This is a genomic window from Moorena sp. SIO3E8 (assembly GCF_010692445.1).
GTDB lineage: Bacteria > Cyanobacteriota > Cyanobacteriia > Cyanobacteriales > Coleofasciculaceae > Moorena > Moorena bouillonii.
The window spans coordinates 1-57,671 of the sequence record NZ_JAAHHM010000025.1 but is presented as its reverse complement, the minus strand read 5'-3'; the positions used below and the strand labels follow the sequence as shown (position 1 = coordinate 57,671).

Sequence of the window (57,671 nt, the reverse complement as noted above, 5' to 3'; positions counted from 1 at the left end):
CCTAGTTAGTTTTTCCTTCAACCAGAGCCAAGAAACTAGAGCAACCCAAATCGGAGTTGTGGTAACTAACGTAGTAGATGCCGCAATGGAGGTAAAAGATAAGGAAGTAATCCAAGCCACAAAGTGTAGCGCTAAACAAATGCCAGCCCCACTGGCATAGAGTAATGCACCTGGACCTAGCTGACCTTGCCTGAGATTGCCCCAAGCTGGTAACAGTAGCATAGACGCAATAGTAAGGCGAGACCCAGCCACGAACAGGCTAAACCCTACCCCACTCACCCCAGCGGATGCGATCGCTAATCGCACAAAAATAGCTGATGTGGAAATCGCCAACACACCAGCCAAGAAAACCAATCCCACCTGCCACCGCAGCGGCTGCTTTATAATTTTCATAGCGATACAGCTTCAATCCCCAACCATTACCATTATTCCGCCAGAGGTACCAGGAGAGAAGTGAAGAAGTCTAGATAGTCTAACTTTATCTAGAATCTACTTAATCGTTGATAAGTCCTAATTTATAATTAAAATATGTTTGAACTACCGCCACTCAATACTAATACAATTTGGGCAATTTTAAACGAAAAAATTGATGACGATACCGTTAATAAACTACTCTGGTACTATCTAGGTTATCGTTATAACTCAACTACGCAACAGTGGGATATAACTGAGGTTAATCCTGAATGGCAAGAAGACTATCCCGAACCACCCAATTTCATAGAAAGCCGCCCTGCTACCGTAAAACTAACCCGTTCAATACCCAAAGAAAATAAACAGTTATTGAAAGAAAAATTAGGTTTCAAAGGTTATAAAATCGGGGAATTTGGTCCTCGACAAACTCGCAGAGCTACAGCCGCAAACTGGTTACTGAATTATATGGAACAAAACGGCATTGCCTCAGTCTAGCGTTTTTCATACCTATGAGGTACACAGGATTTTTTCCCGATTCCCGATTCCCGATTCCCGATTCCCGATTCCCGATTCCCTGTTCCCTAAAATCCAGAAATTGTTTACCTCATAGCTATGATAATTGCTATAAAATACTTCATCCTTCAACGCTACTCGATAAGTCAGTAGGAACAACTACACACTCCAACTCCGCCTTGTGACTCTCCTGCTGATTTTCCAAATTAATTGCGATCGCTTCTATTCTAATTTGAGTCGTGCCTTGGGGTATAACTAATTGAGTCATTGCCTCCAGCTCCCCAGCCGCATTGGGGAGTAAATCTATAATAGAACGGGTTTCCTGGAGCAGAGAGCGAGTTTGGACGTCTTTAACCCACAATTTAATACATAAGCGAGATTGACTAGGAGGAAGTTTTATGGTCACCATTACCTTTTCTCCAGCAACCAAGTCCCTAGTAGTCGGTATTGATAAAGTCGGTGCTGCTAAGGTCGCATCCAACTCTAGGGATGAAAGATTATCCAGTTTAGCCTTAACGTCATGTTGCTTGGTTGCAGTAGCTTTTGTCGGTTGTGGGGCTATTTCTCGATCATCCACTACAATTTCCTGAGTCGTCCAATCGTGACTAGTAATACCAACTTTAGGGGGTGTTTCTGGCATTGCTAATTCTGAACTAACTAGCGACAAATCCTCAGATTCTGTCATTGACTCCAAGACCTTTTCTGGAAATTCCCTAACCTCTTCTTCGTTGCTAGCCGTTTTATTGCTCTGTTCGTTTGTCACTGGTGAGTGATCTTGCCCAGGAGGATTACTCTCTGGGGATAATTCTAACCTCAGCAATTCCATCAATTCATGATCTTCAGCTAAAGCACTCAACCGTGACCAAAAACGCTCTTCCATGTTTAAAGCTCGGAAAGCTTCTTCTAAAGCGATTGACTCAGGATCTTTTACAGAATCTGGAGTCTCCCACCGAGTAGTATTCAATAATTGGTTTACCTTGGAATTCTTGAACTGGGTATTAACCGATTGTGAATCCTCTAACTGATCATCTGTTTCAGATTTATCAATCTCACTAATCTCAAGATTTTGGATTCCCTCAGATTCCGTTAGGGAATTAATCAGCACTTCAGAAGCATCATTATAATTAGATAAGACCTCAGACTTTATCTGTACATTACTATCGTCATTAGTATCTTCTGAACTATCTTCCGACTGTTCTACTGTGTCTTGAATTACTGTGTCTTGAACTACTGTGTCTTGAACTACTGTGTCTTGAACTACTGTGTCTTGAAGCACTGTGTCTTGAGGCTGTAACTCTGACCCAGTATCTTGCTCTCGATTATCTAGTTCTGGATTGGCTGTAGTGGAGGATTCTTGATCATCTAGGGAAACTGAATCAGATGCTTTAGACTTATCTTGGATCTCTTGGCCCTGTGCTCCAGAGTCAGCAACCGACTGCATTGTAGGCAAACTGGGCAATTCGAGGGATTTAACAGTTATATCACTCGGCTGATGGTGGTAAAGTTTTGGTGGTAAAGACCGTCCAGAGATAGGTTGTAAGAACAGAGATGGATGGTTTTGAGGTAGCTCAACCAGATCCAGCGTAGTCTGCTCTAAGGGGTCTTCATCTAAGAAGAGAAGTTCTTGATCAGGTTGATCAGGTTTTGCAGATTCAGCGATCCGATTAGCCAGTACTACCATGGTTTCCATTGGCATCCCCTGATTCCCTGGCACAATTACTTCTAATAAATCCTCTACATTAGCTGTAACAGTAAATTGTTGAGTGGCTAAAGGAGTTGACTGTGAATTATAAAGGGTTATTTTTCCTAAAATTAGACCACTTTTACAATCCGTCGGAATATCTAGACTATGGCTAAATCCTAAAAATAACTCCTCTTGAGATAGGGAGTACTCAATATCTAACAAACGTTTTCCTGTTTGAGGAAACCGCAATTGATAGCGTAGAGTAGCAGGGAATAAGTTTTCTAGAACACTATCTAAAACACTAACTGTTATACTATCACCATTCTTATTAATTTTATCATTATCTACTACCAATTCCCCTTTGATAGTCAACGACTCTCCTCGCCTTGCCAGGAAAATATCCTTATCTAGTCTTAGGGTTAAACCGTACTGATTAACCTGTGTATCTGAAACCCAATCTAAATCAGAGGTTTTTCTTAGCTGTTGGTTATCTTCAGAGTCCCGATCTTCCAACTCATCCAATACTGGCTGAAGCACCTGTTGTAGTAGTTGCTCCAAAGTCTCTAGAGATTCTTCCATGATGGAATTATCAACAGTCGATTGGAGTGGTAAGTCTTGCGAGATAGTTGCTGTTGGTTGTTGGTTGGTTTCAGGATTAACAGGTGCCTTTGGGTCAACCTCTTCTACCCCTTGCCAAACCGTCTCTTGACTAGGACTAGATTCCTCTTGGCTAACCCCCATTGCTGCTTTTGCTTGGTCAAGTAACTCTGGCGCAGCAATGGTTATGGGTTGTTCTTCTGGTGGTGTGATCTCACTCTGGTACTCCTGAGGGTTAGAAAACTCTGAACTAGCATCTGGTCTAGCATCTGATCTCCCATCTGAACTAGCATCTGTTGGTTTGAGGTCATTAGTAATAGTATTGGTGGAGGCAGAATCAACAGCTAGCTCAGGTGTAGTCAGTGAATTGTCTAGTTGAGGCGGCTGAGTATCAGTTTGGGTGGATTCTACTGGGGTGGATTCTACTGGGGTGGATTCTACTGGGGTGGATTCTACTGGGGTGGATTCTACTGGGGTGGATACAGAGGTTTTAGGGGGTGTCTCTACATCTTTGACTTTGGGTATAACTTGTAGCCCTAAGGATTTTCGCCAGGACTGACCCATAAAATCGTCCATGATATCGTTACTGCAACGTAACTTCCACAGACCAGGTTTAAGCTTGGTGAAAGGAATCACCACCATTAACCCTTCTGAGTTGGTGCGACGCCATCGCCTCTGGGACTTACGTCTGGGTGGCACTTGCTCTTTGCTATCATAGGTGACGCAAATTTCTACATCAGTATTGGGCAGGTTGGAACGAGCCACTATCCGATACCGACCGGATTCAATCTCGATCTCAGAAGACTTGATTGGCTTCCAGGAGCGCTCCCCCTCTTTCTGTAGTAGAAATTCCCAGTACTTCTTAGCCATTGTCGATATCTATGACCCAAAGACCTGCTAATGGACTTGATTGCTTTTCCAATTAGCTTACACTTTAAGTCGAGTATTTTGCTTATCCCCACCCTCGGGATTTGTCAACCACCGGATTCGACAGAGTGACTGACATTTACTCGGTTTAAGGGGATAAGAAAGCGATACCACAAAATTTTCCCTTAAGATGTGCTTGTTGATACTAAATTTAGGGATAATCTTAAGGATTATTCTAACCCTGAGAGATCCCCTGTCTGAAGTGCCTAATAGATTCAACTTTGGGAGCCATGATCAGACACCGAGACAATAAGTCAATATCCAAATCTGGCAAGACTTCACTCTGGGAAATTTTTTCGTAACCATCAGAGCGCAAGTGATACAAAGCAAATACACCATCCTCCCAAAACCAAACTTCGGGTACTCCTAATGCTCGGTAACGATTTAGCTTGCTCTGGTTACCACTGGTAAAGACAACTTCAATAGAGAGGTCTGCAATCACTCCTGAGGATCTACCAATTAGGTAAGATTGGTCTGCTTGTGCAGATGCTTCCCCTTCCTTCTCTTGGGTAAAGCTGCCGGTTGGAGTAAACTCAATTTGTTTTTCAACAAAATAAGTACCCAGCAACAGTGCTATGACACCACTGAACGCTTCATGCTCTTGGGAAACTGCCAATATTTCTACCTCACCCCTGTAGTAGAACAGTCGAATTCCTGGGGAGTTGACGAACCCCGCTTGAATTGATTTGAAGTTATGCCAACTTACCCCGGAGTGGACTAGCCGTTGGTCTTTTTGTTTATCTACGACATAGGTCATGGCGATTATTCCTTATCAATGAATTTGCGATCGCAAATTCATGACTACCATCTTTGTAACCATTCAGCTGACAGCTGAGGGCTGACAGCTGACGTATCTTTCCTTACCAGATTAGCGAGATTGTCTCCTCTTCAACTATTGAACATTTGTCACCCTACCGAGACGAGTAAAGCGAATTTCAATCCTGCGCCTAGTTTGATCATCCTTTAAACTAATCGGAGCAATTTGCCCATTAGGTAAAATTAACTGAGCTGCAGAATAAGCCCGAAATTGCAGCCCCTTGAGCCGCCCTTCCTTAGCTTGAATCTCACGGAGTAACTGCACAACTGCCAAAGCTCGCATCAGTCCTAAATCAGCATTAGATCCTGGTCTAAGTTGACTGATAGAGGAATTTTTATTAACCACATTCCCAATAGTTTGGTCGATATTGCTACCACCAAGATTAGGTTGACCATCTGTGTGACCAATCAGTTCTACTACATTAATTTCATAGTCTTTGGCATTGCTTTCAATAGCAGGGACAATTTGCTGCCGAATATAGTCTTTCATGGCTGAGGGAATTTGCGCACTACCGGAATCAAATCGGTAATCCCCCTGATCTTTGATTACAATAATCGGAGGTGTATCTGGTGGTTTTGGTGCTGCAGCAATCTGTACCTGCAAAGACCTAACCTGCTGTTCTAGTGCCTTTTCGCGGACAGTTGAGCGCTTTGCCCTAGCTCTCCAAACCGCTACGCCACGCTCAAGTTGATCAACCCGAGCTGCCTTAGCTCGTAATTCGGCATTCTCCCTTGCCAATTGCACCACTTCATCTTCACTTCTGGTGAGATCATCAATGGTTGATTCTAAGGCAGTTTGTGCCAGCACAGACTTCAGGATAGACAGCAACAAAAATAAGATCAGGATCATGAAGGCATTAGACATTAAGTCTGTAAAAGCTGGCCAGAGATTTATCTCTTCATTCCAATCATTATTTCGTGAACGACGCATTTTATCAATTCTCTGTCAATCTTATAATTACTATTAATCATTTGCTGTAAGTATTCAGCATTCAGCATTCAGCATTCAGTTATCAGCATTCAGCATTCAGTTATCAGTTATCAGCATTCAGCTATCAGCTTATGGGCTAAGGGCATATGCTTATATGGGCAAATTCCCAGACTTTCTCGAACTATTAAATTCTCACGCTTAGAGGTTTATTTTAAGCTGTTCGCGTAGCGTGAGCTAAAAGCTCACGGCTGACAGCTGACGGCTGACAGCTGACGGCTGACAGCTAACGATTTGCCAGGTTTATCGTTCACTGCTCAAACGCCTGACTAGCTCTCCTACAGTCATATCTTGAGTTATGCGAGTTGAACCATCGATTTGATTGGACTCATTCAGTTTTTGGCTAATCTTAGCAATTTCCTGATTGGTGTTATTGAGATGATTGACAACTTTTTCAAGATTGTGTCGCATAATTTCATAATTATGCTGGTCAGTATTAGCTTGCTGAGTAATACTTTGATCAAGGCGATCGCCTAAAGCCTGAATTCCCAGACTTACTCCTTCGGTATAGCTTTTCACATTTGACACTAACTTAGCCAATTCAGCGTGAACGTCACTCAAGCTATCGCTTCGAGAAGCAATCCGTTGCTCTAATTGATCAAGCCTAGCGATCGCTGACTGAAATCCCTGTGCTCCTTGCTGAAGTTGGGGGATAATCTTCCCTAAGGCTTGTTGACTGTGATGATGCTGTTTTACTACATCTAGAGAAGATTGTCTGAGGGCACTGATTTCTTCTGCCAATTTTACCAATTTAACCCCATGACGTTGAAGTTCAGCCATTGCTACTCCCATGCCTTGCACTGATTGCGATAGCATACTGGCTGACTCAGAGAAACTGCTTTGGGTTCTAGTTAAATCTACTGTAGCCTTAGATAATTTTTGAGGAAACTGGCTATGTTCAAAGGTTTGAGCAACTTGGGTAAATTGAGCAGCAGCTAGCTGAAATTCTTCAGCACTTCTGGCGATAGTACTAGCAGCTTGGAAGAATCTATTGTAAGAATTTTCTGCTAGTTTAAGCACTTGAATATTAGCATCAGCAATTTCTTGCACTTTTTCTTTTAGTGAGGATTCCACTGCTTCTCGAACAGTCTGACCAAATCTCGCCAAAAAGCTTTCAAAGATATTGGACATCCCCTGAACTAATACATCCAGGCGTGTTTGCCCTGCTAAACTCGGCTGATAAATATTATCCAAGTAATCTTCTAAGTAACTAATTAGATTGTTTTTCGCTAGCCCTGTATTGAAGGCGACGTTAATTACCGTTAAGACAGCACTAAAAAAGATAGCGGTTAAGCTAGTGGTAAAAGCAATTCCCATCCCTTCTAGGGGTTGCTGTAATTGGTTAACTAAAGTATTGATATCGGTAGCATCAGACTGACTGATTGTTTGACTGAGTGCTAACAAATTGATGGTGATGCCAATAAAGGTACCTAGTAAGCCAAAGGATAACAGTAAGCTAGGCATAATCCGACCAATGTAATCAATTTGGTCACAAGATATGCCAACAACTTTTTCGTGGCTGTAGGCTTGGTCAATTAATGCGCCTGTATTGACCTGCTCTAAATGTCGGCTAGCATCTGAGAACCGTCTTTCTAGCTCTTCTACAATTCTGGGTTTTTTCCCACGAGGCTGTCCATGGATTAGTCTTCTTACTCGCTTCCCTAGGGATAAAAGATGGGTATAGAGAGCAAAACGTAGTAAAATTACGAATACTGATGGGATTACCACCAGTACTACAGTCAGGGCAATTAAGTAATCCGGTATTGGTAGCATAGCAGTAGCTGGGGAACTCTACAGGTGAGATGGCAGGTAGCGCAGCATCCTCAGGATGCTAACCCCTTTCTTTATAACCTAAGCATACCCAGACTTATCTCAAAGCATTGATGTGTGACTACGAAATAATACGAAGCTATTAAGTGTTAACACTGAACACTCAAGGGTGCATCTCCTAACAGTTGTTTGAACCAGCAGTGGTGCGTTATGGGCAGCAACCTAACCAAGGGCTAGAGGCCAAATATCAAGGCTCCCCTAACACACCCTACGCAACTCAACACTTAACACTCAACGCAATTGTTCTATCTTCCCTTTTAACTGCTCAGTTTTATCCAATAAATCAGCTTGGGTCATCGTTTCTTGTTCCCCAGAGGCCAGCCATTTCAAATTCACGGTGTTGCTCTGAGCTTCAGCATCTCCGATCACTAAACAAGCCACCGCACCACTGCGGTCAGCTCGCTTAAACTGTTTACCAAAAGCACTTCCACTCAAGTCAAGTTCTACAGCCAACCCAGCTTTGCGCAGTTGCTGAGCCAGTTTCAATCCTTGAGCTTGAGCTACTTCACCTCTGGATACTAGATAAAAATCTAGCGCTAGGGTTGGTGATGCTTGGAGTTGTTGCAGCAAAATCACCAAACGCTCTAAACCTATCGCCCAACCAACAGCTGGAGTTTTATTTCCCCCCAATTCATCGACTAATCCGTCATAGCGACCACCACCACAAACTGTTGCTTGAGCGCCTAAGTCATCAGAGATAATTTCAAAGGCAGTGTGGGTGTAGTAATCCAAGCCCCGCACCAAGCGAGGATTAAGCTGGTAACTAATCCCTAAATCTTTCAACAACTGCTTTACCTGATCAAAATGACTTTGGGACTCTGAACTTAGGTAGTCTAAAATACTGGGAGCATCCTTAGCAATTTCTTGAGTGCGTTTGTCTTTACTATCTAAAATCCTGAGAGGATTACGAGTTAAACGGTCTTGAGAATCTTCGTCCAACTCATCTTTGTAAGGAGTGAGGTAATCTACCAGAGCCTGTCGATACTGTTGACGGTCTTCGGTACTACCGACAGAATTCAGGTCAAGTTTGAGGTTAACTAGACCTAAGCTATTTAGAATATCCATTGCGATCGCAATGACTTCTGCATCTGCCCTGGCATCACGAGAACCAATCACCTCTACCCCCAATTGATGAAACTGTCGCTGTCGTCCAGCTTGGGGATTTTCATAGCGAAACATTGGACCGGTATACCAGAGGCGTTGTACCCCACCAGCAGCATAGAGACTATTTTGAATATAAGCTCGCACTACTCCCGCTGTCCCTTCTGGACGTAGTGTCACCGAACGAGGAGGGGTTGCCCGGTCGTTGAAGGTATACATTTCCTTCCCTACCACATCGGTAGCTTCCCCAATTCCCCGTTCAAACAGTTCAGTGCGCTCAAAAATGGGAGGACGAATTTCTCGATAAGCCGCTCTATTGAGAATCTGTTGTGCGATCGCTTCTACTTGCTGCCAATATCCAACTTCGTCTGGCAGGATATCCCGTGTTCCTCGTAAAGCCTGGATTAAACCCATTAACGTTTTGCTTCCCCATCATGTGAGCTGCGGTCCACCATCGGAAGTGTCTTCTTCCCAGGCACCATAGCGATTTTGATAATAGGACAAAATTTGCTTGACCCGTTCTCTTTCTACTTTATCAGCAGTCTCGCCATACTCAATCCACAATCCACCAACTTGACTCTGATTGTAATCAAACTGCTGGGATGTTTGGGGGAGTAAATCAGCTTTTACTCCTGTCACTTGCCGTAAATGGGCAGCTACCTCTCGATAAACTGCCAAGGGTAAACCAGGACAACTAATTTGATAACGCAATAGTTTACACTGCTCCATGAGCCTAGGGTACCTTGTATTAGGGATTAAGTAGCAGAACCATTAACCCAATTCCTAACACCTTTAGCTATCAGCACTCAGCGTGTCGCGTATCAGCACTCAGCGTGTCGCGTATCAGCACTCAGCGTGTCGCGTATCAGCACTCAGCGTGTCGCGTATCAGCACTCAGCGTGTCGCGTATCAGCACTCAGCGTGTCGCGTATCAGCACTCAGCACTCAGCCAAAGGTCTGTGGCAACGCTACGGCAACAGTTTATGTCCATAGCGTACGCTACTAATACTTTTTCATAAAATCAGCACAATTAGTAGCGTCAGCCAAGGCCAAAGGCTTTTGAGCCACGGTACGGGGATGGCTGATGGCTGAAGGCTGATAGCTGAATGCTTACCTAACACCTAACACCATGCCCTGAGATTACCTCAAGAAGCTGATCCTGAGTTTTCGCCAACTCGTCTAGACACTTCAACACCGTTTTCTTCCAGAATCACCACTGGATCTAAGCCTCTATACATTTCAATTCGCTTTACTAGCACTTGTCCGCCTAATATAAATTGTCCAACTTGAACGCTACGACTAGGCTCATTAGGGACATCTAGGATAGCGTAATAGACACCCCTACCATTATCAACTACCCCTGTGACACTGACATTATTGGCCAGTTCTGGTTCTGGTAGGATTGGCAGTTGCAGATCAAATTCAGGAGGGATAGGGGGGATACCATCCTCGGCAACAGAGCTATTGTCTGGTTTTGAAGCAGGTTTAGCAATGCTAGTCTCTGTAGGCCGAGTGTTCTGGGGCCTTGGCAAAACATTCCCTCTTGATGAGCCAGGAGACTTTCTAGCGATTGAGGAGCTTGAAGGGCTGGAGGGTCTGCTAGCTCTTGAAGGGCTGGAGGGTCTGCTAGCTCTTGAGGGGCTGGAGGGTCTGCTAGCTCTTGAGGGGCTGGAGGGTCTGCTAGCTCTTGAAGGGCTGGAGGGTCTGCTAGCTCTTGAAGGGCTGGTTGGTGTTACCGCTACACTACCTCCTGTCCCAGGACGCGATCGCAAAGCTGGTCTTGGTGGTGCAGGAGTCAGAGGCTGTACCCTCGTCGGGGAACTACTTGGTCGGCCAGGATTGGGCAAAATCTCTACCTCTGGTTGCACTGAAATTGCCGCAAACGGGTCAAGACGTCCCTTATCAATCCGATTTCTTATTTCATTGCTTGGCAAGGTTGTGATCAACGGTGGTATTGGTATTACCTTTTCCTGCTCTGGTGTTTCCGGGGGTTTAGGAGCAAATTGAGCTACAGGAGGAGAAGGTTTGGTGCTATCCGGGGAAGCCACCGGAGTAGGTTTAGGGGTAGTCGGCTCCCCCTGTTCAGCCTTTCTACCCGGTTGACAGCCTCCTATAAGCAGAGCCAGCACACTCACCCATACGATGCATGATACTTTACCCATGACCACCTAAAAATAACGCTTTATCCGAGCATACCCTTGAAGTTATCGATCTGTGGCACCAACTTCTTTGAAGATAGGATTTTTTTGGCAAATTTCCAAAACTGGAGACTCTCAGCAAAAAGCTGTGGGCATGCTATGGGCAATAACACCCAATCCAAGAAGCCCAAAGCGCGTTTCAGCGATGACTTAGCTATCAAGTGCAACATTTAACCTGTACAAACCTACTCACCAGCAGATAGGACGATGGTATAGCATTAGTTTTAACTAATGGTTGTTGCCGACAAAGCAATGCCAAAAGCATTGCGCTAGTTTTATTAATGGAGGCTCTTCTGCCTACTCTCAAACCGCACTGTAACTTCACTCAGTCCATTATTTTACGTCGCTTAACTTACGACCAGCTGCCAAAGCTTTTAGTTCTTCGTTGGGCGGTAGTGTTCCGAAGTTAAACAAGTTACTAACTTATTTGATTATAAAACAGTAGATCATGTTTGACAAGGTTTAGATAGCTATAAGGCTAATAGTTGCACCTCCAGTTACTTTGCCAGCTGTATATAATTTTCTATAATTTTAGATTATTATGCTTCACCAAATAATAGTGTTAAAATTAATCTTGTGTCGGTTTCATTAACTTTTGCAACGCTTCCAAGCCTTTTTTAACGCGGCGGGATACCGTTACTACACTGATGTCTAAGCGTTGTGCTACCTCTTTTTGGGTCAAGTCATGTAAAAAAACAAATTCCAGCACTTCACGAGTGCGCTTTTCCAAATGAGCTAGGGCTTGTTGAATGCGGATTTGGTCTTCCTGTGCCAGCTGAAAACTGCGATAGCGAGGATCTGGGACTAATTCACCCAAGCTGGTGTTTCTGTCCTCTGAATCTCCCACTGGTGTATCTAAGCTCAGAGGTTCCCGATTTTGATGAGCTAGGGTAATTTCTTGCCATTCTTCTAGGGAAATGTTTAATGCTGCTGCTATTTCTTCTTCTGTCGGTTGCCGATTTAACGTTGCTCGTAAATTTCGAGTAATTTCCACAGACTTTTGCCGTAGTGCTAGCCAGCGTCGAGGAATGCGAATTGAATAACCCCGATCTCGTAAATAGTGCTGAATTTCACCACGAATGTAGGGGATAGCGAAGGAACTAAATGCTATGCCCTTGGTGGAATCAAATCGTTCTATGGCAACAATTAAGCCAATACAGCCAACCTGAAGTAAATCTTCGTAGCTTTCATGACACTGCTTGACCCAATGATGAGCTTCTCTCCTGACTAGTCCTAAATTGAGAGCCACTAGCTGATTGCGAAGTTCAGCGGTGGGAGATTGCTGGTACTTTTGTAATAATGTTAAGCTTTGATACTTAAGTTTATGGTTAAGGTTAGTCGCCATAACAAAGTTTAAGGTGGTAGATTAAAAGTAGATCACAAGTAGATATCAATCGGCTAGGATACCCCTAACTCATCCCAATTATCCTGAATGGCTGCAACAAATTTTTTATCCCTTGTGCTAATGGGTCAGGTTGAATTGGTAATGGTTGTCGGATTACCGATTGATGTTTTCCCGGATCCAATCCCCGGACGATATTATGTTGCATCCCTTTTAGAGAAAGGGGCTCAGTTTTATTGGCGTGGGTTTATGCTGCAGTTTTGTTTGATAACATAGGTAACGAGGGTTAATCGAGTTTATTAATCTCCAAAAGCACCGCCTTGGTCATAGTTTACTTACTTTAATTGTAGATTTACCATTAAGTTTTTTAAAACAGTAATTTCACCCGAATCCCGAATTATAAACGATGAAAGTTTATTAATAATACATACAGGATATCGAAAACGCCACATTTTTATCAAAAAAGGGGCATACGCCCCTTAGCAATTAACGTTTTTGCAAATTTCCCATTCTGGGAGTCAGTGGCTTCAAAGACTCAAACCAACGTCAGCTATGCTTGTTTTGGTTGAATGCGAGCGTAAAATATCCCCTGAACTTTCACTTCTTCTGGCTCATCAGCACCTAAGTCAGTATCTGAGGGTTGTTCACTTATGAATGTACCAGCAATTTCTCCACTCTCGCTATCTACTTGAGCTATGCGCAGCTCAATGGTGCCTTCGCCCACATCTGCGCTCTTAACATTGGCAAACTCTTGGCTATCCGCTTGAGATGGCAGAGCAACCGAATTATCATAACCACTAGCCAGACCTCGACCTTTGGGATCTAGGAAAACAGCACCCCGATAAGAGGGGACGTAGAAATCGCCAACAAAATCGGTGGAAGCATTGATACTTTCCAAACCAGGCTCAGTGGTGGCAATCAATTTTTTAATGGTGAACAGGAATGGGACTTGCTCACCTCCAGGCAACTGAATAGTGATCGGTTGGAAATCTATACCATCCTCTTCCAAAAACTTCAGACTACCATCTTCTTGAAAAACTAAGTCTCCTCGCACTTGAACCAGGCTAGAGGTATAACGGGTCAATAATTTACCGGGAAGATATTCTGCCTTTTTGCGCTTAGTTCCTTCTTCCTTGACAAAGAAGCTGGTTGGCTGTAAGCAGATATCGACAACTTGATAGGACTGGTCAGGGTCTAGAGGAATAGCACCCCGAGTCATTTCTGACAGCTGTGGACAGTTATTCGCTAAACCAGTGTTTCTAATCTGGTCATAGGTGAGTCCTTCGATACTTTCCAAGCTGGCTACATCTGGAGAACAGGACGCTGTAAAAACCCCCAGACATAACGCCAGGAAGGCACAAATCAAAGCACGATACTTCATAGTCAATCTCAATCGTCAATAATCAGATCTAAAAATGTATGTTAGGTTGGTTCTGGAATTGGGTTGCTGGTGCAATAGGAGTTAAACAGCTGCTGCCCTCTAGGCATTGACCAGTATTATCCGCAATTCACACCAGACCCATGTTATAAGTCGGGCTACACACAAACTATCGGGAAGCTTGTTATTTGGTTGAACTACTGCCATTTGGGCATAGGGCATGCAAAAATGGCACCGATTCCGTGAGCCTCAGCTGTTCTTTAGAGCATTGTACACGGGAAGAGCCGCCTTTACTGCGACAGTTATTTGATGGAATGGATCGGGATAAAGATTTGGATTCAGAGCAATTACACCCTAAATTACTAGAGATTACCGCTGATATTCGTTCTTTGGCCAAGAATTACGAAGGGGATAACATAGCCCTGTTGGCTATACTCAGGGCTTTAGAGAAAGTCCATGGCGATATTCGAGACGAGTTATTTCAAGCCTCATTGCCGGATACTCGCCAGAAACTATATGATTTTCTAAAAGATATTGAAGAAAAGGGTGGTTGGCCTTACATTGAACGCATGAATCTAATCTCTGTACTGAATAAGCTGCCTGAGTCAGCCCGATCTAAGCAGGATATCAGCGACGACCACTAGGAAACTGTTGCCCAAGTCCTGGGATGATTGATAGAGATCCACGAACATAGCCACGAAGATAGCAAAGACGCCGGAACAAGAACAAGACATTACTATATCGCGCTTAGATTTAGGAAAAACCTTCGTTGTTCAGCAACTCATCGCTGAAGCGTCAATGGACCAACCTCAATGGTGGGTCGAATACACCCACTGGACAAAATCCCGAAAGAGTGACTTAAGTTAAGTAACTACTATCAGTACTACTAGATGACGACAAAATGGCGAGACAAGCCAGATCAGGCTTTGGCGGGTCAGCAAGACACTAACTCTTTCCAATGCTAGGATTTTGCCGTCAGAGTATTAAAATTTAAGTAACTATATACTACTATGGCGATTGCCGCAGATTCAATTAAATTTGGGACAGACGGCTGGCGAGGTATCATTGCCGCCGATTTTACCTTCGAACGCTTGGCAATAGTTGCCCCTATTGCTGCTCAAGTTCTGGCAGATGCTTATGGGGAAACCACGGGTAGCCAAACGATTATCGTAGGGTATGATCGACGCTTCATGGCAGAAGACTTTGCCAAAAAAACCGCAGAGGTGGTTCAAGCTGCTGGTTTTGATGTCTTACTCTCTAACAGTTATGCTCCTACACCAGCCTTTAGTTGGGCAGCCAAGTCCCAAAATGCTTTAGGAGCTTTGGTAATTACTGCTAGTCATAATCCTGGCAATTACCTAGGCTTAAAAGTCAAAGGAGCCTTTGGTGGATCAGTTCCTCTAGAAATAACTAAACAGATTGAAGCCAAACTTTCTCAAGCACCAGCTATCCCTAAGAAAGAGGGTAGTATAAAGACCTTTGACCCATGGTCAAGTTACTGTGATGCCTTAAGACAAAAGGTTGATATTGCCCTGATTCAACAGCTGATTAGTCAGGGGAAACTGACTGTATTTGCCCATGTTATGAATGGTGCAGCAGCAGGAGGCTTGAACAAGATTCTTGGGGTACCCATTATCGAAATTAAGGCCGAACGGGATCCCTTATTTGGTGGCAAATCCCCAGAACCTTTACCCGGTTATCTGTCTGAGCTATTTGAAGCGCTCCAGAGTCACCACCGCGAACCGGGTGTTGAATTAGCGGTTGGGTTGGCATTTGATGGGGATAGCGATCGCATTGCAGCGGCTGATGGTCAGGGCAATTTCCTTAGCCCCCAAATCCTGATTCCCATCCTGATTGAACATCTAGCATCACGGCGTAACTTTAGTGGTGAAGTCGTCAAAACCCTTAGTGGTTCTGACCTAATTCCTAGAGTGGCAGCACTTTATAATTTGCCAGTTTATGAGACTGCCATCGGTTACAAGTATATTGCTGACCGGATGTTATCCACTCCTGCCTTGCTAGGGGGTGAGGAATCCGGAGGCATTGGCTATGGCAATCATATTCCTGAGCGAGATGCTTTATTATCAGCACTTTATATATTAGAAGCGATCGCTAAATCTGGAAAAGACTTAAGTGAACTCTACAAGAGTCTGCAAGAGCAAACTGGCTATGCTTCTGCCTATGACCGGATCGATTTACATCTATCGGGGATGGAAGTGCGATCGCGTATACAAGAACAATTACAAACTCAGCCTCTCCAAGAAATTAATGGTCAGGCAGTGGTGGATTGCCAAACCACCGATGGGTATAAATTCCGTTTAGCTAACGACAGCTGGTTGCTGATTCGTTTTAGTGGCACTGAACCATTATTGCGACTCTACTGTGAAGCGGCTACCCTTGAACAAGTAACTCAAACCTTAAACTGGGCTAAAGATTGGGCCAGTAAGTTTTAGAGTTTAAATTTTGCATTAATGTTGGATTTTGGATTGGCTAGTTTTGGTTGGGTTATTGAAAATCTGGGCTTTGGTGAGTAAGATCGCAATCGGGCATTAAACGCTGCTTGAGCTGTATCGAACTGACTCTGATTGCTAGTTAACCTTTCATCAAACAGAAAAACAACAAACTAGGGTTAGCCACTTAATTTATTGAGTGGACAGCGAGTGCGCCGGGATAAATCCAGGCAATTGTGTTAGAATAGAATGGTAAGTAGGGACAAGGTTGGTCACGTTTATATTTTGCTAGTACGGTGAAATTCCGGCCAGGAAGAGACGGGGTATATCCTACGACTATGGTACAGGCAAGTAACGCAGCAAAAAGTAGTGATTTATTGCCCTAATTTGTTGGTACAACCACTCCGAAAGCTAGTTAAATTGAAAGTAAATCCACAGGTTAACTGTTTGAGTTAATCCGTTCGCGTAGCGTGGCCATAGGCCAGGGAGGTAGGGCAGTGTTGAGTCTGCCAAACTATATAGACTAGGTTACTCTAGGCTTTAGTATAGTAAGCGTCGTGGAGCGCGGTTTCAACCCGCGTAACGACATCAGCTTAGAATCCCTGTGTTTTCAAACCAGGGAGAACTCAAAATCTGAAATTGTTGCTTTGAGTAATCCAAAATCCCAACATCAAACCCCAAATTTGCTGCCAAAATTGCTGGTTGTAGCTACAGGCAATCCTGGTAAGCTGCAGGAGATGCAGACATACCTAGATTCTTTGGACTGGGAATTGCAGTTAAAGCCACCAGAGCTAGAGATTGAAGAAACTGGAGATACATTTGCTGCCAATGCTTGTCTGAAGGCATCAGTAGTAGCCCAGGCAACTGGGCAATGGGCAATTGCTGATGATTCCGGTTTGCAAGTCGATGCCCTAGATGGTGCTCCAGGGATTTATTCTGCACGCTATGGCAAAACCGACCAAGAGCGAATTGAGCGGCTACTGGGGGAGCTAGGTTTGGAAGTGAATCGGCAAGCCCAGTTTGTTTGTGTAGTGGCGATTGCCCGTCCAGATGGTGCGATCGCTTACCAAGCTGAAGGGATTTGTCGGGGGGAAATTTTGCCAGCTCCTCGGGGAACTGGTGGCTTTGGCTACGACCCAGTTTTTTTTGTTCCAGAGCAGGGGTTGACCTTTGCTGAGATGGAGCCTGAGATCAAGCGATCCTGCTCTCATCGTGGCAAGGCTTTTGAATTACTAGTGCCTCAGTTGAAACAGTTAGGTTGACTAGCGGTGGCTAAAACCCTCAACTCCCTATAAAAATCAACTGAGGCACGCTAACTCGGTAAAGCGTGCCTCAGCTCCGTTGGTATATAGGGTATTTAGACGGCTTCTAGATTTCTTTCCCCAGTACGAATTCTGACCACGTCATCGACAGGGCTAATGAAAATTTTACCGTCGCCAATTTCACCGGTGCGAGCGGCAGCGATCACTTTCTCTACGACCATATCAACTTGATCGTCTTCTACGACAATTTCTACTTTAAGTTTTTGTAGGAATTCAACCGTGTACTCTGAACCGCGATAACGTTCAGTCTGACCTTTCTGGCGTCCAAAGCCTCGGACTTCAGAAACTGTCATTCCCACAATGCCAGCGTTGACTAGGGCGATTTTGACTTCGTCCAGCTTAAATGGCCGGATGATGGCTTCTACTTTTTTCAAGCTCCTAACTCCTCAGTTGTTCTGCTATTCATTTGTTATATGTTGACATCCTCACCGTCCTAGAAGAAAGGCGATTCCTAAACCTCACGATTTAGGTTTCTGCTTCAATGCAACAGCCTCCACCCTAACCGGGGTTTTATGGTCTTACGTTCGCTCCACAGACTATCCCCGCAAGTCCTGCGGTTCTCACGTGTCGAGTTTCAAGAAAAGTCTTGATGTAATGCGTGATTAGAGGGTTGGCCTTCCATTGCCCTGTCATCTTTTCCCGGTCTACCGATTTTGCTGCGCCGCCAGGTTACTGGACTTCGCTCGTATAGGCTGTCTGAATCCATCGTCTCGGGTGGGTCATTGACCATATTGATGGTAACATAAAGCCGTCCTATAAGGAAAGGACGGGGTTTTTTTTTGATAAGCATGACACTTTATTTCACTGTGGATGTGAAAATTTTTATAAATGCTGATAGGTTGACACTCCCCGCTTTAAAAAGACGGGGATTCTTATATCTACGACCGGCCTTAAACCTCCGTGTCCAAATGGCAATATCTAAACCGAAATCCCGTCAAGACTAAGACTTTAGTTCAGTTCACGTGCATACCCAGCGGGCTAGTCTCCTTAAGCGTTCGGTTATTTTTTGAGAAGTGCCTTATGAAGTCCGTTTCTTCCCTGTTTCACCTGGTTCCGGCGTGCCCCGCCGTACCGTTGTTTTCTCAAAATGTGTCTTGCTGGGTTCACACACCAATTGTTAGTTGATGATTGGGTTTTTAAGGAGGACTTTCCCTACCCTCCGGGCATTACTACTTTCAGGTCAAACAATTGCGGGTCTCTCTCCCGGTTGTGCCTCGGTTTTTCAGCCTGTACCCTATACTCAGATTATACTATGGCGCTAAAGTTTTATCAACCTTTTGATAAAAGTTTTTTAGGCGACTAAACTCGCTAGTCACTTTCATCCCCGATAATCGCGATGCGGGGCTTTCAGTGTTGAGATTTCTAGTAACTCTCAAGTGTTGATCTCGATTGATCAACCGCGAAGACGACTCGCTTTTCTATACTTATCGATATATTAGCTGCACAGGTATTTGGTGACTCCCCACTGACTCATGCTCCCCTGCTTTTCTGCCGCACGCATCCTTCCCGTCTTTGCCGTTTATTTACTTAACTATACCTTGAGCCTGTGGCAAAATTGAGGTAGGCCCATCTATTCACCATTCCCAGCATGACCGCAAGCACACCCACCCTGGCAACCAAATACGAACCGAAAACCACCGAAGCCAAGTGGCAACAATACTGGGAAGAAAACCAAGTCTTCAAAGCTGACCCCAATCACCAGGGTGAACCCTATTGCGTTGTTATCCCCCCACCTAACGTTACTGGGAAGTTGCACATGGGTCACGCCTTCGAGAGTGCTCTGATCGACACCCTCGTCCGTTACCACCGGATGACAGGACGCAATACCCTGTGGCTACCAGGAACTGACCACGCTAGTATTGCTGTACAAACCATTCTCGATAGACAGCTAGAAGCTGAAGGCAAAACCCGCTATGACTTGGGACGGGAAAAGTTTCTTGAACGGGCTTGGGAGTGGAAGGAAGAATCAGGTGGCACCATCGTTAACCAGCTGAGGCGTTTGGGGGTTTCGGTGGATTGGTCCCGGGAACGGTTCACGATGGATGAAGGCTTATCGAAAGCAGTAATTGAAGCCTTTGTTCAACTCTATGATCAGGGACTGATTTATCGGGGCGAATATATGGTCAACTGGTGTCCAGCCTCGGAGTCCGCTGTCTCAGATTTGGAAGTGGAAAATAAGGAAGTTGATGGGCATTTGTGGCATTTTCGATATCCCCTGACTGATAGCAATGGTTTTGTGGAAGTAGCTACCACTAGACCAGAAACTATGTTGGGAGATACGGCGGTTGCAGTTAATCCTAATGATGAACGCTACCAGGATTTAATTGGTAAAACTGTAACCTTGCCAATTATGGGACGAAAAATTCCGATTATTGCTGATGAGTTGGTTGATCCAGGGTTTGGCACCGGTTGCGTCAAGGTAACTCCAGCCCATGACCCTAATGACTTTCAAATGGGTCAGCGTCATAGTCTGCCATTCATTAACATCATGAATAAGAATGGCACGTTAAATGAAAAGGCTGGCTCTTTCCAAGGACAAGACCGGTTTGAAGCCCGGAAAAATGTGGTGAAGCAGCTGGAAGCAGAAGAGCTATTGGTTAAGGTAGAGGACTACAAACATACGGTACCCTATAGCGATCGCGGAAAGGTTCCTGTTGAACCCCTAATCTCAACGCAATGGTTTGTCAAAATTCGCCCCCTAGCTGACAGAGCCCTAGAGTCTCTTGACCAGCACCATTCACCGGTATTTATCCCGGAACGCTGGACGAAGGTCTACCGAGATTGGCTGGTGAAATTAAAAGACTGGTGTATCTCCCGCCAACTCTGGTGGGGACACCAAATTCCGGCTTGGTATGTGGTGAGTGAAACCAATGGGACAATCACTAGCGAGACTCCGTTTATTGTGGCTCACCATGAAGCAGAGGCTAAGAAGAAAGCAATAGCAAAATTTGGAGAAAATGTCAAGCTAGAGCAAGACTCAGATGTGCTGGATACCTGGTTTTCTTCAGGATTGTGGCCATTCTCGACTATGGGGTGGCCTGAGGAGACCAAGGATTTGAAGACTTACTATCCGACTACCACCCTGGTAACAGGTTTTGACATCATTTTCTTCTGGGTTGCCCGCATGACCATGATGGCAGGACATTTTACGGGTAAAATGCCGTTTAAGAGTGTTTACATCCACGGGCTAGTGCGGGATGAAAACAATAAGAAAATGTCTAAGTCGGCTAACAATGGTATTGACCCGTTAATCCTGATTGACAAGTATGGTACGGATGCCGTGCGCTATACCTTGGTTCGGGAAGTGGCAGGTGCCGGTCAAGATATCCGATTAGAGTATAACCGCAAGACGGATGAGTCAGCTTCTGTAGAAGCATCCCGCAATTTTGCCAATAAACTGTGGAATGCAGCCCGGTTTGTAATGCTAAACCTTGATGGTAAGACTCCTGAAGAATTGGGTCAACCAAAAGTAGAGGCATTGGAATTATGCGATCGCTGGATTCTTTCCCGTTTTCATCAAGTGGTGCGTCAAACTAGGGATTATCTAGATGCTTATGGCTTGGGAGAAGCGGCTAAGGGACTGTATGAGTTCATCTGGGGTGATTTTTGTGATTGGTACATTGAACTGGTCAAATCCAGACTGCGTCAGGATGCCAATTCTCCGTCGCGGGTTGTGGCACAGCAAACTCTAGCTTACGTTTTAGAGGGTATCCTCAAGCTACTCCATCCCTTCATGCCCCATATCACTGAAGAAATCTGGCACACCTTGACCCAAAAATCTGGGCAGGTGTTGGCGCTACAACCTTATCCTATAGAGTACCTAGATGGTGAAACTGGGGAAAAAGAACTACAGACCACGGACAGCGAACTGCTAACCGTTAATAAATTAACGGATAATAAATCCGATTACCCTGATGCCCAATCACCGAGGTCAGGAACATCGTTGTCTAAGGACAAGGAAATCTCTAACCAAACTGTAGCTGTATTGTCTAAACTGCCAGAACTTTCTAAGACGTTGTTCGAGGACTACAAACAACCGATAATCGCAGCAGGGTTGGTTGTGGGAGGAATTATTGCCCTCAATATCCTCACAGCCTTCGTGGGTGCGCTCAATCGCATTTCCTTACTCTCAACTAGCTTAGAACTGATTGGTCTAGGATATGCCATTTGGTTTGTTTCCCGTTATGTGCTCAAGGCTGAGAATCGTCAAGAGTTATCGGAAAAAATTCAATCCATCAAAGCAGAAATTGTTGGTAAAGAAGACACTCAGCAATCCTCGGAATTGAAGAAAATTGAGTCCAACATGGGGATGATTGATGGGAATATCAAACAGGGAGAAGATATTAAAGATATAGAAGATATCAAAGATATAGAAGAGGTGCAGGTTAAAATAGACCATGACCTTTCGTCAATAGGCAATACCCAATCTTCTATATCCCCAAGTTCTCTAATTGACTCAGAACTAGAGCAAAGGTTTGAGCTGCTGATCGGTACAATCCGTACTATCCGCAACCTCCGGGCTGAGGCAGAGATTAAACCAGGGGTGACCGCACCTGTTATTCTGCAAAGCAGCAACAGTGACGAATGTCAAATATTGGAGGCGGGTCTTGCCTATATCAAAGACTTAGGTAAGGTCAATGAATTAACCATCACTCCAGCCTTGGAGAAAGAAGTAAAGAATACCATGGCCGGTGTAGTCGGCACTGTCCAGGTGCTCATTCCCCTAACTGGTGTGGTGGATGTGGATGCTCTACGGGCTAAGTTAGAGAAGAATTTACGTAAAGTAGAGGCGGAAGTCAAATCCTTGTCTGGGCGTCTGGGTAATAAGAACTTTGTGAGTAAAGCTCCAGAAGCTGTGGTTAAGGGTGCTCAAGAGGCTTTAGCTGAGGCTAAAAAGCAAGAGTCTATTTTACGCGATCGCTTAAATAGACTTTAGAAAGATTTCAATCAAACCGGTAATGCTACACCTAGCTCAAGTTCAAGACAATGATGATTTTGGCGGGCTCCAATTGCAACTACTTGCCCGCCAAAACTCTGATCAATTCTGGGAAGTCATTGAGCCAACACCTGTGGCGTTTACTAATTCCCAAACGTTTAAAGAAGGTTGCTTAGTCTTAATCGATCTGGCTGAAACTCAAGAGGTGATCACTATTCAAGCTGCCACCGATTGGGTGTTAGATTTAGTCAAGAAGTATTTAACAGCTGAGGTTAAGTCTACCTTTTTAGAGGAAGAAATGAAACGGGCTGAACAATGGCGGCAAGAGCTAACCTTGAAAAGCCAAGGGTTAGATATCCGCGATTTAGAAGTAGAAGCACGTCGCGAAAAAATTGAAACCTTAGCAGAAAACTTGAAATTGGAGAAGCAACAGCTGGAGCAAAAGGTAGCTCAATTGCAGGCTAAAATTGATGAAGCTGGTAATGAGTAAAGGGAATAGGGAATAGGGAATAGGGAATAGGGAATAGGGAATAGGGAATAGGGAATAGGGAATAGGGAATAGGGAATAGGGAAACAGAGGGAGGTGTGGGTCGAAATTCCTGTTGGAAGTAACCGGGAAACTCAAGAAGTGATTCTTGACACTCCCCGCCCTGGAAGGACGGGGATTCTTGTTTCAACGAGGTGACTTGTTTAACCAGGCCGGAGCCAGGCAAAATAGAGGTCTCCTCTCCACAAGCGTAGTTGGTCTTTGACCTAGGTTTCGGTGTGCCCCACCGTACCTTTTTTTTATATAGATAGATACTTTTTTTATCTAATTTTTTCATAGACGTTCAAGTCGTTAGACCCAATTACGCAATATGTACGCTCTACATATTTTTTACGTTGCCTACTTATGATTAGATAGTATCTCTCTACTTTTAAAGTATATTGTTTATACTTTAATTATACCACATCTATTACAAACTTTCATTGAAAGCCGTCGTTCGCGTAGCGTGGCCAAAGGCCAACGAAGGACGGGGCGCGATTACCCAAAATTTTCGGTAAAGTAATGCGTAGGATAACCCGTTATACCTGTAAAGGATAACGGGGGAGGAGGATACTACGAATGAATTTGACTCAAAATATACCGCAAGCGGTCATAATCATCCTTAAGTAAGACACTCAAGGTTCGTCCGGCTTTAACTAACCAGTCACGGTCAGTCTGACGAAGACGATAAACTTCTCTAATCACAGCTGCGGTCAGGGGGTCTACTGGGGCACCATTGACTTCCAAAAGTGTTCGCAAAAAATCCAACTGTTCACTAAAGTGAATAACCTCTGATGGTTCACACTGGTAGACAGGTTGATGAATTTGCGGTGGACGGGGTGGAAGATACTGATAGACTCGACCGTGATGGTTGCTAAAACCATTAACACCCTCTTCGGAAGACATAAATCCAACGATGGCAGCACGGAACTCAGTTTTGAGCATGGCAAAAATCTGAGGCTGCTGCTCACGTAATTCTGCCAGTGATAATCCTAAAGCTGTTGCTCGATGAACCGAATCAATCGGGCTAGTCGTAGCATAATAAACTACAGCAAAAATTTGATTACCTGACTCATCATCTACAGATTTTACCCAGCTGCCAAAGGGAGGCATGACCGGAAAGCTTAGATCTTCTGGCTCTAAACATTGAGCGAGAAATTCTGTAGTTGCTGTTTCAATCACCTCAGCAAGGTGATGTTCTGAGCGATTGCTGGGGGTAAACTGGGGTAAGGGAAGGCGCATGGTTTAGTGATTAGTCATGATTAGTCATTAGTCATTAGCTATTGATTTAATCTATGCCTTTCCACTAACCCTTTTTACCAATTTTTGGTTTCACCTCTTCGATTTCCGACAGCTGAAACGTTACTAATTTATCCCAGTTACCTCCTTCAAACAGCACAGCTGCTTTACCATCACTAACCCGCTGTACTAGCCCCTCAAAGCGATAATAGGTATCGTCAACATTGATTACGCGAACTATAGAACCTGGAAAAATCATGAATGCCTCAAAACTTAGATTTCCTTTACTAGGATAGGAGCTAATGGACTTATTGTGGGGTATAGGAGCACCCATAACGTCAGCTGTCAGCCGTCAGCTGTCAGCCGTCAGCTATCATGCTTAAAATAAAGATCGTTGGCGTAGCCTGCGCAAACGGGAGAATTTAATAGTTCGAGATTTTACAGAATTGAAAGTCTCCGGATTTGCCCATCTAAGCATTTAGGGGTCAGCCATTAGCTATTGGCCTTTGGCCAAGCGTGCTCATAAGCTGATAGCTGATAGCTGATAGCTGAATACTTACGCTATAACTCATTGAAACTTCAATCGCTGTCGATAATTGGCCACTGCTTGGGCCAACCCTAGGCCAAGAAAGTTGCTTAGTAGGGCTGAACGACCGTAACTGAGTAAAGGTAGAGGAATTCCTGTGATGGGAGCTAAGCCAATAGTCATCCCAATGTTGATCACGGTTTGAAACACAATCATTGAGAGCACGCCAATTGTTACCAGAGAGCCAAAGTTGTCTTTAGCATTCTGAGCAATCAGCACCAAGCGTAGGCACAACCACCACAAGGCTAATAAAATACACAAGCAACCTACAAAGCCTAGTTCTTCACCAATGGCTGAGAAAATGAAGTCAGTATGCTGTTCCGGGATAAAGTGGAGTTGAGTTTGAGTTCCCTGGTTCAGTCCCCTTCCCCAAAGTTGACCAGCACCGATCCCAATCCGAGACTGAATTAGGTGATACCCTCCTCCGAGAGGGTCTAGATCGGGGTTCAAAAAGAGCGTTAATCGGTCTTTTTGATAGTCCTTTAATAGATTCCAGAAGACTTTTCCTAAAGGTCCGACAACTAGGTTAATAACCAGGGTACCCAAGGCTCCTAACCAGCGCCAAGGGAGACTGAGGAAGGCAATCAGTGTGATTACTGTAGCCCAGGTATACCATGCAGGTAAAGATATACTGAAGACAATGGCTGAAACCAGAGGGGAAATCAACACGACCAACCAGGCGGGATTGGCATTTGCCCAGTAAAGCATACTCAAGGTAATTGCCCCAAACACCAAGGATGTTCCCAGATCAGGCTGCCCAAACACTAATGCCCAAGGTACTATAGTTACTGCTAAAGCTGCTATTACCGCTGGAATGCTAGTAGCTGGTCGTTTGTGCAAGATGGCAGCTAGAGTAATAATCAACCCGATCTTGGCAAATTCTGAGGGTTGAACATTAAACCCTCCAATGGTAACCCAACGCTGAGCCCCCTTAGCACTAGCACCGATAATCATTACAGCAATTAAGGACAGATTGGTGATCCCGTAAATTAACCAATGCCATTGGATCAGGGATTGATAGCGCGATCGGGAAATGAATAGAGCGATGAACAATCCAATACTACCAATGAGCAAGTGGGAGAGCCAATAGTCTTCACCATTGTCGATGGCTGCAGAGCGAATCATCACTGCCCCAAAGATGGTTAGCCCCACAGTCAGGAATAACAGTTGCCAGTCTAATTCCTGCCAGGGGGCCCAAAACAGCCGCCAACGAATACTATTTCTAATTTTAAATTTATTAATTTGTACCATCCGTTTGAGGTATGAGCTATAGCAAAGGGAACAGGGAATAGGGAATAGGGAATAGGGAGCAGGGAGTAGGGAGCAGCGAGCAGGGAAGAAAAATTCTCGCAATTTATTTAGGGTCCCTATATTAGCTATGAGCTATTAGGTATTAACCCTGAGAAAATTGTTAATGGTGATTTTCCATTTTCTATTTTTGAGTGGCAAGCCTTTGTTAATTAGACAGGGCAGCAATGGAAACTTTGGCAGCAATCTGAGATGCGATCGCTACCAGTGCTTTAGCGGAGGCTGACTCTGGATTACCAACAGCGATGGGCAATCCTTGATCTCCTCCCTGCCGTAGGGAAATTTCTAGGGGAATACAACCGAGCAAGGGAATACCTAGTTCTTTTGATGTTTTTTCACCTCCTCCAGAGCCAAACAGGTCATACTGACGATCGGGCAAGTCTGGTGGGATAAAGTAACTCATATTTTCTATGATTCCCAACACCGGGACTCCCATTTGCTCGAACATTTTCAACCCTCGGCGGGAGTCTAACAGAGCCACATTTTGGGGTGTTGTCACAATTACGGCTCCTGCCATCGGTACTGCTTGGGCTAAGGTTAGCTGAGCATCCCCAGTGCCTGGTGGCATATCCACAATCAGATAGTCCAATTCACCCCACTCTACCTGATAGAGGAACTGGCGAATAATCCCATTTAACATTGGTCCGCGCCAAATAACTGGCTGGTCTGGATCAATTAGAAATCCCATGGACACTAGCTTGACACCGTGGTTGAAGGCTGGCTCGATCACATCCCCCTGTTTTCCTTTCTGAACCATGACTTTGGCATCAGTTAATCCCAGCATAGCTGGAGCATTGGGACCATAGATATCAGCGTCTAGGAGACCGACTTTAGCCCCCAACTGAGCCAAAGTAACTGCCACATTTACCGCAACAGTACTCTTACCGACTCCCCCCTTACCACTGGAAATGGCTAAAATATTTTTTACGCCCTCAATACCAGTGCGGTCAGGCAAGGATTTTTGCTGAGGTGTTTCAGCGGTGACATCCACCACTACCTCTTCTACTCCTGATAGCTGTTTCACTGCCTTCTGGCAATCCTCTACAATAAATTCCCGCAAGGGACAGGCTGGGGTGGTCAACACTAAGGTAAAACTGACTGTACCGTTGTCAACCTTGACATTGCGGATCATATTTAACTCCACTAAACTCTTCTGGAGTTCAGGGTCTTGTACCGGTCGTAATACGTCTAAAACTGAATTTGTATCAAGCATCACAGATTTGCGGGCATAGCGTTTGTCTTAGCTAAGGCCACGAGGAATGGGGCTACGGTTAGATTGTAGAGCTTTACTAGGCGCAGTGATTCCCAATCAGACTAAGAAAATAGACCATTGAGGCGATCTTTAGCAACTGTCTCGAAATGCATCTGATTATTTTTGTATTTGACTTACAGCCTAACCCTTAAGGGGGGTTAGGGGTAATTCCTACTCCCTGAAAACTGAAAACTATGTACTTAATAAAATCGTAAACCCCGATAAAATCTCATGTCAATCAATACTATAGCGTTAATTTTACTTATCAAGTACATTCAAGTTTATTATCCCTGTCTTGATGCAGTCGGTGATGGGTGAAACCCCTTAATGTCATAGAACCTGTCACTACTCCCTACTCTCTAAAACCCACCGGCTTAAGTACCTCATGGGCTTGATAAATGCTATAGGTGTTGCCTCCCGGTTGATAGTGAATAGCAACTATCGCCGAGGCCAACGTAAAATTTTGTAAAACTACAAATATCACTTATGATAGCTAGATTACAGCGCGTTATAAATCGCAAAAGCACTAAAAAAATTTGTCACTTTCCCAAAGTATGTTATACTACAAGAGGCATAAGTGCTAGGGATAAATATGGGCTTAACGAGAGACCTCTTAAAGGAAGTTGTCTGGTGGAGCTTGGCTCCCAGTCCGGTCTCTGATCACGAGGATTCTGATTATCCTGACCAACCATCCCTAGCCAAAATAAAGCAGTTCGACTTTGGAAAACAATGTCATCACCTGGTTTACCACCCGATGATGACTAAAATTTTGCAACTTTTCCGCACTAGAGGTTTCTCTTGATAGGAATTGGGCTGATATTTCCCTTGTCGCCCTCTCCATCACAAAGATTTAAACAGTTGTCAACAACAAGAGGTATTTATTTTGAAGACAACCATTGCTGAACCCAACAGTGCCAAGACAGTTAATAGTTTTGATGCGATTAAGGAAGCCCACAAGCTTTCTGGAAAGGCTGAAGAGCTGAAGGAATACTACGATCAATGGTCAATGGGTTATGACCAAGATGTTGAGAATGAAGACTATTGTGGCCCGGATTACATTGCTACCTATTTGGATTTGTTACCCAAGCAGGATGGCAAGTTTTTGAATTTACGCAATCTGGAAATCGAATGTTTTTGCGAGCGACTTGATTATACCATGATATGTTAACTGTTGACACAGCTACAAGTGGTGCCCGCAGTCAAGGGGGTAAAACCTATGGGAAAGAAGCTCCGAGATTGGGTGTAGAGCAGATACTTGATGTTTTGGGTGAAGCAATCGCGGTGTATGAATAGTCATCCCCAGAGTTGACAAAGTGTTAATATACCCGAATGCAACTTGCTGATTAGTGAAAGTGAAGAACTAACGGAAAAAATGTTGAAACAACAAATAAATCAATATACTGGCATTAGCGAATATTACGATCTTTTGATGACAGCAGGTTATTATGATTACGAAGCTCAAACCGATTCTCTAGCTCACATATTAAAATCATGTAATTCTGTTCTGGAATTAGGCGTCGGAACCGGATTAGTCGCTGAAAAATTAATTTAAAAATTGCCTGAAATTGATTTTGTGGGAATTGATTTCACTGAAAGTATGTTAATCCAAGCACAAAAACGCCTGCCAAAAAACATTGATTTACGCCATGAAAATGTATTAACCATGGATTTGTGCAAAAAGTTTGATGCAGCTTTTTCCAATGGAGGAATTTGGTATTTTATTGACAAGCATGAAAAAGACTATATTTTTTGTAGCCATTTACCAAAAATACAAAATATTATCAAGAGTTTCCATAATGTAGCAAATCACTTGAACAATCAAGGAAGCTTAATTTTTAGTGTTCAAGGTGTTCATCAAGATTATGAAGAAAGTTTACCCGATGAAATAACTTATAGTCAAAAAATATTCCCACTTCCTTATGATAAGTTTGATAAACACTATAGTTTTCATCGAAATAAAATGCTCTTGGCAAAGCAAACTTGTAAATATCAGCTCTTGCCAGAATCAATGGCTCAAATATTATTGCATGAATGTGGTTTTGAGTTTCAATATATAACTGCATGTAAGCAATATCATGTCTATAAGAAAGTAAGTTAAACAGGCTTAAGCTGTTCAGCATTTAGATTGGGATACCTCAATTAATCTAATCACAGGGAACAGAAAAAAGCGGGTGTGGGAACAGGTAATAACCAATTTAAATGCACATCAGCTTAATAATATCAAAAATAAATTTTGTTTGGATATTGAAAAACATGAATAAAATAGGCTTTATAGGTGTTGGTAACATGGGAAATCCCATGGCACGAAATTTACTTGAAGCAGGTTTTCCTGTGGTTGTCCATGATTTACGTCCGGCATCAGCAGAAAACCTGATAAAAAAAGGAGCAAAATGGGCCGAATCGCCAGAAGTCGTTGCTCATCAAACAGATGCAGTGATTACAATGTTACCCAATCCTGCAGCAGTGGAAAGCGTTCTTTTGGGTGAGAAAGGACTATTGAAAAGTTTAAGTCCCAATTCCACTTGGATTGATTGTACGACCAATTCTCCCACCTCATTCCAACGAATTGCCGAAGAAGCTATTTCTGTGGGGGTTAAGGTACTGGAGGCACCCGTAACCAATGCAGTGGATGGGGCAGAAAGAGGAGAATTAATCTTTTTCGTTGGTGGTGAGCTTGAGGTATTTGAACAAGCCAAACCTATTCTTGAACCGATGGCAGAACAAATTTTTTATGCAGGAGGTTTAGGAACGGGAAATATAACTAAGCTAATTACTAATATGCTCTGGTTTGTCAATGCTTGTGCAATCGGAGAAGCACTTGTTATTGGGGCAAAAGCTGGTATTCCACTTCCTAATTTATCGGAAATGATTCAAGCAAGTGCTGGCAACAGTTGGGTGGCAGAACATGATATTCCATCTATCTTTGCAGGACATTATGATCCATCCTTTACTATTAAACTGTGTGTCAAAGATTTACGGTTGATTGATGAACTTGCTCAAAAATACAATGTCCCTTTAATGATGGGAAATCAAGCCAGAAGTATTTTTCAGTCTGCTCAGGCAAAATATGGTCACGACAAAGGAGAAATGTCTGTGGTTAAACTGTTAGAAGATATTGTAGGAGTATCTTTGCAAATTAATCAAGTAAGTAAGGATTAAGCTTTCAAATATAGATAATAAAGAAGGATGAAAGTGACCCAATTATTGGCGCTTTCATCCAAAGCATAAAATAATAATACGTGAATTAACGACAATGGATAAAATATTAGCTCTGTGGGCAGTGCCACGATCAACGTCTACTGCATTTGAGCGTATGATGCGAGAAAGAGGGGATTTTTCAGTACATGACGAACCTTTTGGGTTATCTTTTTACTACAGTCAAGAGCGTCGTAACACTACCCGTTATCCAGAAGCGGAGTTAAATCCTGAAAATAGTTTTAATTCAATCTTAGCAAAGTTAAAGCAAGAAACTGAAAATAAGCCCGTTTTTATTAAAGACATGGGCTACTATGTTACCCATATAGCTAACCCGGAGTTTTTGTCTAATTTTGAGAATACTTTTTTAATGATAAATCCAGAAAAATCTCTGCCGTCACTTTTTAAAAATTGGCCTGATTTTACCTTAGAAGAAACTGGATATGCTGAACTAAATAGGCTGTTTGAAACAGTGAAGGAAATGAATGGAAAAGTTCCAATATTAATAGATTCAGATGATTTAGTCCAAAAACCTGAAGCAACGGTGAAGGCTTATTGTGAGGCTGTGGGTATCTCTTTTATTAAAGAAGCTCTAGCATGGAAAGCTAAGCCTCAACCTGAAATCAATCAATGGGAAGGTGGATGGCATGATTATACTCAATCTAGTCAGGGATTTAAAGAACGGGAAAAAAAAGATTATGCCAAAATTGAAGACCATGAACATTTAAAGCAAGCTTATGAGTTTTGTTGGCCTTACTACCAAAAGCTCTACGAACAGCGCTTGTGTATAGAATAAAAATTCATAAAAAAATACATCTGAAAACTTTACCAGTAATCTCATTAATAAAATTCAAATACCTCAATGGTTAAAAATTAGGCAACGAAGAACACAAACGCCTCTACAACATCTGCTTAGAGCATGGTTTTTTCTATTTGAAATATCATGGCATTTCTGCCGATTTAGTTCAACAAACCATCGACAGCTCTCGTCACTTTTTCCAGTTGCCAGAGGACATTAAAAAAGCCTACGGCCAAGACAAACAAACCGTTTATCCAAACACGTCTAGAGGCTACGTTCCCCTTTATGGCGAAACCCTCCATGAAGATGTTGGTCCTGATCCCAAAGAACTTTTTGACCTTGGCATAGAACATCCACCTTCAGACAAGCCGTTTACTGGCCCGACCTTGATTCCTGATGATACTGTAGCCCCTGGTTTTGCGGCATCCCACTATCAGCTTCAAGGGGAAATTATGACTAAAATTGTTCCCCACCTTCTTAGGGCACTGGCTGTTGCTTTGAACCTTGACCCGGATTGGTTTGACCCTTATTTTGATGATCCAATCCTGATCCATCGAGCCAATTACTATCCTCCTGAGTATGGCATTGCCGGAAAACACACAGACAACGGTATTTTTACTGTGTTAATCCAAGAATATTTTCCCACTCCTTCTCTGCGGGTTTATACTAAAAATGCCTGGATTGATGCGGTCTGTTTAGAAGATGCTTTTGTGATTAATTTGGGGGATATGTTGCAACTTTGGACAAATGGTTTGTTTGTGAGTACTCCCCACGAAGTGATTCATACACTCTCTAGGAGTCGGATTTCGATTCCTTTCTTTGTTTATCCAGATGTCAACGCAACGTTTGAACCGATCGGAACCGATAAAAAGATAAATGCTACTGACATTATGCTGAAAAACTTTAATTCAATTTGGGTTGAAAAATCAGGGGCAGGTAGGGCTAAAGAATTAAAGTAATCAGGATTTTGTAGATAATAAGTTATGGGGATAATAGCTGACTTGTCGCCCCTTCAGCCTTGGTTGACTGGTTGACCATACCCCCTAAACCCCACTCGCGACACCCAGTCTTCTTTTTCCCCTTCTTGTCCCCTGGTTGAGGGAACCCACGTTTTGCGAACCCACGTTTTGCGATCGCATTAATCTTTACCTCTACAATCCCATCTCAATCCTCAAATACCTCTTTATCTCCTTAAAGGTGCTGCACTTGAGTCAATTTTGATATAACCAAGACACAAAATCCCCCTCACCTTCAAAATCCAACAACCTGAGGAGGTGACAACACGGTCAATTTCTATAGCGCTTCTGATAGTAATTAGGTAAACAGGATTTTTTCCCTCTTGCCTCTTGGCAATAGCCATGCATGCCTCTTGCCTCTTGCCTCTTGCCTATTATCTCCTTCACCCTTTATGGAGAATTAATAGCTAGCAATATTTTTTCAAATTGGTATGGAGTACCTAAATTAATTGTGATAATTTTTGATACCATATTCCCTGTTCCCTACTCCCTACTGCCTACTCCCTACTCCCTGTTTGCTTTGCTATATAAGTTATCGTGGTGATTAAAGACTCGCGAACCAGCGACAGATTGCCATGAGAAAATTTTTGATATTGTGTCTGTTTGTAATAGGGCTGGGTTTTGCCCTGTTTAACTTTAAAGGATTGGCAAATCAGGGGAATTTTGAGTCGATTGTGATCGACTTCCGGGAAGATATCCCAGCTGCTCAACTTAATGAGCAATTGCAAGCGATCGCAAAAGAATACGAGGTTAATCCCCAACTCAATAGTGAATTTTCAGCAGCGGATCACATTTATATCCTAAAGGGAGATAAACAACTGCTGAATACCCTGAAACAATCAGGACTATCCCAAGCAACAGAATATATTGAACCGAACTATACCTATAGTGCTTTCGAGGTTCCCAATGACCCTGACTATGGCAAGCAGTGGAACCTGCGCAGCATTAATGTAGAATCTGCCTGGGATGACACCAAGGGGAGTGGGGTAACAGTAGCAGTGATTGACACCGGGGTCAGCGCAGTCCCGGATTTGAAAGATACTGAATTTGTTGAAGGCTACGACTTTGTCAATGACCGGATTGAAGCATGGGACGATCAAGGTCACGGTACTCACGTAGCCGGTACCATTGCCCAATCTACCAACAATGGTTACGGTGTTGCCGGAATTGCTTACGAAGCTAGCCTGATGCCCCTGAAGGTATTGGCAGCTAATGGTGGTGGTACAGTGGCTGATATTGCGGAAGCGATTCGCTTTGCCGCTGATCATGAGGTAGATGTGATCAACATGAGTTTAGGAGGGGCTGGTGAAAGCAATCTGATGGCAGAGGCAATTGACTATGCCTATCACAAAGGTGTTGTCCTAGTGGCTGCTGCTGGTAACTCTAACCAAAATGCTGCTGCTTATCCTGCCCGCTATCCCCATGTTATTGGTGTTTCTGCCCTTGATTCCGCAGGTCTGAAAGCTCCCTACTCTAACTTTGGTGCTGGGGTAGATATCTCAGCCCCTGGTGGCAGTGAAAATGGTAAGATTTTGCAAGAGACGATTGATGGAGAGACAGGCAGCCCCGTATTTGCTGGCTTCCAAGGCACCAGTATGGCATCGCCTCACGTTGCTGGTGTGGCAGCTTTAATCAAAGCTAGTGGGATTCAAGACCCTGCTGATGTGTTGAATGTACTCAAGCAGTCTACCCGAGCTATAGAAGATGACCCCCTAAACCACTATGGTGCTGGACAATTGGATGCTGGTGCTGCGGTTAAACTGGCTCTGAAAGGACAAATTACCTTCCAAGACTTCTTCCGCTGGTTACGGGATAACGGCTATCTCAATCCTCGCTTTTGGATTGATGGTGGTGTGATCGCCCTCTGGCCGAAGATTGCTATGGTACTAGGTTCCTACCTGCTGGCCTGGTTCTTGCGCAATTATTTTCCCTTTACTTGGAGTTGGTCTCTTGCCACTGGCTTAGTAGCGGGGAGTTCAGGATTATTCTTCCTGAAAGGTTTGTATATCTTTGACTTACCCCAATGGCCCTTCCGAGTCATGGGCAGTTCGATTCCAGAATTGGGTAGCGCTATTGGCAGCAGCAGTTTTCTCAACCCTCTATTTGCCAGTGTTGTGATTCCATTTATATTAATCGCGCTACTGTTAGGACATCCCCAATGGAAGTGGTTAGCGGTTGGTTCAGCTCTCGGTGTAGCCAGTTGCCTAGCCGTGAGTGCTGTGGTTTCACCTGAGCTAATCTGGCTTGGAGGCGGGGTTTTGTCTCGGGTGTTCCTGATTGCCAATGCCTTGCTCTGTTTTGGACTAGCTTATTTAGCAGTTCAAGGGGAGAAACAATCAGCATGACGATCAGCATCACAGGCGTAATTGAGCGCAAAGAGATGGGTTCAGGAGCCTGGGCACTAGTTTCTGACTCAGGGGAAACCTATGAACTCAAAAACAGTCCGCCACAGTTAAAGCAATCGGGATTGAAGGTCACCGTTACAGGAGAGGTGCGAGAGGATGTGATGACCTTTGCCATGATTGGTCCGGTGTTGGAGATCAAGTCCTTTGAGTTACTTGATTGAGGATATTACCTCTTAAAGCAAGACAATCAGGAGGTAAGTATTCACCTATTAGCCTATTTCCCCATCACCCCATAACCCCATGTTCACTAGCTCCCTAGAAGCTATGCTGAAACATTATCTACCTATGGGGTGAAACCCTAAGACTCGGTAATTACCGAGTCTTGTCAAAATCTTTACAAAAACCATAATAAAGCTCAAACAATACACCTAGAGCTTCTCCCTAACACTGACAAACTGGTTAATACCAAGGATTAGGCAGTGTTGACGTAAATTAGCAAAGTTGAGGGTGAGGCTGACTAAAATGCTCTGCAGACAGTGATGACACCCCAAAGGAGTATCTTGGGGAAAATTTCAGATGTTAAGCTAGTTGATAACACGCTTATCATAAGTATCGATCAACCTAACCCTAATCCTTTCTCCTGGAAACCTTACTGATTCAGTACATCCAAGCCTGGGTATGAGTACCAATTCCCAAAGGTGAAATTAGCTGGTTGCCAAAGCAATTTCCCCTGTTTTAAGTGCTTAAGACTGTGTCTTGATGCAGTCGCTCATTGGGGAGGGGCTGCCTGCGGAACCTTCGTCCCCAGCTGTCTTGATGCAGTCGCTCATGGGGGGAACCCCCAAGACCGCTTAGGTGCGTTTGACCCGTAATTAAATTCGCCATGGGTCGCACCTCTGCATCGCTTAATCAGTTGGTGTTTAGAGGAAAAGGAGCAAGCAAACTAATCTATAGAGATGGCTAGATAGAGTTGGTAACACCTTACCACCCAGTAAAAAAAAATCCCCAGCTCACCAAAGTGAACCGGGGGTGTCAATCAGGGTGCATCTACCATTTCACTTTTCCGAGATTGGTGATAGCAATCCGGAAAAATCTGGGTAAGGTTGCACCCAAATGCTGGAATTAGGAGATTTTCTGATTCACAACAATTAACAGAGTATGCCTTGGAAACCTTCAATAAAAAACGGCATCAATACCATGAGCCAAGAAGAATTTTCCCCAAAAGGAATACTCCTCAATAAGCAAATAGTCAACAAATATTCAATATTCAAGAATTTTTAAACCTTCAGCCAAAGCTCGTCACTATGAGCAAAATTGATCCCTTGAAATTGAGCAAAATTGGGCAACAGTGGCACAGGAATTCCATATCTCCGTAACCCCCTTAGGAAAACATGATGATTATCTGGTGCGCATCGAACGAGTGGCACCGGGAGTCTCATTGGCAGAAGAACAAGTCAGTTGGCCGGTAGAAGAATGGTTAACCCAGGCCAAGCAACTGATGAATGACCCCCTATTTAGTGTCCTGCAGGGTAGGGCAGCCGGGGTGGATGGCAGTTTTGCCATGCCATCTTGGGGAGAACCGTACTCTCAATCCTCTTTAAACTTAGTTGCCTTGGGTCAAGAGCTATACAATGCCCTATTTAAAGGAAGCTTGCGCGATAGCTGGATGATGGCGCAAGCGATCGCTCAAAATCAACGGTCGGTTTTGCGGCTGCGTCTAGGATTGAAAGGTACAGAATTACCCCGCCTACCTTGGGAAGTCCTCCATGCTGGGGATCGTCCCCTAGCCACAGGGACTGATGTGGCTTTCTCTCGCTACCAGATGACCAAAGGGTTGATTAGACCAGTTCCGAAGCCTTTGTCTCCACCGAATCAACCTCTGAAAATTTTGATGGTGATCGCCGGTCCAAGTGATCAAGAAAGTTTAGAACTCTTACAAGAAGCATCTCACCTGAAAGAAGAACTCCGCCATCGTTCACCCAATGGACCACCAGCGATTCATCTGACAATTTTGGAACAGCCAGGACGGGAACAGTTAACCCAAGCCCTGGAACAAGGAAAATATCAAGTCTTCCACTATGCTGGTCACTCTAACCTAGGGGAATCAGGTGGTGATGTCTACCTGGTTAGTAAAAAAACTGGTTTGACAGAGACCTTAAGGGGTGATGATCTAGCTGGATTGTTAGTTAATAATGGTGTCCAGCTGGCTGTATTCAACTCCTGTCGTGGTGCTCATACAGCTGCTTCACATACCCAAGAAAACGGTAACGATCAAAATCTTGCTCAAGCACTGGTTAAGCGCGGTATTCCTGGGGTTCTAGCCATGGCAGAGCGCATTCCCGATGAGGTAGCCCTGACCCTAACCAGACTATTATACCGTAACATCAACCAGGGTTACCCCATTGACCTCAGCCTCTCGCGAGCTAGACAAGGACTGATTTCTGCTTATGGCTCGAACCAGCTTTATTGGGCATTACCTGTTCTTTATCTGCATCCGGAATTTGATGGTTTCCTGACCAATGATGACCACAGTTATGACCGAACTCAAATATTTAGTCTGCCCGATCCTCCTGGAATGTCTGTAGGGTTAGACCCAGAAGAGGGTTTTTTTACGCCACCACAAGAGAGAGAATATACCACATTATCAGAATTTGAGGAAGACTCAGCTCTTGTCCCTAGGGCAGAAGCTGAGTATGACCATGAAAGTGTCACTGGTGTAACACCGGGTTTAGAATCCCATGAACTAGAAGCAGACGATCCCGCTGCTTTCATTAAGGGATTGCTGGATCAGCTGAATACAGAGGCGATTGGTGAGGATTCAACAATAACAGCATCGAATTCAGAGGGGTTATCCGAAAACCCTTACTCAGAGGCTGCTCAGAAGAACCTACCAGTCCATAGCCCAAGCCAACTCCCTGCTCCTTTGAAAGCTTCAGCCGCAACCCTGACACCGGCGTCTACGGAGGGCTCAACCCAATTAGCTCCAAAGCGTGAGGATACTACGGCAGAAGTTGAGGCTAAAAAGGTCACTAATCCTAAACACAAGGGTTTAAGGTTACCACGTTCACCACTGTGGATCGGACTAGGAGCAACGGGAACTCTTGCCTTGGTACTGGTGAGCATGTGGTTTTTCCAGAACCCTCCTAGTCCTGGGCTAGGGAGACAATTACCACCAGGTCTCTCTAAACCTGTTGATTACTCAAATGTTAATTTGACAAAGGCTAATACCAAGACCGTCACAGCGATCGCAATTGAAGCATTCAGTGAGGATAATATTATTCGAGGAACCGAAGCTGTAAGGGCATTGCTAGACCGGGGTGCATTACCTCAGGCTTCTGCTGCCCTTAAGGAAGTTCCCTCAGCAAAATTGAATCAGTCAATGGTGAGTTTTTTAAGAGGGCGTCTGGCATGGCAGTCGATCCAGACCGGCTCGGATGAATACAGTCTGGATGATGTCAGACGTTATTGGGAAAGAGCAGTTAAACAAGAACCTGACTCTTGGACTTACCGCAATGCCCTAGGGTTTGCCTATTACGCTGAAGGCAAATACGAGCGAGCTAACCAAGCTTGGTATGATGCATTGTACAGGAGTAGCAACGGGAAATCTACAATTGTTGGATCTGAAAAATCCAGCAATTCCCCAAAATGGAATACCTATGCTGGCTTAGGGCTAGGGTTGTGGAAATCTGCTCAACAACAAAACGGGTCTAAGCGGGCGAGTTTGTCCCAACAATCTCTTAAGCTACGGCAACAAGTGATCGCCAACGACCCGATTAACTTCCAACCTGATGCCTTGAGCAAGAACTGGCTTTGGTCACAGCAAGCGATTAAAGATTGGCAATCGCTGTTAGAGGTTAGAACTTCTAACAATTGACGGTTAATAGTCAACCGTCAAGAGTGAACAAAGGGCAAATTAAGAGCAAATTAAATCACCACTAGCCTCGGCTGATTACTGATCCCGCATCAAGGAAGACAGAGAGCGGCGCTTACGCATATCCATCATGTTGGCAAGAGTCTCGTCTTTAGCATTGGTCTGATCAGTAGGCTCCGGTGGCAAAACCGTTACCTCGGTCTGTTGGTCATCACTCCTGTTTTGTGATGGTGGTAATAATGGTACTGATTTTACTGGTTGTTGTTTGCGAGTCGCCTTACGGCGTCTAGAATTACGGCGTCGCCTTCTACTGCTGACACTAGATGTTATCGGTCTTTTCAGTTTCGTTTTCTGGCTTGAAAATTTTAGAGCCTGAGTAAGCAATAAGCAACCGCTGGCGCAGCCTACAGCAACAACACCAAACAACGACAGAGGCACAGCCTCTTTTGCTGCTGATGCCCGCAGTTGGGCCAGAGCTGGTTGTGGATTATTGGCTTCTTCCTCAATCGGTCCAGGATCAATCAGACCAATAGTTGCTATGCTACCGGCTAAGACCATAACAACCCAAAGCCCACCCCAAACAGCAATCTGATGATTGTATATTAGCTTTTGGATGGACTGGAAATAATCTTGCTTTTGAGCCTGATGACCTGATGGTTTAGACATCGACGCTCACGATTAGTTAAAAAACACGCTGACGGCATTTTAGCATGGCTAGTCAGTTCGACCAATGTCTTTAAGGAGGTTATTGGTGACACTACAGCGTAAATCCCAGTTTCAAGAATATTTAACCCCTGAGACTACTACTGAGACTACTACAGGGATCTCGACTCAAAATCCTACAGATTGTGTTAAGTTGATAGACTCATCCTGTTCTGCAATCCCTAAGCATCACCAAGATGACAATACCTCTCAATCTTGGACAATTGAGAAAAGTGAGGAGCTTTATCAGATCCAAGGCTGGGGAGAACCCTACTTTGCCATTAACACTCCTGGTCATATCATGGTTTCCCCTAAAGGCAATGGGGGCGGCTCGTTGGATTTGTTGGAACTGGTAGAATCCCTTAAGCAGCGCAACTTGGGACTACCATTATTAATCCATTTTTCAGATATCTTGGCAGACCAGATAGAGCAATTAAACGCCTGTTTTGCCCAAGCCATTAGTCGCTACAAATACCCTGGTCGTTACCAGGGAGTGTTTCCAGTTAAATGCAACCAGCATCGACATGTGGTAGAGGATGTCGTGTATTTTGGTCAACCTTATCAATTTGGTTTAGAAGTCGGTTCTAAACCTGAATTGATGATTGCTCTAGCAACATTGCTCACTCCGGATTCCCTAATTATTTGTAACGGCTACAAAGACCGGGAATATCTTGAAACTGCGCTTTTAGCTAGGCGATTGGGACATAATCCGATAATTGTCCTAGAACAGCTAGAGGAAGTGCAGCTAATCATTGAGGTGGCGGCTTCGTTAGGAAGCATCACACCAGTGCTGGGGGTGCGAGCCAAACTGAGTACACAAAGCATGGGTCGTTGGGGAAACTCTGTAGGAGATAAAGCTAAATTTGGTCTGAAAATTCCAGAAATACTCCAAGCCATTGACCAGCTACGGGAGGCTGGGATGCTTGAGTCATTGCAGCTGTTGCACTTCCACATCGGCTCTCAAATCTCTGCCATTAGCGTAATTAAAGATGCTATTCGCGAAGCCAGCCAAATTTATGCTGAGCTCAAGGGATTAGGGGTGAATATGCAGTATCTAGATGTAGGAGGTGGCTTGGCAGTGGATTACGATGGCTCCAAAACCAACTTCCATGCCTCCAAAAACTACAACATGCAGAACTATGCTAATGACATTGTGGCTGCGGTGAAGGAAGCTTGTGAGGAACATCAAATTCCAGCACCAACACTGATTAGTGAAAGTGGTCGTGCGATCGCATCCCACCAATCAGTCCTGATCTTTGATGTTTTGAGTACCAGTGATGTCGAAGCTCAATCCCCTCCACTGGCAACGGAACAAGACCATCTAATTATCCGAAATCTTTGGGAAACTTACTGTACTATCGACCTTGAGAATTACCAGGAAGCTTATCATGATGCCATCGAGCTTAACCAAGAAGCAAAAAGCCTGTTTAGTTTAGGGTATCTGAGCATTACTCAGCGGGCTAAAGCCGAGCAGCTTTATTGGGCGTGCTGTCAGAAGATTCAGGAAATTATCAGGACACAAGACTATGTTCCTGATGATCTAGCAGACCTGGAAACGATCATGGCATCAATTTACTATGTCAACCTATCAGTCTTCCAATCAGTGCCAGATTGCTGGGCAATTAACCAGCTATTTCCGATTATGCCCATCCATCGGCTGGATGAAGAACCAACTCAAAGGGGTATCCTGGCTGACCTTACCTGCGATAGTGATGGTAAGATTGACCAATTTATTGACCTGCGGGATGTTAAATCGTTGCTGGAACTACATCCTTTGCGCAAAGCCGAGGAGCCGGGGAGAATTTCCAATTCCAAATCCCAAATCCTAAATCCCAAATCGAAAGAACCCTACTATTTGGGTTTCTTCCTAGTCGGTGCTTACCAAGAGATTATGGGGAATTTACACAATCTTTTTGGTGATAGTAACGCAGTTCACATCAAATTAAGCCCCAGAGGGTATGAAATTGAACACGTGGTTAAGGGAGATACAATCACAGAAGTTTTGGGTTATGTGCAGTATGATGCTGAAGATTTGCTGGAAGGTATGCGCCGCCGCACAGAACAGGCCTTGCAAGATAACCGAATTACTTTGGCAGAATCTCAACGGCTGCTGCAAAATTATGAGCGTAGTTTGAGGAGTTATACCTATTTGAGTTGCTAAGCTGAGGACTTACCCAGTAACTCGAATTTTAGCGAAAGCTAAAAATCATAGGGTTTGGTGCTCAGTTTTGGGTAAGTCCTGCTAAAGGAAAGGATTTCATTGTACTCGCTACAGCAAAACCGATGGATAATATGATTCATGGCACACAGAAGCCCTAAATTAATCTGTGCCATCAATCACGAATCATTAACCTTGACATTACAGAATGTTTATCCTTAAGTTATAACCGTCGTTAAGCGCAAGTTTTACCAAGTGATTTAACTAACATGCCCACCAAAGAAAATCGCTTTTTGCAAGGGCGTAAAATCGCTCCGGGTCCGATTACGGCAGGAATCCCAATCACAGAGTTGATTGACCAGACGTTTCTAGCCTACAATTCGGGTCGGTTACGAGAAGCCTGCCAATTATTGGTAGAGCGGATGTTGCAGCCCAACGTAACGGTGGGTTTAAGTTTGACAGGGGCATTAACCCCCGCAGGGTTAGGAATGGCTGCAGTGATCCCACTGATGGAGGCAGGGTTTGTCGATTGGATAGTATCTACGGGAGCCAATCTCTACCACGACGCTCACTTTGGGATCGGATTGGAACTCCATCAAGGGCGGCACGATATTAGTGATGTGGTATTGCAGAAAGAAGGAGTTGTCCGGATCTATGACATTTTCTTCGATTATGACGTGCTGCTATCAACGGATAAGTTCTTTCGTCAGATCATTGAACAGCCTGAGTTTAAGGGTCGAATGGGAACGGCAGAGTTTCACTACCTCTGTGGTAAGTACATTGCAGCACGGGAGCAGACATTGGGACTGGAAAACCAATCCCTGCTGGCGGCAGCTTATCGGTTAGGAGTCCCTATCTATACCTCCAGCCCTGGAGATAGTTCGATTGGGATGAATTTAGCAGCGCTAGGGTTGCAGGGAACCGGACCAGTCATTGATGTGTCGAAGGATGTGAATGAAACCGCAGCAATTGTGCTGGCAGCTAAAAACAATGGGGGAGCCAGTGGGATTTGGATCTTGGGAGGTGGCTCGCCGAAAAATTTCATGTTGCAGACGGAACCGTATCTTCAAGAAGTCTTGGGTATTGATGAGAAGGGGCATGATTACTATCTTCAGGTAACTGATGCCCGTCCAGACACAGGGGGTTTGTCAGGAGCAACCCCATCGGAGGCGGTCTCTTGGTGCAAGCTTGATCCACAGAAGTTATCAGAAACAGTAGTGGTTTATTGCGACTCGACCATTGCTATGCCCCTACTGACAGCTTACTGCCTAGCTAAGGTAGCGCCTCGTCCTCTAAAACGCCTCTATGACCAACGGAAAGCTTTACTGGAGCAGTTGAAAAAGGCACATTTGGCTACCCAGGCTACAGCAGTTAGATAGCGTTTGTATCTGGGTTGTAAACACACTTATTGTCGAAAAAGGCAAGAGGCAAAAGGCAAGAGGCAAGAGGGTAAAGAGCTCCAGAGTTTTATTTGACAATAAAAAAAGACTTCCTAGGTTTACATCTCAAATACAAACGCTATATGCTGGTTTTTTTAGCAATTAGTTGTATACCTAGTTAAACAGGCAAGCTTGTACAAAACTCTAGCCCCAACATTACCATCCCACTCATCACCAGAGTCTCCGGGAGCAACTTCGCACAGATCAAAACCAATAATAGTTTTGCCAGCTTGGACTAGCGATCGCACTAAATAAATTGCCTCGTTATATTCCAATCCTCCCGGCACAGGAGTACCTGTATTGGGACAATAAGAGGGGTTTAATCCGTCAATGTCAAAGCTAATATAAACTTTATTCGGTAAATTAGCAATAATTTCCTGGCACTGGGCTGCCCAGGTTATACCTTCGTAAGTGTTAGCTTTGAGCTGCCAGTCATCAAACACTACAATCCGGCGATCGCTATGAGCCCAAGACATTTCCTCTTGACAAACATCTCGGATGCCAACCTGAACTAAACGATTAATCTGAGGTAGGGTCAGGGCATTGTACATGATCGAGGCATGGGAGTAAGTAAACCCCTCATAGGCTTGCCGGAGATCGGCATGGGCATCAATTTGTAAAATGCCGTATTCGTCGTGTTGCTGTGTTAGGGCTTGCATTAACCCAAGAGGAACACTGTGATCGCCACCGACGATGGCAACCAGCTTGCCTTGCTCCAGCAGTTCCAGTGCCTGAGTGTAAACCCAGTTGTTGAGAGCAGCACAGGCTTGATTAACGATGGCTAACTGTTTTGCGATCGCATCATCATCCACATTGCCACCAGCTTCTAAATACTGAATAATCTCTTTAGCTATCAACCTCATGGCACGATTTTGGTCTTGGATAGCTGAGTTAATTGGTATAGTCCCGCACCTCGTTTCCCAAGCTTGGGGTACATCAAAGTCGTACCAATCTAACTGTACCGAAGCTTGTATTATCCCTTGGGGACCGTTTGCTGCCCCCTCTCGGTAAGATGTGGTCACGTCCCAAGGAACAGGCAGGAAAACGATTGAAGCCTCCTCAACCGAATAGGGCAAGCCAAAGAAGCAGCCATTGGGCACAGTAATCTCATTAGGATTAAAAGTGGCTTGATTCATCTTTTTACCTCCTTGGAGACTCCCGTTATAGCCGAAGGCTTAACGGTGAAACGTGCCATATAAACACCTGGGGAAACCCCAGGTGACAGGCACTCAGGAAAGGGAGGGCAGGATCTAATCTGTATAGGCATAACCATCCTTTCTGTGAATAAATTGACAGTACTTGTGACTGATTCCCTGTACCATTCCTGATTTAGTTGAAATATTGAAATATCCCGATTTACGAGTTGCAACTCGTCCAACATAAGTGCCTATTTTCTTGCCTTTAGTGACAACAGCACGAACAATATCTCCTGTTTGAAAACCTTTATGAATTTTGACTCTTGAGCAGTAACGAATGGGAAACCCATACTTGTTTATTCTGCAAATTTGACGAGTTCCGTGACCTTTAGCAGCGACAAGCAAAGGTTTATAATCCTCAACAATTAAGGTATCAACTTTTCCAACATTTGCGGCATCTAACCAATGAGTTTTAGGTAGATTTTGACGACATCGGTTAAACTTAGTCAAACCGCCACTACCCACCTCAACAGGTAATCCGAACAACTTTAACTCATGGTATAACTTCCAACGAGTTGTATTAACAGCAGCCGCATCAGATAAAGGTCGTTTTGCTTGAGACAAAATTCTCTTTAAAATTTCAGGCTTCCCAGATAATAATTGTTCAATTTCCTGATTGGATTTAGCCTGATTACAGGAATGACAAGCAATAGCAAGATTGGAAACTCTATTAGAACCACCTTTGGATAATGGTTTAATATGTTCAATTTCTAGGTGAGTGCCTTTGGCTCCACAATAGGCACATTTGCGATTCCATTTTTCAAGTAAATATTCTCGAAGCTCGTAGCCATAAAGTGTACCTTGTTGATACTCAATACCAGATATCTCAGGATTCTGTAACTTCTGAGTGTCAAATCTAACCAATTCTTGAGACAGCCCTGTAATAGGACATAAACGAGTTAGTTTTTTAACCCAAGTCAAAATGTTATGAACTCTAGACATTAGGCTAGGAGCTAACCAACCTTTTGGTCTAGTTCTATTAAGAAATCTGGGCTGACGATATCGAGTTTTACGATGGCGTCGGGCACGCCTTAACTGCCTACGAGAGGTTAAGGCATCTCGAATTTGAAAGCCTCTGTGGGTAAGTTCACATCCCCAAACTACTCGGTTATTTTGAATGATTGCTAAACCACTTGTTTTTGAGCCAGGGTCTATTTTGAGTTGTGACCCGTGGGTTATTGGCTCTTCTATCTCCTCCGTTAAAATTATGGTAAATGGGTAACGACGATAGACTTTAGCTTTGCCTTTCGAGAGTATAATTCTAGCTCTCGCTGGTTTGCAGGGGTCTAAAGGTTGCCGATTTTTGTTAAGTACAAATACACGCATAACTGTGTTTTCTCCTATCGCTAGGGTAAAGTGAGCTTAGTCAAAGTTATTTCTCGGTACTTTCCCAATCGCACTGGCTTAACTCAACTACACCTGTTTAACGACCGGGTTCTAGAGCTGGGGACTAGCTACGCATCCCCAGGTAGGACTTTAACTCTTGGAAATAACGTAGTTCTTATAGAACTTAGACTGGTAAACTTTGAGCTTGAAAGCTCCCGCTAAGTTCGAAAGACTTAGCGGTGAGTTGTTTACGAGCCCTTGGTTAATTTTTCCTATTCTATCCGAACCTCGTCCCTACGGGCATCCTAGTATTAGGGATTAGGAATGCTTAGATTAGGCACACTTACATTAGGTACAAAAACCCTTAACCCAACCCCTAACGCCTAACCCCCAACCCTATTACCATCAAAACTAAATTAAAAAATTACTAGCACTATGGTAGATATCAAAGAAATTCCCCTAGAGCAAATCCGCCGTCCCCTACCACGACAAAATGATCCAAACAAGGTGGCGGCACTAATGGAATCAATTGCCAAAGAGGGTTTGCGCGAACCCATTGATGTGTTAGAAGTAGATGGGCAATACTATGGTTTTTCCGGTTGCCACCGTTACGAAGCACACCAGCGTTTAGGAAAAAAAACCATTAAGTGCCGCGTTCGTCGCGCTCCTAGTTCCGTCTTAAAACGGCATTTAGCGTGAAAATTAGCAATTTTGGGACAAAAATAAGTTCATACCTTGGGGTAATTCCCAAGGAAACCAGAATTGCTTAAAGTTAAGCTGTTTAAAGCTGACCGTCGCTACTATTAGTTTTGAGTAGGAACCTTTAGGAGAGTACTATGGCAACGATTGTACCTGTCAATATTGGTATTGATGAACAAGACCGCAAAGAGATTGCTGAGGGACTGTCTCGTCTGCTAGCGGACACTTATACCCTATACCTGAAGACCCATGCGTTCCACTGGAATGTTACCGGACCAATGTTCAACTCCCTACACCTGATGTTTGAGCAACAGTACAATGAGTTGGCTTTAGCAGTGGATGCGGTAGCAGAGCGGATTCGTACCCTAGGCTATCCTGCTCCTGGTAGCTACAGTCAGTATGCGCAATTATCCTCCATTCCAGAAACCAGCGATGTTCCGGAGGCTGAGGAAATGGTGCGCTTGCTAGTGGAAGCGAATGAGGCAGTGGTAAGAACTGCACGGTCTGTTTTCCCAGCGGCTGAACGTGCTAACGATGAGTCCACAGCTGACCTGTTGACCGAACGGATGAGCATACATGAGAAAACGGCTTGGATGCTGCGCAGTATTTTAAAATAAGCTTGTAATTATGTACATATATCCCCCCTAGCCCCCCTTAAAAAAGGGGGGAATTAGATTCAAAAGTCCCCCTTTTTTAAGGGGGATTTAGGGGGATCTGAATCAGGGATTAACAAAATTGACATGCTCCCAATATGAAGGATGAAATAGTTCAATTTATCGGTTGTTAAAGAACTGATATCCTTTGAGCTATATCTATTCATCCCTCAATATTTCCCTTTCTTCCTTTATCTTTCATGCTTCACTTAGGAGTTTGATTGGAAAAAAACTTGAGGGCTAAAGTGTTCCTGATCACACGAAGTAACTGCCTTGGGTAATCGAAGAGTAAACCTACTACCAACACCTCGTTCGCTGTATACTTGCAAGCTACCGTGGTGGGCTTGAGCGATCGCATTAGCAATTGCCAGTCCTAATCCGGAACCTCCTGTGTGACGAGAGCGATCGCAATTTACCCGATAAAAGCGATCAAAAATTCGCCCTTGGTCTTCTGGGGCAATACCAATCCCCGTATCTTCTACCTGGATCACCGCCTGTTGGTCGCTCTTGTCTAAAATAACAGTTACTTTACCACCCACAGGGGTGTATTGGATACCATTAATAATTAAATTAGAAACTAAGCGATAAAGCTGCTCAGAATCACCCACAACCTCCAGAGGAGTTTGCACTCGCACCGAAGATGTCAACGTAATTTCGGAAGCGATTGCCAAGGCTGCCAATTCCTCAACTAAATCGCTAACCAGGTCATTGAGACAGCATGTCTGGTGACCTACAGATGCTGGTTGTCTATCTAAGCGAGACAACAACAACAAATCCGCAACTAACTGACTCAGCCGCTGATTTTGACGTTCAACAATTTCCAGAATGTTTCGTGCTTCTTGTTGATCCAAGCTGGGCATCAAAAGTGCCGACTCAACCGTTGCCAGTGTTGCAGCTATCGGTGTCCGTAGCTCGTGGGCAGCATCGGCGGTAAACTGTTGAATCTGTCTGTAGGATTGGTAAATAGGTTCTATTGCCAACCCTGCTAACCACCAACTGCCACTGCCGACTAAGATCATTGCCATTGGCAGACCCAATGCCAAGATTAATTTTACCGTATTGAGGTAGTTGTTGAGGTATTGGAGAGAGTGCCCCACCTGCAAATACCCCCAATCCCGCTGATCTTGAGTATGTAGCGATAGAGAAATTTGGTGATAGGAGTTGCCCTTACCATCGGAAATGGTTTGCCAAGGTGCTTGATTAAACACCTGGGGTAATCCCTCTGGGTAACTTCCTGCAACGGCAATTAAACGTCCTGAGGTATCAAATAGGCGGATGTAGTAGTGACCTTGGCTAAGAGCACTGAGGATGTGGCGCTGGGAACTCACCAGTGGTTTAGAACAGTTAACTCCAACGATACACAGATTCGGTAAAAGTTCCCCAATTATCGGCTCTACCTGTCCAGGTTCCTTGAGCTTCCATTCCAGACTATCATGGAGTGTGCCCGCAACGGATTTTAACTCCCGGTCTGAAGTGACTAAATGGGTATGAACGATCGCTCTGTAAACACCAAATCCCAACAGGCTCAAAATAAACCCCATCACGATGGCATAGGAAAGTGCTAATTTCCCACGAGTCTGGTTAAATAGCCTATTTTGATTCATGATTTTTTCAGATTGAGACGATATCCCAAACCATGCACAGTTTCAATCGGAATCCTGGAGTTGATTGATTGGAGTTTCCGACGTAGCAGGCGCATTTGAGCCGCCACTACGTTACTGATCGGTTCTGCACTCACTTCCCAAAGTTGATTGCGGATTTGGTTGGTGGTCATCACCTGATTGGGATGCTTCATGAAATACTCTAAGAGCTGGAATTCTTTATTCGTTAGTGGAATGTCGAGTTTCTCACCGTTAGCAGCAAGACGATAAACCGTTCGGTTACCATAGTCTAAAATAAGCTCACCCACCTGAAGTTGTTGGGGCTGGAGTAGGGGTGTTCGCCGGTGCAAGGCTCTAACTCTTGCTAGCAACTCTGCCATTCGGAAAGGTTTGACTAAATAGTCATCGGCTCCCGTATCCAAACCCATCACTCTATCTTCCAAGCGGTCTTTTGCCGTTAGCATCAAAATAGGTAAGGGATTATTACGATAGCGTAACTGACGCAGTAACTCTAGTCCCGATAGCCCTGGCAGCAACCAGTCGAAGATAGCTAGGGTATATTGGGTTTCGTGGTTGTTTAAATAACCCCAAGCGTCAGTGCCGTTAACAACCAAGTCCACCACGTACTTCTCTATATTTAACGCTCGCTTAATTGCAGCACCCAAATCTGGCTCATCTTCAACTAGCAGTACTCTCATCTGTCTCTTCCCGCTGGATACTTTGTCTATAGTAGCGATATGCGGGAAAGAAAGCGGGGCAGGGTGTAACTTTCCTTGGATAAATTAGCTTAAAGCTGCACGAACCTATAGCCAATGTATCTAATAGCAAAGGGTAATTTGGAGCAGGGAATAGCGAGTAGCAATTATATAATATTGTATCAAAAAATCTCACAATTCCTACACGACTCCTAAAGCATTAATTCTAAACCATACAATGAAATTGTGACAGTCATTAACAAATTTTAACAAATCAATTTCCTACTCTCAGAAGCTTAAGCATTACGAAAGTCCTAAAAAAAAATAATTTCATCGATACCTAACATTTCATCCTGATTTCATATTTGCTTGTGATACTGAATCAGGACGACAGCAAACGACCATCCTGACATCTTAGGTGTCTGGGTGGAGACTATGGTGACTACTGGCACCCTCTGCTGAGCATAAAAAGCACTGATCCATTATGCACAAGACAGAAAAAATCCTGGCTTCAACGTTTACCTTTTTGCTGCTGATAGCGATCGCACCAGTTGCTGTTTTCGCCCATGCCGGGCATGGCAATGAGTTCCAAAGCGGAACCGAAGCCACCAGCAATCCCGAAGGAATTAAGGTAGATGCCACCACCGCTAGTCAAATTGGGATTAAACTCCAATCCGTCTCTAGGCAGTTTTTGGATATTGGGATTAAAACCACCGGGCAAATTGAAACCCAGCCCAACCAACAGGCGCAAGTAACAGCGCCGATTCCCGGTACAGTTGCTAAACTTTTGGTCAAACCAGGTCAGAGGGTCAAAAAAGGTCAAGCGGTTGCTGTCATCTCTAGCTTGGAGTTAATTGAATTGCGGGTTGAGTCTCTCGACAGACTGACTGAAGCTAAGGCAACATTGGGAGAAGCTGAGGCAAATCTCGAACTAGCTAGGGAAAATTTAGAACGTCAGCGTCAAATTGCTGCTGCTGAAATCGATGAAGCTGAAACTCAGCTAGCAGTAGCCCAAGAAGAGTACGATAAAGACCTAGCATTAGCAATCGAAGGTGCTCTGGCTCGACGTCAGATGCTAGAGTCGAAAACTAAGCTAGCAGAGGCTAAAACCTTACTGAAAAGAGCATTTAGCCGTCGGGAAGTTCTGGAAGCAGAAGCGGAACTAAAACGGGCTCAAACAGCGGTTAAGGCTGCCAAATCTCGGGTTCAACTGAGCGATACTACCTACAAAACCCGATTGGAACAACTTAGTAATTCTGCTAATGAGCAAGGAAAGGTAACGGTGCTTACTCCAATTTCCGGTAGAGTAGCGCAGTGGCAAGTAACCTTGGGTGAATCCTTTGAAGACGCAGGTGGGCAACTGATGACGATTGTTAACAATAATCAAGTCTGGGCAACTGCTAATATTTATGAAAAAGACTTATACAAGGTAAAAATAGGTCAAAAGGTCAGATTAGAAGTTTCTAGTCTGCCTAATCAGACTTTTACAGGTCAAGTTACCCAAATCGACCCGATAGTGGCAGGTCAGACACGAGTAGTGCCAGTTAGGGTAAGGTTGGATAATCCTGGAGGGCAACTAAAACCAGGAATGTTTGCTCAATTAAAGATTTTGACTGATAAAACCAGTGTAGCTACTTTAGCGATTCCTCAAGATGCTTTGGTGGATGCTAATGCTAAGCAACTGGTTTATGTAGAAAATGGTCAGAACTTCTATGAACCTGTAGAACTTACTCTCGGTTCAACTTTTGGGGATTTGGTGGAAGTCAAAAATGGTTTATTTGAAGGTGACCAGATTGTGGCTGAAGGGGGGGTGATGTTGTACGCCCAATCCTTAAGGGGTGGCTCTAAAGCTGATCACCATGAACATGAGCAAGAAGAACATAATCATGAGGCAAAATCGACTAACGTTAATGTTGCTAGCCTACCCTGGTGGTGGGTTTTGCCTGTAGGAGGGGTAATTACAGCTGGTGCTTTTATGCTGGGACAGCGCACTGCTTCACAATCAAGACCAGCACCTATAGAAATTTCAGATGAACTGACCAATAATAGCTATCATGCCACTGCTGGTGTAAAAGGAAATGGTCAGAGCAATGGGGATGGCTATTTAGATTCGGCGATTCCTAATCGTTTCGTAAACAAGCAATAATCAGCAAGGCTATAGGTAAGACCAACATGCTTAACTCGATCCTGAAGTGGTCTATTGCTCGACGCTGGCTAATTGTAATTGGCGCTATCATCGTCACAGTTTGGGGATTTCGCATTGTTTCCCAAATGCCCTTAGATGTATTTCCGAATTTTGCTCCTCCCCAAGTTGAAATTCAAACGGAAGCACCGGGATTGGCTCCAGAAGAAGTGGAATCTCTAGTCACTTTGCCTGTCGAAAGCGCGATCAATGGTATTCCTGGATTGACTACAGTACGCTCGTCTTCGGGAGTAGGCATTTCCGTAGTAAAAGTTATCTTCAAATGGGATACTAATATCTATCAAGCTCGCCAGTTAGTAACTGAACGGTTACAACAAGCTGCTGCCAGATTACCGGAAGGAGTAGAATCACCACAAATTTCTCCCCTTTCCTCGCCCATTGGAACCATTCTTTCTTACGCTTTTACCATTGACGAAGATGTAGAGACCGGAGATGTCCCCTCTAAAATTGACCTAATGGCTGTGCGTCGATTGGTTGACCGAGATATTACCAACCAATTATTGGCAGTAGCGGGGGTAACTCAGGTAATTGCCTATGGGGGAGATGTGCGTCAGTATCAGGTACTGGTTGACCCTGCCAAGTTAACCGCTTTTGATGTTTCCTTAGCAGAAGTTACCGAAGCAGCAGCAGCAGCAAATACTAATGCGGCGGGTGGCTTTCTGATTAGTCCAGACAAGGAACTATTAATTCGAGGCATTGGACGAGTTGAGTCAATCGAGGATTTAGAACAATCGGTGGTAGTAGCACGTAATGGCACACCAGTGCTGCTTTCTGATCTCGCTGATGTCCGCATTGGTGCTGCCTTGAAGCGGGGTGATGGTAGCTTGGATGGGAAAAAAGCGATTGTGGTGCTAGTTAACAAACAGCCCCTGGTTGATACTCCTACTGTTACCAAAGCGGTAGAAGCAGCCATGGAGGAAATTAAAGGGGGTTTGCCGGGGAATGTCAAGGTTACTGTTACGTTCCGCCAGTCCGATTTTATTGATTCCTCAATTAAAAATGTCAGGAATGCTTTGCGCGATGGCATCATCATTGTTTCTATTATTCTGTTTCTGTTCTTGATGAACTGGCGCACTGCCATTATTACCCTCAGCGCCATTCCTCTGTCTTTGTTGATTGGGATGATGCTACTCAATCTCTTTGGTTTGGGAATTAATACCATGACTTTGGGAGGACTAGCTGTAGCAATTGGGTCAGTGGTGGATGACTCAATTGTAGACATGGAAAATTGCTACCGGGGATTACGAAAAAATCAGCAAGCAGGAAATCCCCTCAACCCTTTACAGGTGGTTTATAACACCTCAGTGGAAGTGCGAGTTAGTGTGCTGTTTTCTACAGTAATTATCGCTGTAGTCTTCGCACCAATTTTTACCCTTACTGGTGTTGAAGGTCGTATCTTTGCACCGATGGGAGTAGCCTATCTAGTGTCAATTTTTGCCTCTACATTTGTAGCCTTGACTCTGAGTCCAGCTTTGTGTGCTTTCTTGCTTGCTACTGTACAGTTACCAGAAGAAGAAACTTGGGTAGCACGGTTTTCTAAGAAACTATATCAGCCATTAATTCGGTTTTCTCTTCATGCTCCCAGTCTAGTTTTGCTAACAGCAGTAGCAGGGTTTGTCGCTTCTCTAATTATTTTTACCTCTCTAGGACGAGTCTTTTTACCAGAGTTTCAGGAGCGATCGCTTGTCAATGCTTTCACTCTCTATCCTGGTGTCTCTCTGGAAATGACGAATCGCGCTGGTTCAGCCATGCAACTAGCTCTTCAAGATGACCCTCGGTTTGAGTCAGTGCAGTTACGTTCAGGGCGTGCTCCCGGTGATGCTGATGCTGGTAGTGTTACTCTCGGCCATTTGGATGTGGAAATTTCAGAGGAGGGGATGAAAGACCGAAAAGCAACGATTGAGAAACTCCGTGAGGAATTTGCCAAGTTACCGGGGGTAGCCCCTAGTATTGGTGGTTTTATTTCCCATCGCATGGATGAAGTCCTCTCAGGAGTCAGGAGTGCGATCGCAGTCAAAATTTTTGGTCCAGAACTCTCCGAATTACGAACTATTGGTGCTCAAGTTCGAGATGCCATGCAAGATATTCCTGGTGTGGTGGATCTAATTCTTGAACCCCAAATTCCGATCAAACAGGTGCAAATTACGTTTGACCGCACTGCTGCTGCTCGTTATGGTCTTAGTGTTGGTCAGCTTTCAGACATTGTTGAAACTGCTCTCAATGGTAGAGTTGTCTCGCAAGTACTGGAAGAGCAACAGTTATTTGATTTAGTAGTGTGGTTGAAAGCCGAATACCGCAATAATCTTAATACCATTAGCAACCTGCTAGTTGACACTCCCACGGGCACTAAGATTCCTCTTGCCCAAGTTGCTAACATTAGTTATGGTAAGGGACCCAACACCATCAACCGCGAAAACGTTTCTCGGCTGATTGTGGTCTCAGCTAACGTTGCTGATCGAGATTTAGGTAGTGTAGTTGAAGAGATTCAAGCCAAAGTCAAGGAGAGAGTGCAATTACCTTCCGGTTACTTTATCCAATATGGAGGACAGTTTGAATCAGAACAACGAGCATCTCAAAGTTTACTAGTATTCGGTACTCTGGCACTGATTGTGATTGCTGTTTTAATGTACTTTGCTGTCAAGTCAATTTCAGCAACAGTAATGATTATGCTCAATCTGCCTCTAGCATTAACTGGGGGAATTTTTTCCGTTGCCCTCGGTGGTGGTATTCTCTCTGTTGCTTCCATGGTAGGCTTTATCACTCTCTTTGGTGTTGCTACCCGCAATGGTTTACTTCTGGTAGATAATTACAACAATAAATTGGCTCAGGGAATGCCTTTAAAGCAAGTAATCATTGAAGGTTCAATGGAACGATTAGTGGCAATTTTAATGACGGCGTTGACTTCAGCTTTAGGGATGGTTCCTCTGGTAATTGGCACGGGGGCAGGGAAAGAAATTTTACAGCCATTGGCAATAGTTGTGCTGGGAGGATTGTTTACGTCTACAGCTTTAACCTTATTGGTATTACCAGCTTTGTATGCTCAGTTTGGTCGCTTTTTCATATCTAAACCAATCACTCCAGAGATTTCACCTGAAGAATTAAATTCATCTTTTAAAAGTGGTTCAGTGGTGGGTCAATAGTGACAGGGAGCAGGGAGCAGGGAGCAGGGAGCAGGGAGCATAAAAACAAATTGTCTACTTCATAGTCAGTAAAACCGCTTTATTAAATGTAAATAGTTTTAGTGCTTATCAAAAAAATAAATTAGTTTTAAAGGAGTCAAACTATGAGTTCGTGGTTGCAGTCAAATTTAATTGTTATCTCTAGTGTGGTATTGATGTTTTTAGCCTCTTGCGGCAATAGTACACAGGATACTAATAAAACTACTTCCTCAGAGACAACTGCAAAAACTAATGAAGTTCACTCTTCCAATGATGGTCACAATCACTCCCACACTAATGGGGATGGTTATTCCCAAGGTGGTCAAATTATTGAATCTGGACCTTATCATTTAGAATTGTTGCCTATTGTAGAAAAACAGGGAATTCACTTAGACTTTTTTCTACAACAGGGTGAGGAACACAAAAGTGTATCTAATGCCAAAGTCAAGGCTCAAATCCAGTTACCAAATGGTGAGCAAAAGAATCTAGATTTCAGCTATGATCAGGCTGGTAAACATTACGCTGCTTTTTTACCAGGGAAAGCTACTGGGGAATATAAGGTGGTCATTCAAACTGACATTAACGGAAAAAAAATCAACGGTCGCTTTTCCTTTAAACAATAAATTTTGAATAACTTTTTTGGGTAAAGACATCATGAATCGTTTGGTTAGCGCATTACTAGTTAGTTCTACTTTATTTCTGGCTCAAAGTTGTTCAACACCAGTGCAATCTGGAGATGCATCTGTTGAGGGAGATAAACACCATGGTCACCATAATCACAATGAGCATGGTCATCACCATGGTAGCCATGGTCACGGAAATAAACCATCTGTAAATACTAAAGCTATACTAACGACTCCCTCAACAATTAATTTAGATAAACCAAATAATTTGGTAATTGAGATTCAAGACTCTGAGGGAAATGCTGTTCCTGATTTTGAGATTTTCCAAGAAAAAATAATGCATTTAATTGTAGTCAGTGATGATCTTGATTTTTACGATCATATTCATCCTGATTACAAAGGTAATGGACGCTTTGAAGTTGAAGCTAATTTTCCTCAACCTGGTAATTACACCCTTTTTAGCGATTACAAACCGACTGGAAACCCAGAGCGAGTTTCCGTACTAAAAGTAAAAGCACCAGGAAATAGTTCATCTCTAACTGATATAGAAATTAAAAACACTAAAGTTTTTGGCAATACCAAGGTTGAGCTGAGTTTTGATCAACCCAAAGTTAAGGCTAATGAAGAAGTCATGATTAGCTTTAAATTAAAAGATGCTACTAATAATAATCCGGTTACTGATTTACAACCTTATTTGGGAGAAGCTGGTCATTTAGTAATTGTTAAAAAATCAGAATCTATAACAGCATCTGATTACATTCATGCTCACGCACTTCCAGGTAAAACTACTGAACCGATACGTTTTGCTACCCAATTTCCTGAAAAAGGCACATATAAAGTGTGGGGTCAATTTAAGCGTAATGGTGAGATTGTAACCGCTGATTTCTGGGTAAATGCACTTTGAGCAAATATCTAATTTGGTAAGCATTCAGCAGTTGGCGATCAGCGATTAGCTGATCGCACTTACCAATAATCACAATAAGGGATATGATGATTACTCTATTGGAGTTGATCAGATTTATAAATCTTCTCCTGTTATCCTTTATCCTTGATACTTCAGCCTGGAAATGACCGAGTCTTCCTATCCCAATTACAGTGAACAGTTGCGACAACTTATGGCAAAAGTGGGTATTCCTAGTTTTAAGCAACTCAGTCTCAGGGCTGATGTTTCGGAGTTGCAACTGAGGCGTTTGCGGAAAGGTCAGGTGTCGCAGATGCAGGTAAAAACGCTGCTGAAACTTGCTCAAGCGTTGCAGGTGTCGGTGAATCAGTTACTGGTTATGTTTTTGCCAGATTCTGTTTCTACGTTACAGGAGGAAGACTCAACATTCAAGCAGGAGTACCAGCGTCTAGAACAGCAGTTGGAACAGCAGCGCGAGACTTTAATGCAAGAGTTTCAGCAATCTAGTTTACAAGTGCTAGAATCCTGGCTAGTGCAATGGCCGACTGCTGCTTATGCGGCACAACAGAATGAGCAGTTACCAGCTGTGAGATTATTGCCCCTGGTAAAGCCAGTGGAACAGTTGCTAGAAAAATGGGGTGTGGATGCGATCGCATCTGTGGGGGACGAACTCCCTTACGATCCACAACAACACCAACTCATGTCAGGCAGTGCTCAACCAGGTGATCGGGTTAGGGTACGTTACACTGGCTACCGCATTGGTGATAAGTTGCTGCATCGTGCTAAAGTTAGTCCAGCTTAAGTGACTGCTTTGATACCATTAAGATGCCCATCTTCCATATTAACAATCCGGTCAGCAATATCGAGAATTCGATTGTCGTGAGTAACCAGTAAAATTGTACATCCCTGTTCTTTAGCTAACTGCTGCATTAAATCCACCACTTCACGACCGGATTTACTGTCTAGTGCTGCTGTTGGTTCATCTGCTAAGAGTATCTTGGGATTACCCACTAAAGCACGAGCGATCGCGACTCGTTGTTTTTGTCCTCCAGAAAGTTTATCTGGGTAGTAATTCACCCACTTACCTAACCCCACTGCTTCCAATATAGCTACTGATTTAGTAATAGCATCTTTAGTAGAAAGTTCTGGATGTAGTTCTGCTGACATTTGCACATTTTGGCGAGCTGTTAAACTCTTGAGTAAGTTATGAGCCTGGAAAATATAGCCAATATGACGCCGCACTGCTATAAAATGACGTTTATTGGCTCCGAGGAGTTGCTGTCCTAGAATTTTGAGACTACCAGCTTGAGGCGATCGCAATCCTCCGATTAGGGTTAGTAATGTCGTCTTACCCGATCCCGAAGGACCAGTCATCAACACAATTTCTCCTTGGTGGATGTCTAGGTCAATATCAAACAAAACCTGTTTCCGTAGAAAACCCTTACCAAAGTAATGGTTGAGATGCTTAATCGATACAACTGCTTCGTCCACCATGACAGTTTTCGTTCCTACCTAGTTATTAGTTATTGATTATAGTTTTAGGGTAAGCATTCAGCCGTCGTAAGCATTCAGGTGATGGGGTTGACAAAAAGGGAAGGATGAGTAGTAGTGTAGAACCATGGAAATCAAACCGCCAGCTATCCCAAATAGCTTTGAAGCTCTGGAACTGCTGCCCCAATCAGTTCTG

53 protein-coding genes (1 of these 53 running past the window's edge) are annotated in these 57,671 nt (G+C 44.0%); 29 read left to right on the top strand and 24 right to left on the bottom strand.

The window, feature by feature from the left end; all coding sequences use genetic code 11:
- Positions 1–393: the 5' portion of a DMT family transporter gene (locus tag F6K46_RS13710; protein WP_293054153.1), read on the bottom strand. It extends 234 nt beyond the left edge of the window; 393 of the gene's 627 nt are visible here — the first part of the coding sequence; the start codon lies at positions 391–393; its stop codon lies off the left edge, out of view.
- Between the two features lie 135 nt (positions 394–528).
- Between F6K46_RS13710 and F6K46_RS13705 the strand changes: the two genes are divergently transcribed.
- The gene (locus tag F6K46_RS13705; RefSeq protein WP_075895885.1) at positions 529–906 is read left to right on the top strand and encodes a DUF1823 family protein; all 378 of its coding nucleotides are present in this window, start codon (positions 529–531) and stop codon (positions 904–906) included.
- A complete protein-coding gene (locus F6K46_RS13700; RefSeq protein ID WP_293054150.1) occupies positions 893–1,021 on the top strand; it encodes a hypothetical protein in 129 nt (42 codons plus the stop codon). The genes F6K46_RS13705 and F6K46_RS13700 overlap by 14 nt, the downstream gene beginning before the upstream one ends.
- Before the next feature lie 24 nt (positions 1,022–1,045).
- Here the strand turns inward: F6K46_RS13700 and F6K46_RS13695 are convergent, their stop codons facing one another.
- The 7 genes from F6K46_RS13695 to F6K46_RS13665 form a co-directional block, all read right to left on the bottom strand.
- On the bottom strand, positions 1,046–4,075 hold the full coding sequence (locus tag F6K46_RS13695) for a hypothetical protein (RefSeq protein WP_293054147.1): 3,030 nt from the start codon (positions 4,073–4,075) through the stop codon (positions 1,046–1,048).
- 232 nt (positions 4,076–4,307) lie between these two features.
- On the bottom strand, positions 4,308–4,889 hold the full coding sequence (locus tag F6K46_RS13690; protein ID WP_293054144.1) for a Uma2 family endonuclease: 582 nt from the start codon (positions 4,887–4,889) through the stop codon (positions 4,308–4,310).
- Between the two features lie 135 nt (positions 4,890–5,024).
- Positions 5,025–5,879 (bottom strand): hypothetical protein, encoded by an 855-nt coding sequence (locus F6K46_RS13685; RefSeq protein WP_293054140.1) that lies wholly within the window; start codon positions 5,877–5,879, stop codon positions 5,025–5,027.
- A gap of 300 nt (positions 5,880–6,179) precedes the next feature.
- Positions 6,180–7,709 (bottom strand): hypothetical protein, encoded by a 1,530-nt coding sequence (locus F6K46_RS13680; protein ID WP_293054137.1) that lies wholly within the window; start codon positions 7,707–7,709, stop codon positions 6,180–6,182.
- A 288-nt stretch (positions 7,710–7,997) separates the two neighbouring features.
- Positions 7,998–9,281 (bottom strand): histidine--tRNA ligase, encoded by a 1,284-nt coding sequence (gene hisS, locus F6K46_RS13675; RefSeq protein ID WP_293054134.1) that lies wholly within the window; start codon positions 9,279–9,281, stop codon positions 7,998–8,000.
- Between the two features lie 18 nt (positions 9,282–9,299).
- Entirely contained in the window at positions 9,300–9,596 is a 297-nt protein-coding gene (locus tag F6K46_RS13670) for a hypothetical protein (RefSeq protein WP_293054131.1), read from the bottom strand.
- 416 nt (positions 9,597–10,012) lie between these two features.
- Positions 10,013–10,399, bottom strand: a complete 387-nt coding sequence (locus F6K46_RS13665; protein WP_075895905.1) for a hypothetical protein — start codon at positions 10,397–10,399, stop codon at positions 10,013–10,015.
- On the opposite strand from F6K46_RS13665, the gene F6K46_RS13660 reads away from it, so the two are divergent.
- Positions 10,380–10,874 (top strand): hypothetical protein, encoded by a 495-nt coding sequence (locus F6K46_RS13660; RefSeq protein ID WP_293054126.1) that lies wholly within the window; start codon positions 10,380–10,382, stop codon positions 10,872–10,874. The two genes, F6K46_RS13665 and F6K46_RS13660, sit on opposite strands and share 20 nt — an antisense overlap.
- A 759-nt stretch (positions 10,875–11,633) precedes the next feature.
- Here the strand turns inward: F6K46_RS13660 and F6K46_RS13655 are convergent.
- Both F6K46_RS13655 and F6K46_RS13650 read right to left on the bottom strand, forming a co-directional pair.
- Positions 11,634–12,410, bottom strand: a complete 777-nt coding sequence (locus tag F6K46_RS13655) for an RNA polymerase sigma factor SigF (protein ID WP_293054124.1) — start codon at positions 12,408–12,410, stop codon at positions 11,634–11,636.
- A gap of 547 nt (positions 12,411–12,957) precedes the next feature.
- A complete protein-coding gene (locus F6K46_RS13650; protein WP_293054119.1) occupies positions 12,958–13,788 on the bottom strand; it encodes a photosystem II manganese-stabilizing polypeptide in 831 nt (276 codons plus the stop codon).
- 185 nt (positions 13,789–13,973) lie between these two features.
- On the opposite strand from F6K46_RS13650, the gene F6K46_RS13645 reads away from it, so the two are divergent.
- From F6K46_RS13645 to rdgB, 3 genes are all read left to right on the top strand, one after another.
- Complete coding sequence (locus F6K46_RS13645) at positions 13,974–14,429, top strand: hypothetical protein (RefSeq protein ID WP_293054116.1); 456 nt, start codon at positions 13,974–13,976, stop codon at positions 14,427–14,429.
- A 366-nt stretch (positions 14,430–14,795) separates the two neighbouring features.
- Complete coding sequence (locus F6K46_RS13640) at positions 14,796–16,238, top strand: phosphoglucomutase/phosphomannomutase family protein (protein ID WP_070390817.1); 1,443 nt, start codon at positions 14,796–14,798, stop codon at positions 16,236–16,238.
- Between the two features lie 683 nt (positions 16,239–16,921).
- Positions 16,922–17,497, top strand: a complete 576-nt coding sequence (gene rdgB / locus F6K46_RS13635; RefSeq protein WP_366510683.1) for an RdgB/HAM1 family non-canonical purine NTP pyrophosphatase — start codon at positions 16,922–16,924, stop codon at positions 17,495–17,497.
- Between the two features lie 95 nt (positions 17,498–17,592).
- Here the strand turns inward: rdgB and F6K46_RS13630 are convergent, their stop codons facing one another.
- Together F6K46_RS13630 and F6K46_RS13625 are read right to left on the bottom strand one after the other, a co-directional pair.
- Positions 17,593–17,931: a P-II family nitrogen regulator gene (locus F6K46_RS13630; RefSeq protein WP_070390819.1), complete on the bottom strand. Its 339-nt coding sequence runs from the start codon at positions 17,929–17,931 to the stop codon at positions 17,593–17,595.
- Positions 17,932–18,131: 200 nt separating this feature from the next.
- Complete coding sequence (locus F6K46_RS13625; RefSeq protein ID WP_293054111.1) at positions 18,132–18,347, bottom strand: hypothetical protein; 216 nt, start codon at positions 18,345–18,347, stop codon at positions 18,132–18,134.
- A 798-nt stretch (positions 18,348–19,145) separates the two neighbouring features.
- On the opposite strand from F6K46_RS13625, the gene F6K46_RS13620 reads away from it, so the two are divergent.
- Positions 19,146–22,493, top strand: a complete 3,348-nt coding sequence (locus F6K46_RS13620; RefSeq protein ID WP_293054108.1) for a valine--tRNA ligase — start codon at positions 19,146–19,148, stop codon at positions 22,491–22,493.
- A gap of 22 nt (positions 22,494–22,515) precedes the next feature.
- Entirely contained in the window at positions 22,516–22,983 is a 468-nt protein-coding gene (locus tag F6K46_RS13615) for a hypothetical protein (RefSeq protein ID WP_293054105.1), read from the top strand.
- Here F6K46_RS13615 and F6K46_RS13610 read toward each other — a convergent pair.
- The 5 genes from F6K46_RS13610 to F6K46_RS13590 all read right to left on the bottom strand — a co-directional run bounded on the left by F6K46_RS13610 (position 22,955) and on the right by F6K46_RS13590 (position 27,365).
- Positions 22,955–23,317 (bottom strand): hypothetical protein, encoded by a 363-nt coding sequence (locus F6K46_RS13610; protein WP_293054102.1) that lies wholly within the window; start codon positions 23,315–23,317, stop codon positions 22,955–22,957. The genes F6K46_RS13615 and F6K46_RS13610 overlap by 29 nt on opposite strands.
- Before the next feature lie 275 nt (positions 23,318–23,592).
- Entirely contained in the window at positions 23,593–24,261 is a 669-nt protein-coding gene (locus F6K46_RS13605) for an HAS-barrel domain-containing protein (RefSeq protein WP_293054099.1), read from the bottom strand.
- Between the two features lie 64 nt (positions 24,262–24,325).
- A complete protein-coding gene (locus F6K46_RS13600) occupies positions 24,326–24,517 on the bottom strand; it encodes an NAD(P)H dehydrogenase subunit NdhS (protein ID WP_044493740.1) in 192 nt (63 codons plus the stop codon).
- 309 nt (positions 24,518–24,826) lie between these two features.
- Complete coding sequence (gene rodA / locus F6K46_RS13595; protein ID WP_293054246.1) at positions 24,827–26,095, bottom strand: rod shape-determining protein RodA; 1,269 nt, start codon at positions 26,093–26,095, stop codon at positions 24,827–24,829.
- Positions 26,096–26,300: 205 nt separating this feature from the next.
- Positions 26,301–27,365, bottom strand: coding sequence for an Mrp/NBP35 family ATP-binding protein (locus F6K46_RS13590; protein WP_293054096.1), 1,065 nt, complete (start codon positions 27,363–27,365; stop codon positions 26,301–26,303).
- 631 nt (positions 27,366–27,996) lie between these two features.
- Between F6K46_RS13590 and F6K46_RS13585 the strand changes: the two genes are divergently transcribed.
- The 11 genes from F6K46_RS13585 to F6K46_RS13535 all read left to right on the top strand — a co-directional run bounded on the left by F6K46_RS13585 (position 27,997) and on the right by F6K46_RS13535 (position 34,980).
- Positions 27,997–28,206 (top strand): hypothetical protein, encoded by a 210-nt coding sequence (locus tag F6K46_RS13585; protein ID WP_075895927.1) that lies wholly within the window; start codon positions 27,997–27,999, stop codon positions 28,204–28,206.
- Positions 28,207–28,287: 81 nt separating this feature from the next.
- Entirely contained in the window at positions 28,288–28,572 is a 285-nt protein-coding gene (locus F6K46_RS13580; RefSeq protein WP_293054091.1) for a hypothetical protein, read from the top strand.
- Complete coding sequence (locus F6K46_RS13575; protein WP_293054088.1) at positions 28,566–28,697, top strand: hypothetical protein; 132 nt, start codon at positions 28,566–28,568, stop codon at positions 28,695–28,697. Before F6K46_RS13580 ends, F6K46_RS13575 begins: the two co-directional genes overlap by 7 nt.
- 43 nt (positions 28,698–28,740) lie before the next feature.
- Positions 28,741–28,956, top strand: coding sequence for a hypothetical protein (locus F6K46_RS13570; RefSeq protein WP_293054085.1), 216 nt, complete (start codon positions 28,741–28,743; stop codon positions 28,954–28,956).
- Positions 28,957–28,959: 3 nt separating this feature from the next.
- On the top strand, positions 28,960–29,502 hold the full coding sequence (locus F6K46_RS13565; RefSeq protein ID WP_293054082.1) for a class I SAM-dependent methyltransferase: 543 nt from the start codon (positions 28,960–28,962) through the stop codon (positions 29,500–29,502).
- 101 nt (positions 29,503–29,603) lie between these two features.
- Positions 29,604–30,563, top strand: a complete 960-nt coding sequence (locus F6K46_RS13560) for an NAD(P)-dependent oxidoreductase (protein WP_293054079.1) — start codon at positions 29,604–29,606, stop codon at positions 30,561–30,563.
- A gap of 94 nt (positions 30,564–30,657) precedes the next feature.
- Positions 30,658–31,395, top strand: coding sequence for a sulfotransferase family protein (locus tag F6K46_RS13555; protein WP_293054076.1), 738 nt, complete (start codon positions 30,658–30,660; stop codon positions 31,393–31,395).
- Between the two features lie 137 nt (positions 31,396–31,532).
- On the top strand, positions 31,533–32,357 hold the full coding sequence (locus F6K46_RS13550) for a 2OG-Fe(II) oxygenase family protein (protein ID WP_293054073.1): 825 nt from the start codon (positions 31,533–31,535) through the stop codon (positions 32,355–32,357).
- Positions 32,358–32,760: 403 nt separating this feature from the next.
- Positions 32,761–32,958 (top strand): hypothetical protein, encoded by a 198-nt coding sequence (locus tag F6K46_RS13545; RefSeq protein WP_293054070.1) that lies wholly within the window; start codon positions 32,761–32,763, stop codon positions 32,956–32,958.
- 31 nt (positions 32,959–32,989) lie between these two features.
- Positions 32,990–34,759 carry a S8 family peptidase gene (locus tag F6K46_RS13540; RefSeq protein WP_293054067.1) on the top strand — a complete coding sequence of 590 codons (1,770 nt, stop codon included), beginning with the start codon at positions 32,990–32,992 and terminating at the stop codon, positions 34,757–34,759.
- Positions 34,756–34,980 (top strand): hypothetical protein, encoded by a 225-nt coding sequence (locus F6K46_RS13535; protein ID WP_293054064.1) that lies wholly within the window; start codon positions 34,756–34,758, stop codon positions 34,978–34,980. Before F6K46_RS13540 ends, F6K46_RS13535 begins: the two co-directional genes overlap by 4 nt.
- A 514-nt stretch (positions 34,981–35,494) precedes the next feature.
- On the opposite strand, the gene F6K46_RS13530 is transcribed toward F6K46_RS13535, so the two are convergent.
- Positions 35,495–35,644, bottom strand: a complete 150-nt coding sequence (locus tag F6K46_RS13530; RefSeq protein ID WP_293054061.1) for a hypothetical protein — start codon at positions 35,642–35,644, stop codon at positions 35,495–35,497.
- Positions 35,645–36,107: 463 nt separating this feature from the next.
- Here F6K46_RS13530 and F6K46_RS13525 point away from each other — a divergent pair, with 463 nt between their 5' ends.
- Positions 36,108–38,633, top strand: coding sequence for a CHAT domain-containing protein (locus F6K46_RS13525; RefSeq protein WP_293054058.1), 2,526 nt, complete (start codon positions 36,108–36,110; stop codon positions 38,631–38,633).
- A 75-nt stretch (positions 38,634–38,708) separates the two neighbouring features.
- Here the strand turns inward: F6K46_RS13525 and F6K46_RS13520 are convergent, their stop codons facing one another.
- The gene (locus F6K46_RS13520; RefSeq protein WP_293054055.1) at positions 38,709–39,296 is read right to left on the bottom strand and encodes a hypothetical protein; all 588 of its coding nucleotides are present in this window, start codon (positions 39,294–39,296) and stop codon (positions 38,709–38,711) included.
- A 64-nt stretch (positions 39,297–39,360) separates the two neighbouring features.
- Between F6K46_RS13520 and speA the strand changes: the two genes are divergently transcribed.
- Positions 39,361–41,493 carry a biosynthetic arginine decarboxylase gene (gene speA, locus F6K46_RS13515; RefSeq protein ID WP_293054052.1) on the top strand — a complete coding sequence of 711 codons (2,133 nt, stop codon included), beginning with the start codon at positions 39,361–39,363 and terminating at the stop codon, positions 41,491–41,493.
- A 266-nt stretch (positions 41,494–41,759) separates the two neighbouring features.
- Positions 41,760–42,869: a deoxyhypusine synthase gene (gene speY / locus F6K46_RS13510; protein ID WP_293054049.1), complete on the top strand. Its 1,110-nt coding sequence runs from the start codon at positions 41,760–41,762 to the stop codon at positions 42,867–42,869.
- A 155-nt stretch (positions 42,870–43,024) separates the two neighbouring features.
- On the opposite strand, the gene F6K46_RS13505 is transcribed toward speY, so the two are convergent.
- Together F6K46_RS13505 and iscB are read right to left on the bottom strand one after the other, a co-directional pair.
- The gene (locus tag F6K46_RS13505) at positions 43,025–44,065 is read right to left on the bottom strand and encodes an agmatinase family protein (protein ID WP_293054047.1); all 1,041 of its coding nucleotides are present in this window, start codon (positions 44,063–44,065) and stop codon (positions 43,025–43,027) included.
- Positions 44,066–44,179: 114 nt separating this feature from the next.
- Positions 44,180–45,451: an RNA-guided endonuclease IscB gene (gene iscB / locus F6K46_RS13500; RefSeq protein ID WP_293054045.1), complete on the bottom strand. Its 1,272-nt coding sequence runs from the start codon at positions 45,449–45,451 to the stop codon at positions 44,180–44,182.
- Positions 45,452–45,886: 435 nt separating this feature from the next.
- Here iscB and F6K46_RS13495 point away from each other — a divergent pair, with 435 nt between their 5' ends.
- Together F6K46_RS13495 and F6K46_RS13490 are read left to right on the top strand one after the other, a co-directional pair.
- Complete coding sequence (locus tag F6K46_RS13495) at positions 45,887–46,150, top strand: sulfiredoxin (protein ID WP_293054043.1); 264 nt, start codon at positions 45,887–45,889, stop codon at positions 46,148–46,150.
- 137 nt (positions 46,151–46,287) lie between these two features.
- Entirely contained in the window at positions 46,288–46,767 is a 480-nt protein-coding gene (locus F6K46_RS13490) for a Dps family protein (protein ID WP_070390839.1), read from the top strand.
- 245 nt (positions 46,768–47,012) lie between these two features.
- On the opposite strand, the gene rppB is transcribed toward F6K46_RS13490, so the two are convergent.
- On the bottom strand, positions 47,013–48,407 hold the full coding sequence (gene rppB / locus F6K46_RS13485) for a two-component system sensor histidine kinase RppB (protein WP_293054037.1): 1,395 nt from the start codon (positions 48,405–48,407) through the stop codon (positions 47,013–47,015).
- A complete protein-coding gene (gene rppA / locus F6K46_RS13480; protein ID WP_293054034.1) occupies positions 48,404–49,102 on the bottom strand; it encodes a two-component system response regulator RppA in 699 nt (232 codons plus the stop codon). Before rppA ends, rppB begins: the two co-directional genes overlap by 4 nt.
- A gap of 481 nt (positions 49,103–49,583) precedes the next feature.
- Between rppA and F6K46_RS13475 the strand changes: the two genes are divergently transcribed.
- The 5 genes from F6K46_RS13475 to grpE all read left to right on the top strand — a co-directional run bounded on the left by F6K46_RS13475 (position 49,584) and on the right by grpE (position 56,786).
- Positions 49,584–51,245: an efflux RND transporter periplasmic adaptor subunit gene (locus F6K46_RS13475; protein WP_293054031.1), complete on the top strand. Its 1,662-nt coding sequence runs from the start codon at positions 49,584–49,586 to the stop codon at positions 51,243–51,245.
- Positions 51,246–51,271: 26 nt separating this feature from the next.
- Positions 51,272–54,442 carry an efflux RND transporter permease subunit gene (locus F6K46_RS13470; protein ID WP_293054028.1) on the top strand — a complete coding sequence of 1,057 codons (3,171 nt, stop codon included), beginning with the start codon at positions 51,272–51,274 and terminating at the stop codon, positions 54,440–54,442.
- A 143-nt stretch (positions 54,443–54,585) separates the two neighbouring features.
- A complete protein-coding gene (locus tag F6K46_RS13465; protein ID WP_293054025.1) occupies positions 54,586–55,083 on the top strand; it encodes a hypothetical protein in 498 nt (165 codons plus the stop codon).
- 16 nt (positions 55,084–55,099) lie between these two features.
- A complete protein-coding gene (locus F6K46_RS13460) occupies positions 55,100–55,987 on the top strand; it encodes a hypothetical protein (protein ID WP_293054022.1) in 888 nt (295 codons plus the stop codon).
- Positions 55,988–56,150: 163 nt separating this feature from the next.
- Complete coding sequence (grpE, locus tag F6K46_RS13455; RefSeq protein WP_293054019.1) at positions 56,151–56,786, top strand: nucleotide exchange factor GrpE; 636 nt, start codon at positions 56,151–56,153, stop codon at positions 56,784–56,786.
- Here the strand turns inward: grpE and F6K46_RS13450 are convergent.
- Complete coding sequence (locus tag F6K46_RS13450; RefSeq protein ID WP_293054016.1) at positions 56,783–57,478, bottom strand: DevA family ABC transporter ATP-binding protein; 696 nt, start codon at positions 57,476–57,478, stop codon at positions 56,783–56,785. The genes grpE and F6K46_RS13450 overlap by 4 nt on opposite strands.
- Between the last annotated feature and the right edge of the window lie 193 nt (positions 57,479–57,671).

Excerpts from the sequence above, each read along its gene's own strand:
- F6K46_RS13705 (WP_075895885.1), top strand. The coding sequence starts at position 529 with ATGTTTGAACTACCGCCACTCAATACTAATACAATTTGGGCAATTTTA.
- F6K46_RS13695 (WP_293054147.1), bottom strand. The coding sequence starts at position 4,075 with ATGGCTAAGAAGTACTGGGAATTTCTACTACAGAAAGAGGGGGAGCGC.
- F6K46_RS13690 (WP_293054144.1), bottom strand. The coding sequence starts at position 4,889 with ATGACCTATGTCGTAGATAAACAAAAAGACCAACGGCTAGTCCACTCC.
- F6K46_RS13685 (WP_293054140.1), bottom strand. The coding sequence starts at position 5,879 with ATGCGTCGTTCACGAAATAATGATTGGAATGAAGAGATAAATCTCTGG.
- F6K46_RS13680 (WP_293054137.1), bottom strand. The coding sequence starts at position 7,709 with ATGCTACCAATACCGGATTACTTAATTGCCCTGACTGTAGTACTGGTG.
- hisS (WP_293054134.1), bottom strand. The coding sequence starts at position 9,281 with ATGGGTTTAATCCAGGCTTTACGAGGAACACGGGATATCCTGCCAGAC.
- F6K46_RS13670 (WP_293054131.1), bottom strand. The coding sequence starts at position 9,596 with ATGGAGCAGTGTAAACTATTGCGTTATCAAATTAGTTGTCCTGGTTTA.
- F6K46_RS13655 (WP_293054124.1), bottom strand. The coding sequence starts at position 12,410 with ATGGCGACTAACCTTAACCATAAACTTAAGTATCAAAGCTTAACATTA.
- F6K46_RS13650 (WP_293054119.1), bottom strand. The coding sequence starts at position 13,788 with ATGAAGTATCGTGCTTTGATTTGTGCCTTCCTGGCGTTATGTCTGGGG.
- F6K46_RS13640 (WP_070390817.1), top strand. The coding sequence starts at position 14,796 with ATGGCGATTGCCGCAGATTCAATTAAATTTGGGACAGACGGCTGGCGA.
- F6K46_RS13625 (WP_293054111.1), bottom strand. The coding sequence starts at position 18,347 with ATGCTTATCAAAAAAAAACCCCGTCCTTTCCTTATAGGACGGCTTTAT.
- F6K46_RS13620 (WP_293054108.1), top strand. The coding sequence starts at position 19,146 with ATGACCGCAAGCACACCCACCCTGGCAACCAAATACGAACCGAAAACC.
- F6K46_RS13615 (WP_293054105.1), top strand. The coding sequence starts at position 22,516 with ATGCTACACCTAGCTCAAGTTCAAGACAATGATGATTTTGGCGGGCTC.
- F6K46_RS13610 (WP_293054102.1), bottom strand. The coding sequence starts at position 23,317 with ATGAAAAAATTAGATAAAAAAAGTATCTATCTATATAAAAAAAAGGTA.
- F6K46_RS13605 (WP_293054099.1), bottom strand. The coding sequence starts at position 24,261 with ATGCGCCTTCCCTTACCCCAGTTTACCCCCAGCAATCGCTCAGAACAT.
- F6K46_RS13600 (WP_044493740.1), bottom strand. The coding sequence starts at position 24,517 with ATGATTTTTCCAGGTTCTATAGTTCGCGTAATCAATGTTGACGATACC.
- rodA (WP_293054246.1), bottom strand. The coding sequence starts at position 26,095 with ATGGTACAAATTAATAAATTTAAAATTAGAAATAGTATTCGTTGGCGG.
- F6K46_RS13590 (WP_293054096.1), bottom strand. The coding sequence starts at position 27,365 with ATGCTTGATACAAATTCAGTTTTAGACGTATTACGACCGGTACAAGAC.
- F6K46_RS13585 (WP_075895927.1), top strand. The coding sequence starts at position 27,997 with ATGGGCTTAACGAGAGACCTCTTAAAGGAAGTTGTCTGGTGGAGCTTG.
- F6K46_RS13575 (WP_293054088.1), top strand. The coding sequence starts at position 28,566 with ATGTTAACTGTTGACACAGCTACAAGTGGTGCCCGCAGTCAAGGGGGT.
- F6K46_RS13560 (WP_293054079.1), top strand. The coding sequence starts at position 29,604 with ATGCACATCAGCTTAATAATATCAAAAATAAATTTTGTTTGGATATTG.
- F6K46_RS13555 (WP_293054076.1), top strand. The coding sequence starts at position 30,658 with ATGGATAAAATATTAGCTCTGTGGGCAGTGCCACGATCAACGTCTACT.
- F6K46_RS13545 (WP_293054070.1), top strand. The coding sequence starts at position 32,761 with ATGCCTCTTGCCTCTTGCCTCTTGCCTATTATCTCCTTCACCCTTTAT.
- F6K46_RS13540 (WP_293054067.1), top strand. The coding sequence starts at position 32,990 with ATGAGAAAATTTTTGATATTGTGTCTGTTTGTAATAGGGCTGGGTTTT.
- F6K46_RS13535 (WP_293054064.1), top strand. The coding sequence starts at position 34,756 with ATGACGATCAGCATCACAGGCGTAATTGAGCGCAAAGAGATGGGTTCA.
- F6K46_RS13530 (WP_293054061.1), bottom strand. The coding sequence starts at position 35,644 with ATGGCGAATTTAATTACGGGTCAAACGCACCTAAGCGGTCTTGGGGGT.
- F6K46_RS13520 (WP_293054055.1), bottom strand. The coding sequence starts at position 39,296 with ATGTCTAAACCATCAGGTCATCAGGCTCAAAAGCAAGATTATTTCCAG.
- speA (WP_293054052.1), top strand. The coding sequence starts at position 39,361 with ATGTCTTTAAGGAGGTTATTGGTGACACTACAGCGTAAATCCCAGTTT.
- speY (WP_293054049.1), top strand. The coding sequence starts at position 41,760 with ATGCCCACCAAAGAAAATCGCTTTTTGCAAGGGCGTAAAATCGCTCCG.
- F6K46_RS13505 (WP_293054047.1), bottom strand. The coding sequence starts at position 44,065 with ATGAATCAAGCCACTTTTAATCCTAATGAGATTACTGTGCCCAATGGC.
- iscB (WP_293054045.1), bottom strand. The coding sequence starts at position 45,451 with ATGCGTGTATTTGTACTTAACAAAAATCGGCAACCTTTAGACCCCTGC.
- F6K46_RS13495 (WP_293054043.1), top strand. The coding sequence starts at position 45,887 with ATGGTAGATATCAAAGAAATTCCCCTAGAGCAAATCCGCCGTCCCCTA.
- F6K46_RS13490 (WP_070390839.1), top strand. The coding sequence starts at position 46,288 with ATGGCAACGATTGTACCTGTCAATATTGGTATTGATGAACAAGACCGC.
- rppB (WP_293054037.1), bottom strand. The coding sequence starts at position 48,407 with ATGAATCAAAATAGGCTATTTAACCAGACTCGTGGGAAATTAGCACTT.
- rppA (WP_293054034.1), bottom strand. The coding sequence starts at position 49,102 with ATGAGAGTACTGCTAGTTGAAGATGAGCCAGATTTGGGTGCTGCAATT.
- F6K46_RS13475 (WP_293054031.1), top strand. The coding sequence starts at position 49,584 with ATGCACAAGACAGAAAAAATCCTGGCTTCAACGTTTACCTTTTTGCTG.
- F6K46_RS13470 (WP_293054028.1), top strand. The coding sequence starts at position 51,272 with ATGCTTAACTCGATCCTGAAGTGGTCTATTGCTCGACGCTGGCTAATT.
- F6K46_RS13465 (WP_293054025.1), top strand. The coding sequence starts at position 54,586 with ATGAGTTCGTGGTTGCAGTCAAATTTAATTGTTATCTCTAGTGTGGTA.
- grpE (WP_293054019.1), top strand. The coding sequence starts at position 56,151 with ATGACCGAGTCTTCCTATCCCAATTACAGTGAACAGTTGCGACAACTT.
- F6K46_RS13450 (WP_293054016.1), bottom strand. The coding sequence starts at position 57,478 with ATGGTGGACGAAGCAGTTGTATCGATTAAGCATCTCAACCATTACTTT.